The sequence below is a fragment of the Streptomyces sp. NPDC054757 genome (assembly GCF_053612185.1).
This window is the reverse complement of the sequence record NZ_JBSHBW010000003.1, coordinates 335,966-387,114: the sequence shown is the minus strand read 5'-3', so window position 1 is coordinate 387,114 and position 51,149 is coordinate 335,966. Positions and strand designations below refer to the sequence as shown.

General features: G+C 70.7%; 45 protein-coding genes and 5 pseudogenes (1 of these 50 cut by a window edge). 24 read left to right on the top strand and 26 right to left on the bottom strand.

Features of this window, described 5'->3' with window-relative positions; genetic code table 11:
* Positions 1-45: 45 nt before the first annotated feature.
* The 7 genes from ACWGKJ_RS06875 to ACWGKJ_RS06845 form a co-directional block, all read right to left on the bottom strand.
* On the bottom strand, positions 46-1,407 hold the full coding sequence (locus ACWGKJ_RS06875) for a glutamine synthetase family protein (protein WP_164259935.1): 1,362 nt from the start codon (positions 1,405-1,407) through the stop codon (positions 46-48).
* Between the two features lie 370 nt (positions 1,408-1,777).
* Complete coding sequence (locus ACWGKJ_RS06870; protein ID WP_385028312.1) at positions 1,778-3,535, bottom strand: complex I subunit 5 family protein; 1,758 nt, start codon at positions 3,533-3,535, stop codon at positions 1,778-1,780.
* A gap of 14 nt (positions 3,536-3,549) precedes the next feature.
* Positions 3,550-3,897 carry a sodium:proton antiporter gene (locus ACWGKJ_RS06865; protein ID WP_385028309.1) on the bottom strand — a complete coding sequence of 116 codons (348 nt, stop codon included), beginning with the start codon at positions 3,895-3,897 and terminating at the stop codon, positions 3,550-3,552.
* Entirely contained in the window at positions 3,897-4,748 is an 852-nt protein-coding gene (locus ACWGKJ_RS06860; RefSeq protein ID WP_385028298.1) for an MnhB domain-containing protein, read from the bottom strand. The genes ACWGKJ_RS06865 and ACWGKJ_RS06860 overlap by 1 nt, the downstream gene beginning before the upstream one ends.
* A complete protein-coding gene (locus ACWGKJ_RS06855) occupies positions 4,745-5,011 on the bottom strand; it encodes a Na(+)/H(+) antiporter subunit B (protein WP_385028295.1) in 267 nt (88 codons plus the stop codon). Before ACWGKJ_RS06855 ends, ACWGKJ_RS06860 begins: the two co-directional genes overlap by 4 nt.
* Positions 5,004-5,459 (bottom strand): monovalent cation/H+ antiporter complex subunit F, encoded by a 456-nt coding sequence (locus ACWGKJ_RS06850; RefSeq protein WP_385028292.1) that lies wholly within the window; start codon positions 5,457-5,459, stop codon positions 5,004-5,006. Before ACWGKJ_RS06850 ends, ACWGKJ_RS06855 begins: the two co-directional genes overlap by 8 nt.
* Complete coding sequence (locus tag ACWGKJ_RS06845) at positions 5,456-5,629, bottom strand: hypothetical protein (protein WP_385028289.1); 174 nt, start codon at positions 5,627-5,629, stop codon at positions 5,456-5,458. Before ACWGKJ_RS06845 ends, ACWGKJ_RS06850 begins: the two co-directional genes overlap by 4 nt.
* A 143-nt stretch (positions 5,630-5,772) precedes the next feature.
* On the opposite strand from ACWGKJ_RS06845, the gene ACWGKJ_RS06840 reads away from it, so the two are divergent.
* The 4 genes from ACWGKJ_RS06840 (at position 5,773) to ACWGKJ_RS06825 (ending at position 11,105) form a co-directional block, all read left to right on the top strand.
* The gene (locus ACWGKJ_RS06840) at positions 5,773-6,462 is read left to right on the top strand and encodes a DUF3105 domain-containing protein (protein ID WP_385028286.1); all 690 of its coding nucleotides are present in this window, start codon (positions 5,773-5,775) and stop codon (positions 6,460-6,462) included.
* Positions 6,463-6,530: 68 nt separating this feature from the next.
* Entirely contained in the window at positions 6,531-7,124 is a 594-nt protein-coding gene (locus ACWGKJ_RS06835) for a DUF305 domain-containing protein (protein ID WP_385028305.1), read from the top strand.
* 109 nt (positions 7,125-7,233) lie between these two features.
* Positions 7,234-9,186, top strand: a complete 1,953-nt coding sequence (locus ACWGKJ_RS06830; protein ID WP_385028283.1) for a S53 family peptidase — start codon at positions 7,234-7,236, stop codon at positions 9,184-9,186.
* 167 nt (positions 9,187-9,353) lie between these two features.
* Positions 9,354-11,105, top strand: coding sequence for an NAD+ synthase (locus tag ACWGKJ_RS06825; protein WP_385028280.1), 1,752 nt, complete (start codon positions 9,354-9,356; stop codon positions 11,103-11,105).
* Here ACWGKJ_RS06825 and ACWGKJ_RS06820 read toward each other — a convergent pair.
* From ACWGKJ_RS06820 to ACWGKJ_RS06805, 4 genes are all read right to left on the bottom strand, one after another.
* Positions 11,077-12,300 (bottom strand): MFS transporter, encoded by a 1,224-nt coding sequence (locus tag ACWGKJ_RS06820; protein WP_385028277.1) that lies wholly within the window; start codon positions 12,298-12,300, stop codon positions 11,077-11,079. The two genes, ACWGKJ_RS06825 and ACWGKJ_RS06820, sit on opposite strands and share 29 nt — an antisense overlap.
* 184 nt (positions 12,301-12,484) lie before the next feature.
* Positions 12,485-13,519: an endonuclease/exonuclease/phosphatase family protein gene (locus ACWGKJ_RS06815; RefSeq protein ID WP_385028275.1), complete on the bottom strand. Its 1,035-nt coding sequence runs from the start codon at positions 13,517-13,519 to the stop codon at positions 12,485-12,487.
* A gap of 152 nt (positions 13,520-13,671) precedes the next feature.
* Complete coding sequence (locus ACWGKJ_RS06810) at positions 13,672-14,316, bottom strand: TetR/AcrR family transcriptional regulator (RefSeq protein WP_385028272.1); 645 nt, start codon at positions 14,314-14,316, stop codon at positions 13,672-13,674.
* Between the two features lie 41 nt (positions 14,317-14,357).
* The gene (locus ACWGKJ_RS06805) at positions 14,358-15,968 is read right to left on the bottom strand and encodes an MFS transporter (RefSeq protein ID WP_385028269.1); all 1,611 of its coding nucleotides are present in this window, start codon (positions 15,966-15,968) and stop codon (positions 14,358-14,360) included.
* Positions 15,969-16,141: 173 nt separating this feature from the next.
* On the opposite strand from ACWGKJ_RS06805, the gene panB reads away from it, so the two are divergent.
* The 3 genes from panB (at position 16,142) to ACWGKJ_RS06790 (ending at position 19,078) form a co-directional block, all read left to right on the top strand.
* On the top strand, positions 16,142-17,086 hold the full coding sequence (gene panB / locus ACWGKJ_RS06800) for a 3-methyl-2-oxobutanoate hydroxymethyltransferase (protein WP_453315684.1): 945 nt from the start codon (positions 16,142-16,144) through the stop codon (positions 17,084-17,086).
* A gap of 130 nt (positions 17,087-17,216) precedes the next feature.
* A complete protein-coding gene (locus ACWGKJ_RS06795; protein WP_385028266.1) occupies positions 17,217-18,245 on the top strand; it encodes an ATP-binding cassette domain-containing protein in 1,029 nt (342 codons plus the stop codon).
* Positions 18,242-19,078 carry an ABC transporter permease gene (locus ACWGKJ_RS06790; RefSeq protein WP_385028262.1) on the top strand — a complete coding sequence of 279 codons (837 nt, stop codon included), beginning with the start codon at positions 18,242-18,244 and terminating at the stop codon, positions 19,076-19,078. The genes ACWGKJ_RS06795 and ACWGKJ_RS06790 overlap by 4 nt, the downstream gene beginning before the upstream one ends.
* Before the next feature lie 35 nt (positions 19,079-19,113).
* Here ACWGKJ_RS06790 and ACWGKJ_RS06785 read toward each other — a convergent pair whose 3' ends face one another.
* Positions 19,114-22,557, bottom strand: coding sequence for an AfsR/SARP family transcriptional regulator (locus tag ACWGKJ_RS06785; protein ID WP_385028259.1), 3,444 nt, complete (start codon positions 22,555-22,557; stop codon positions 19,114-19,116).
* Positions 22,558-22,799: 242 nt separating this feature from the next.
* On the opposite strand from ACWGKJ_RS06785, the gene ACWGKJ_RS06780 reads away from it, so the two are divergent.
* Positions 22,800-23,600, top strand: coding sequence for a site-2 protease family protein (locus tag ACWGKJ_RS06780; RefSeq protein WP_385028256.1), 801 nt, complete (start codon positions 22,800-22,802; stop codon positions 23,598-23,600).
* A 68-nt stretch (positions 23,601-23,668) separates the two neighbouring features.
* Here ACWGKJ_RS06780 and ACWGKJ_RS06775 read toward each other — a convergent pair whose 3' ends face one another.
* The gene (locus ACWGKJ_RS06775) at positions 23,669-23,863 is read right to left on the bottom strand and encodes a hypothetical protein (protein ID WP_385028254.1); all 195 of its coding nucleotides are present in this window, start codon (positions 23,861-23,863) and stop codon (positions 23,669-23,671) included.
* Between the two features lie 65 nt (positions 23,864-23,928).
* Positions 23,929-24,633: an NADPH-dependent F420 reductase gene (npdG, locus tag ACWGKJ_RS06770; protein WP_385028251.1), complete on the bottom strand. Its 705-nt coding sequence runs from the start codon at positions 24,631-24,633 to the stop codon at positions 23,929-23,931.
* Positions 24,634-24,728: 95 nt separating this feature from the next.
* On the opposite strand from npdG, the gene ACWGKJ_RS06765 reads away from it, so the two are divergent.
* The 4 genes and pseudogenes from ACWGKJ_RS06765 (at position 24,729) to ACWGKJ_RS06750 (ending at position 28,465) form a co-directional block, all read left to right on the top strand.
* The gene (locus ACWGKJ_RS06765) at positions 24,729-25,331 is read left to right on the top strand and encodes a hypothetical protein (RefSeq protein ID WP_385028248.1); all 603 of its coding nucleotides are present in this window, start codon (positions 24,729-24,731) and stop codon (positions 25,329-25,331) included.
* A gap of 183 nt (positions 25,332-25,514) precedes the next feature.
* Positions 25,515-25,934 (top strand): hypothetical protein, encoded by a 420-nt coding sequence (locus ACWGKJ_RS06760; protein WP_385028245.1) that lies wholly within the window; start codon positions 25,515-25,517, stop codon positions 25,932-25,934.
* Positions 25,931-27,016, top strand: coding sequence for a methyltransferase domain-containing protein (locus ACWGKJ_RS06755; protein ID WP_385028242.1), 1,086 nt, complete (start codon positions 25,931-25,933; stop codon positions 27,014-27,016). Before ACWGKJ_RS06760 ends, ACWGKJ_RS06755 begins: the two co-directional genes overlap by 4 nt.
* 114 nt (positions 27,017-27,130) lie before the next feature.
* Positions 27,131-28,465: pseudogene (locus tag ACWGKJ_RS06750) on the top strand (MFS transporter).
* A gap of 21 nt (positions 28,466-28,486) precedes the next feature.
* On the opposite strand, the gene ACWGKJ_RS06745 reads toward ACWGKJ_RS06750, so the two are convergent.
* The gene (locus ACWGKJ_RS06745; protein ID WP_385028240.1) at positions 28,487-28,717 is read right to left on the bottom strand and encodes a hypothetical protein; all 231 of its coding nucleotides are present in this window, start codon (positions 28,715-28,717) and stop codon (positions 28,487-28,489) included.
* Between the two features lie 30 nt (positions 28,718-28,747).
* Here ACWGKJ_RS06745 and map point away from each other — a divergent pair, with 30 nt between their 5' ends.
* Entirely contained in the window at positions 28,748-29,605 is an 858-nt protein-coding gene (map, locus tag ACWGKJ_RS06740; protein WP_385028237.1) for a type I methionyl aminopeptidase, read from the top strand.
* Positions 29,606-29,734: 129 nt separating this feature from the next.
* Complete coding sequence (locus ACWGKJ_RS06735; RefSeq protein ID WP_385028234.1) at positions 29,735-30,385, top strand: biliverdin-producing heme oxygenase; 651 nt, start codon at positions 29,735-29,737, stop codon at positions 30,383-30,385.
* Here ACWGKJ_RS06735 and ACWGKJ_RS06730 read toward each other — a convergent pair.
* The 4 genes from ACWGKJ_RS06730 to ACWGKJ_RS06715 all read right to left on the bottom strand — a co-directional run bounded on the left by ACWGKJ_RS06730 (position 30,375) and on the right by ACWGKJ_RS06715 (position 35,844).
* Positions 30,375-31,412, bottom strand: a complete 1,038-nt coding sequence (locus ACWGKJ_RS06730; protein ID WP_385028231.1) for an urease accessory protein UreD — start codon at positions 31,410-31,412, stop codon at positions 30,375-30,377. The two genes, ACWGKJ_RS06735 and ACWGKJ_RS06730, sit on opposite strands and share 11 nt — an antisense overlap.
* Before the next feature lie 221 nt (positions 31,413-31,633).
* On the bottom strand, positions 31,634-32,374 hold the full coding sequence (locus tag ACWGKJ_RS06725) for an urease accessory protein UreF (RefSeq protein WP_453315683.1): 741 nt from the start codon (positions 32,372-32,374) through the stop codon (positions 31,634-31,636).
* 345 nt (positions 32,375-32,719) lie between these two features.
* Positions 32,720-34,327 (bottom strand): HtaA domain-containing protein, encoded by a 1,608-nt coding sequence (locus ACWGKJ_RS06720; RefSeq protein WP_385028225.1) that lies wholly within the window; start codon positions 34,325-34,327, stop codon positions 32,720-32,722.
* Between the two features lie 110 nt (positions 34,328-34,437).
* The gene (locus tag ACWGKJ_RS06715) at positions 34,438-35,844 is read right to left on the bottom strand and encodes an HtaA domain-containing protein (protein ID WP_453315682.1); all 1,407 of its coding nucleotides are present in this window, start codon (positions 35,842-35,844) and stop codon (positions 34,438-34,440) included.
* A gap of 103 nt (positions 35,845-35,947) precedes the next feature.
* Between ACWGKJ_RS06715 and ACWGKJ_RS06710 the strand changes: the two genes are divergently transcribed.
* The 7 genes from ACWGKJ_RS06710 (at position 35,948) to ACWGKJ_RS06680 (ending at position 43,641) form a co-directional block, all read left to right on the top strand.
* On the top strand, positions 35,948-36,979 hold the full coding sequence (locus ACWGKJ_RS06710; RefSeq protein WP_385028219.1) for a heme/hemin ABC transporter substrate-binding protein: 1,032 nt from the start codon (positions 35,948-35,950) through the stop codon (positions 36,977-36,979).
* 3 nt (positions 36,980-36,982) lie between these two features.
* A complete protein-coding gene (locus tag ACWGKJ_RS06705; RefSeq protein ID WP_385028216.1) occupies positions 36,983-38,149 on the top strand; it encodes a FecCD family ABC transporter permease in 1,167 nt (388 codons plus the stop codon).
* A 130-nt stretch (positions 38,150-38,279) separates the two neighbouring features.
* Positions 38,280-39,125 carry a heme ABC transporter ATP-binding protein gene (locus ACWGKJ_RS06700; RefSeq protein ID WP_453315681.1) on the top strand — a complete coding sequence of 282 codons (846 nt, stop codon included), beginning with the start codon at positions 38,280-38,282 and terminating at the stop codon, positions 39,123-39,125.
* Positions 39,126-39,279: 154 nt separating this feature from the next.
* On the top strand, positions 39,280-40,425 hold the full coding sequence (gene efeO / locus ACWGKJ_RS06695) for an iron uptake system protein EfeO (RefSeq protein ID WP_385028210.1): 1,146 nt from the start codon (positions 39,280-39,282) through the stop codon (positions 40,423-40,425).
* A 31-nt stretch (positions 40,426-40,456) separates the two neighbouring features.
* Positions 40,457-41,707 carry an iron uptake transporter deferrochelatase/peroxidase subunit gene (efeB, locus tag ACWGKJ_RS06690; RefSeq protein WP_453315680.1) on the top strand — a complete coding sequence of 417 codons (1,251 nt, stop codon included), beginning with the start codon at positions 40,457-40,459 and terminating at the stop codon, positions 41,705-41,707.
* Between the two features lie 106 nt (positions 41,708-41,813).
* Positions 41,814-42,782, top strand: a complete 969-nt coding sequence (gene efeU, locus ACWGKJ_RS06685) for an iron uptake transporter permease EfeU (protein WP_385023606.1) — start codon at positions 41,814-41,816, stop codon at positions 42,780-42,782.
* Positions 42,709-43,641, top strand: coding sequence for a hypothetical protein (locus ACWGKJ_RS06680; RefSeq protein WP_385023622.1), 933 nt, complete (start codon positions 42,709-42,711; stop codon positions 43,639-43,641). Before efeU ends, ACWGKJ_RS06680 begins: the two co-directional genes overlap by 74 nt.
* Positions 43,642-43,692: 51 nt before the next feature.
* Here the strand turns inward: ACWGKJ_RS06680 and ACWGKJ_RS06675 are convergent, their stop codons facing one another.
* The gene (locus ACWGKJ_RS06675) at positions 43,693-44,424 is read right to left on the bottom strand and encodes a bifunctional DNA primase/polymerase (protein WP_385023604.1); all 732 of its coding nucleotides are present in this window, start codon (positions 44,422-44,424) and stop codon (positions 43,693-43,695) included.
* 99 nt (positions 44,425-44,523) lie between these two features.
* The gene (locus ACWGKJ_RS06670; protein WP_385023602.1) at positions 44,524-45,213 is read right to left on the bottom strand and encodes a TetR/AcrR family transcriptional regulator; all 690 of its coding nucleotides are present in this window, start codon (positions 45,211-45,213) and stop codon (positions 44,524-44,526) included.
* Positions 45,214-45,510: 297 nt separating this feature from the next.
* Between ACWGKJ_RS06670 and ddaH the strand changes: the two are divergent.
* The 3 genes and pseudogenes from ddaH to ACWGKJ_RS06655 all read left to right on the top strand — a co-directional run.
* Positions 45,511-46,341, top strand: a pseudogene (gene ddaH / locus ACWGKJ_RS06665) (dimethylargininase); the annotation flags it as partial.
* 403 nt (positions 46,342-46,744) lie between these two features.
* A pseudogene (locus ACWGKJ_RS06660) lies at positions 46,745-47,125 on the top strand (transposase); the annotation flags it as partial.
* 432 nt (positions 47,126-47,557) lie between these two features.
* Positions 47,558-48,133: a hypothetical protein gene (locus ACWGKJ_RS06655; protein WP_385023600.1), complete on the top strand. Its 576-nt coding sequence runs from the start codon at positions 47,558-47,560 to the stop codon at positions 48,131-48,133.
* A 245-nt stretch (positions 48,134-48,378) separates the two neighbouring features.
* Here ACWGKJ_RS06655 and ACWGKJ_RS06650 read toward each other — a convergent pair.
* The 5 genes and pseudogenes from ACWGKJ_RS06650 to tgmB all read right to left on the bottom strand — a co-directional run.
* Positions 48,379-48,567 (bottom strand): annotated as a pseudogene (locus ACWGKJ_RS06650) (hypothetical protein); the annotation flags it as partial.
* Between the two features lie 79 nt (positions 48,568-48,646).
* A complete protein-coding gene (locus tag ACWGKJ_RS06645) occupies positions 48,647-49,126 on the bottom strand; it encodes a DMT family transporter (protein ID WP_385023598.1) in 480 nt (159 codons plus the stop codon).
* Between the two features lie 91 nt (positions 49,127-49,217).
* Positions 49,218-49,349, bottom strand: a pseudogene (locus ACWGKJ_RS06640) (IS5/IS1182 family transposase); the annotation flags it as partial.
* A 637-nt stretch (positions 49,350-49,986) separates the two neighbouring features.
* Positions 49,987-50,937, bottom strand: coding sequence for a methyltransferase domain-containing protein (locus tag ACWGKJ_RS06635; RefSeq protein ID WP_385023596.1), 951 nt, complete (start codon positions 50,935-50,937; stop codon positions 49,987-49,989).
* On the bottom strand, positions 50,934-51,149 hold the end of the coding sequence (gene tgmB / locus ACWGKJ_RS06630) for an ATP-grasp ribosomal peptide maturase (RefSeq protein ID WP_385023594.1). The gene runs 744 nt beyond the window's last position; only the last 216 of its 960 coding nucleotides appear in the window; the start codon falls outside the window, past its right edge — the gene reads right to left on this strand; the stop codon is at positions 50,934-50,936. Before tgmB ends, ACWGKJ_RS06635 begins: the two co-directional genes overlap by 4 nt.

The following is a 51,149-nucleotide window of genomic DNA, read 5'->3' as shown; positions in this document are numbered from 1 at the left end:
GCCCGGAGCCATGACCCGGACAGGAAGGGGTCCGGCTGCCCGCCCCTACAGCACCGGCAGGTTCTTCCGCAGCTCAAAAGCGGTGACCTCGCTGCGGTACTCCTCCCACTCCTGCTTCTTGTTCCGGAGGAAGAAGTCGAAGACATGCTCGCCGAGCGTCTCCGCGACCAGTTCGCTGCGCTCCATCAGCTCGATCGCCTCGCCCAGGTTCTGCGGCAGCGGCTCGATGCCCATCGCGCGGCGCTCCGAGTCGGAGAGCGCCCACACGTCGTCGTCCGCGCCTGCCGGGAGTTCGTAGCTCTCCTCGATGCCCTTGAGGCCGGCCGCGAGGAGGAGCGCGTACGTCAGGTACGGGTTGGCCCCGGAGTCGATGGAGCGGACCTCCACCCGGGCCGAGCCGGTCTTGCCTGGCTTGTACATGGGGACGCGGATCAGCGCCGAGCGGTTGTTGTGGCCCCAGCAGATGTACGAGGGTGCCTCGCCGCCCGCGCCCGCGCTGCGGGCAGAGCCGCCCCAGATGCGCTTGTAGGAGTTGACCCACTGGTTGGTGACCGCGCAGACCTCGGCGGCGTGTGTCAGCAGGCCCGCGATGAAGGAGCGGCCCACCTTGGAGAGCTGGTACTCGGAGCCGGACTCGTAGAAGGCGTTGCGGTCACCCTCGAAGAGGGAGAGGTGGGTGTGCATGCCCGAGCCGGGGTACTCGCTGAACGGCTTCGGCATGAAGGTGGCCTGTACGCCCTGCTCAAGGGCGACCTGCTTCATGACCAGCCGGAAGGTCATGATGTTGTCGGCGGTCGACAGCGCGTCCGCGTACCGCAGATCGATCTCCTGCTGACCCGGCGCGCCCTCGTGGTGGCTGAACTCGACCGAGATGCCCATGGATTCGAGCATGGTGATCGCCTGCCGGCGGAAATCCATGCCGACGTTCTGCGGAGTGTGGTCGAAGTAGCCGGAGTTGTCGGCGGGGGTGGGGCGGGTGCCGTCGAGCGGCTTGTCCTTGAGGAGGTAGAACTCGATCTCCGGATGGGTGTAGAAGGTGAAACCCAGGTCGGAGGTCTTGGCCAGGATCCGCTTCAGTACATAGCGGGGGTCGGCGAAGGACGGTGAGCCGTCCGGCATCAGGATGTCGCAGAACATCCGGGCGGTGCCGGGGGCCTCCGCACGCCAGGGCAGGATCTGGAAGGTGCTGGGGTCCGGCTTGGCGATCATGTCGGACTCGTAGACCCGCGCGAAGCCCTCGATGGCCGACCCGTCGAAACCGATGCCCTCGTCGAACGCCTGCTCAAGCTCGGCGGGCGCCACGGCGACCGACTTCAGGAACCCGAGGACGTCGGTGAACCACAGGCGCACAAAGCGGATGTCGCGCTCCTCCAGCGTACGGAGCACGAATTCCTGCTGCTTATCCATACCGTTCCTACCTATCCTCGCCGGTCAGCCACCTGCTCCCACGCCTCCGGAGTCCCCGGGGCTCATGAGCATCCCACCACACGATTTCCAGCTTGTTGCGAACCCTCGTCCGAACATCTCACCCCGCTCGGGTGTCCCGCAGCCTCCATTGTGGGTCACGTGGAGGCCGTGAACGAGTCAGGGTCTCCGGCCTTCCCCGCGGCCGCGGTGAGGGCCGTGGGGACGGCGAACACCCGGGTACGTTGTCGGCGTTGTACGGGTCACCGCTCGGCGTCGTACAGGTCACCGCTCGACGTCGTGCAGGTCACCGCTCGACGTCGTGCAGGTCACCGCTCGGCGTCGTACAGGTCACCGCTCGGCGCCGTACGGGTCACCAGCGGACCAGCGCGCCAAGGAGCGAAGCCCCCGCCGCGAGCCAGGCGACGTAGTCGCCGACGTGCCCCGAGTGGAGCCGGCGCAGCGGCTGCAACAACCGGTCGGGCCCCCCGGCCCGGTCCGGCCGGCGCACGGCAACGGTGGCGAGGGCCGCGGCGAGCGCCGTGGACAGCACTCCCAGGAGCACTCCGGCGGCCGACCACTGCGGCGGGTGCTCCGCCCTCCCCGGCACGGCCTCGTCCAGCGCATGGCCGGCGGCTGCCGCGATGTCCGGCACCAGACCTACGGCCAGCGCCGCGGCGAGCAGCACCGCCGGTACGACGAGCATGGTGTCGGGGACACGGGACAGCGGCCGTCCGCCGGTCTCCGGCTCCTCGTGCTCCCCGCTCGTCTCGTACGCTCCGCCGTGCTGCTCGCCGGGGCGCCGCCCGAACCCGCCGAAGACCCGCGCGGCGACCCGCAGCACCGCTCCCCCGGTGAGCGCCGACACCGCGACGCAGAGCACCGTGAGGGGTGCGCCGGCCGACTCCTCGATGACCGCCTTGCCGAGCGCCGTACCGAAGGGCGGCAACCCGGCGAGTGCAAGACCGCCGACCGTGAACAGCGCCCCGACGAACGGGAGTCCGCGCGCCCGGCCGTGCAGTTCGTGCTCGTCGATCGAGCCGTAGCGGTCGAGGAGGATACCGGCGCAGGCGAAGAGCGCCGCCTTCACGCCCGCGTGCCCGAGTACGTACAGCGCGACGCCCGACGAGGCCTGCGGGGTGAGCAGTCCGATGCCGACGAGGAAAAGGCCGGTGTGCGCGACGGTCGAGAAGGCCAGCAGGCGTTTGAGGTGGCGCTGGTACCAGCACATGACGGCCCCGACCAGTGCGGTCAGCACACCGAGGGTCACCAGGGCCCGTTCCGCGTCGTGCGCCGGGACCCCGCCGGGACCGGCGAACACGGTCCAGTAGACCCGCCCCGTGCCGTAGACACCCAGCTCGACCATGACCCCGGAGAGCAGCATGCAGACGGGGGTGGGGGCGACCGCGTGCGCGTCGGGGAGCCAGAAGTGGAAGGGGACGGCCGCCGCCTTGACCAGCAGCCCGGTGAGGACCAGGACGAAGGCGGTGAGGACCAGGGCGTCCGGCCGGCCCTGCTCGTCGAGGCGCCGTCCGATGGCCCGCATGCCCAGTTCGCCGGTGCGGGCGTAGAGCAGCACGATCCCGGTGAGGGTGGCGTACGCGCCGAGCGAGTTGACGACGCCGAAGGTGAGCGCGCCCTGGACCGCCTTCGCCTCCTCGACCCGGTAGCCGGTGAGCGCGTAGGCGACCACGCTCATCAGCTCGAAGAAGACGAAGGCGTTGAAGAGGTCTCCGGTGAGGACGAAACCGCACATACCGGCCTGGAAGAGCAGCACGAGCGCGGGGAACGCCCCGGCGTGCCGCAACGGCGGCTCGTCGAAGTACCGCCAGGAGTAGGCGAGTACGGCGACGACGAGCAGCGAGGTCAGCGTGGCGAGCCCCAGCGCGAGCGGGTCGCCGGTCAGGACGATGCCGACGCTCCGCCCGTGCTCGGGGGTCCAGCCGCCGACCCATTCGGCCGCGTGGTCCGAGCCGCCCGCGAGCAGCACGGCGGCGAGCGCGGCGGTGCCGGCGGCGAAGACGGCGCCGACCACCTCGGCGGCGGACCTGGGCAGTCTGCGTCCGGCGGCGACCAGGACGACGGCGCCGGTGAGCGGCAGCGCCACGATCAGCGGAAGCAGCTGGTTCAGCTGCCCGGACCCGGTCATCCGCGCAGCTCGGAGAGTTCGTCGGGGTCGACCGTCGAGTGCCGTTTGTCGATCTGTACGACGAGGGCGAGCAGCAGTGCGGTGAGGGTCGCGCCGACCACCACATCGGTGAGGGCGAGCGCCTGTACGACGGGGTCCACCAGGGGCCGTGCGCCCGGCTTCAGGTCGGAGAAGACCGGGGCGGTCCCGCCGTCGCGGTAGCCGACGGAGAGCAGCAGGACATAGGTGGAGGACTGGCAGACGGCGAGGCATCCGACGGCGTGGATGAGGTTACGGCTGGTGGCGAGGCCGTAGACCCCGATGAGGAAGATCCACCCGGCGGTCGCGTACGGCAGTACGGACATCATTCCCGCTCCCTGTCTGTCTCCGTCTTCCCCGTCTCCGTCTGTCCCGTCTCCGTCTGTCCCGTCCTGCTCTCCGTCTGTCCCGTCTCCGTCTGCCCCGTCTCTGTCTGCCCCGTCCTGCTTTCCGTCTCCTCGATCTCCAGCGCCTGGTCGAGGAAGCCGGCCAGGAGGACGACCACCGCGCAGGCGACCTCCACCCCGATGGCCGCGTTGAGCAGCGGCACGGTCCCGCCCGACGCGAGGGTGTTGAAGGTGCCGTAAGGGAGGAAGTTGGCGAGGAAGGACGTCCCGCAGAGCAGCCCCGCGAGCCCCAGGACCAGATAGGCGCCCTCCCCCGCCGCGTCCCCGATGTGGTAGACGCCGATGGGCCGGATCCGCTCCAGCGCCCGGTAGTCGACCGCGATGTAGAGCAGATGCAGCGCGGTGGCCATGACGACACCGCCCTGGAATCCGCCGCCGGGGCTGAGCTGGCCGTGCGCGACCACATACATCCCCGCGAGCAGCGTGACCGGCAGCGCCACCAGCGCGTAGCGGCGCACGGACGGCAGGACGGGTGCGGGCTCGGGACGGTACTGCCGCTCACCCCGGGTCTGGCGCAGCAGCACGACCGTGCCGAGGACCGCGCCGAAGAGGATGCTCTCCTCGCCCAGGGTGTCGAAGGCCCGCTGGTCGAAGTTGACGGATGAGATGACGTTGGCGGTGTGCCGGCCCAGCGCGGCCCGTACCGCGCGCTCACCGTACGGATGGATGTCGCCGCCGAAACGGGGGAGCAGCCGGTAGGCCCCGGCGAGCATGGCGGCGATTCCGGCCAGGCCGACGACCAGTACCCACAGGCGCATCCGCCGGCTCATCCGCTCCGCCTCTTTTGCTCGGCACCGCGCCTGCGGCGGACCTTGCGTACGCAGAGGAGCACCAGCAGCGGGGTGAGCGCCGAGCCCACCGCGAGCTGCGAGAGCGCCACGTCGGGGGCCTGGAGGACGGTGAAGAGCACGGCCAGGGAGAGGCCGAGGAGCGAGAGGACCAGCGCCTGCCGGGCGGGGTCGCGGACCAGGACGGCAGCGGTGGCGGCGCCCGCGACCAGCAGCAGGGCGATGGCGGTCAGGGCTTCAGTCATGGGCCGCCTCCGGGACCGGGTCGTCGAGCGCCCGGGACGCGACGATGTTGCCCGCGATCAGCAGGGCGCCGATGACGAGCAGCTTGACCGTCGCGCGGCTCGCTCCGGTGACCACACACAGCGGCAGCACGACCAGCACCGTGGCGGCGACGGCCGGCCAGGTGGTCCTGGAGCTGCGCGGCGGGTCGTCCGCCAGGTCGTCGGCGAGCAGCCGGGCGTACACCAGGGTGCCGACCGGGCCGAGTACGGCCAGCACGAGGGCGAGATCGGTGTACGCGGAGGGGCGGCGGAACCCCTGGGCGAGCAGCAGCAGGGCGAGGCAGACGAGCAGGGTGGCCTGGTTCTGGGCGACGACCCGGCGCCGCAGCGGTCCGGTGGCCACCCCCCAGAGCGTCGGTGCCACTCCGCACACCAGCACCGCGGCGGCGGCGAACAGCCAGCCGTTCACCGCCGGCTCACCGCCGTACGTGCCGCGCGGGCCGCGACGGCGGCGGGCAGCGCCAGGGCCGCTCCGACCACCGTCTCCAGTACATCCACGGTGCTGATGAGAACCAGCCACAACGCCGTCAGGAGCACCCACCAGAGCAGCACTTCCGCGGCGATCGCATACTTGTGCACCCTTCGTCCACCTCCGTGTGCCGGTGCCCCCGGCCACAGTGCCGCACTCCGGCTGTCCGGCCCCTGTGCCATGCCGTGTGCCCCGCCACTACGATCTGAGCCCCCGGACCGTCCGTATCCGACCAGGACTTGAGGACTCATCGATGGCTTCGACTCAGGGCTCGAAGAACGATCGCAGGACCCGTATAGAGGAGATGCGCCGCTCCGAGAGGTCGCGTGAGCGGCGGGTCCGTATCGCCGTGATCGCGGTGGCGGCCGTCGCCTTCGCGGGGCTGATCGGCTTCGGCACCTATCTCGTCAGCGCCGACAGCGACGACGAGAGCGCCAACACCGCCTCCGGCAGCGGCGCGTCCGACAGCAAGGCGGACGGCGGTACGACGGCCGGGCCCATCAAGGGCGAGCGGGACTGGGACATCAAGAAGCTCGGCCGCACCCATGTCACCAAGAAGGTGGACTACCCGATGACGCCGCCGGTGGGCGGGGACCACAACCAGGTCTGGATGAACTGCAACGGGAACGTCTACACCAAGCCGCTCCCCGACATGAACGCCGTCCACTCCCTTGAGCACGGCTCGGTCTGGGTCACGTACACGGACAAGGCGCCGTCGGGCGATGTGAAGAAGCTCGGCGCGAAGGTGGCCAGGACCCCGTACTCGCTGATGAGCCCGTACCCCGGCCAGTCGGGCGCGATCATGCTCAGCGCCTGGGGCAAGCAGCTGACGGTGGACGGCGCCGACGACCCGAGGGTGAACCAGTTCTTCACCAAGTACGTGCAGGGCCCGCAGACCCCGGAACCGGGTGCGGCGTGCACGGGCGGGCTGGACGGCCAGTGACCAGGAGCACCCGGCTGATGGCCGTCGCCGCCGCCGTCCTCGTACTGCTCTGCGCGGCCGCCGCGACCATGGCGTTCACCACCGGGGGCGGCGGCCATGTGTCCACCGCTCGCGTCGCGGGGGTGCCCTCGGCGGGTTCGGCCGATGCCGGTTTCGCCCGTGATATGTCGGTCCACCACCAGCAGGCCGTGGAGATGTCGTTCATCGTGCGGGACCGCACCGGGAACGCCGATGTGCGCCGCCTCGCGTACGACATCGCCAACACCCAGGCCAACCAGCGCGGCATGATGACGGGCTGGCTGAATCTCTGGGGGCTGCCGGTGAGCGACGCCGACCGGCTGCCGATGGAGTGGATGGGGATGGGCCAGGAGCCGTCCACCGATGGGGCGTTGATGCCCGGTATGGCGACGACGGCGCAGCTGGACACCCTGCGGAAGCTGAGCGGCAGGAAGGCGGAGATCCGCTACCTCCAGCTGATGACGGCCCATCACAAGGGCGGGATCCACATGGCGGAAGGCTGTGTGCAGCTGTGCCGGACCGGCGCGGAGAAGAAGCTGGCGCAGGGGATGGTCGCCGCGCAGCAGTCCGAAGTGCAGCTCATGGCCGATCTGCTGAAGGAAAGGGGCGCTTCGGCAACAACGGGATCAACTGCCCGTTCATGACCGTTCCTTGAGTTCTTCTTGGTCATCGCATGCCCCTGGCATGAGCAGTTCATCGGGCAAGGTGTGGCGTACACGCGTACCTGCGACGAACCGCGACACAGGGGGTTCCATGAGATCCAGCCGCTCAAGAATGCGCGCCGGCCTGAGCGTGGCAGCGACACTGCCACTGCTCGCCGGCGCGCTGGCTCTGTCCATACCCAGCGCCAACGCCGACTCCGGTACGGGCAGCCGTCACGCGCTCCAGGGCACCAAGCCGCTGTGGGCGAAGGCCACCGCCGACCGTGGCGCGAGCGCGAATTCCGGCCAGGTGAACGCGCGCGTCTATCTGGCCGGGCGCGACGCCCAGGGCCTGTCGGCGTACGCGAAGGAGGTGTCGGACCCGCAGTCCGCCTCCTACGGCAAGTACCTGAGCGCGAAGCAGGCCAAGGCCCGCTTCGGTGCGACGCCCGAGCAGATCAAGCAGGTCAAGGCCTGGCTGAAGTCGTCGGGTCTGAAGGTCACCGGCGCGAACCAGCACTATGTCTCGGTCAGCGGTGACGTCAGCGCGGCCGAGAAGGCGTTCTCGACCCAGCTGCACAACTACCGCAAGGGCAGCAAGACCTACCGGGCCCCGACGGCCACGGCCTCCGCGCCCGCGTCCCTCCAGGGTGCGGTGCTGACGGTGGTCGGCCTCGACAACGCCCCGCACAACGTCAAGCACGACACCACGACGCTGCCCCCGCCCAGCGCGGTCTTCAAGAACGCCGGGCCGATGTCGTCGTACTACGGCCAGAAGGTCAACAAGAAGCTCCCGAACGCGTACGGCGAGAAGGCCCCCTACGCGGTCAAGGGCTACACCGGCAAGCAGTTGCGGGCCGCCTACGGCGCGGGCAACAGGACCGGCAAGGGCGTCACGGTCGCCATCACGGACGCCTACGCCTCGCCGACCATCGCCCAGGACGCGGCCAAGTACGCCAAGCGCAACGGCGACAGCGCGTACGCCAAGGGCCAGCTCTCGCAGGTGCTGCCGAGCGACTACACCGACATCGACGAGTGCGGCGCGGCCGGCTGGTACGGCGAGGAGACCCTCGACGTCCAGGCCGTGCACGCGGTGGCGCCCAAGTCGGACATCGTGTACGTCGGTGCCGCCTCCTGCGACGACAACGCGCTGCTCGACTCGCTCGGCAAGGTCGTGGACAACCACCTCGCCGACATCGTCTCCAACTCCTGGGGCGACATCGAGGCCAACCAGACGCCGGCCTCGGCGGCCGCCTACGACCAGGTCTTCCAGCTGGGCGCGGTCGAGGGCATCGGCTTCTACTTCTCCACCGGCGACAACGGCGACGAGGTCGCCAACACCGGTACGAAGCAGGTCGACACCCCCGCCAACTCCGCCTGGGTGACGGCGGTCGGCGGCACTGCCCTCGCCGTCGGCAAGGGTGACAAGTACCAGTGGGAGACCGGCTGGGGCACACTGAAGTCGAACCTGTCGGCCAACGGGAAGAACTGGGCCGCGTTCCCCGGCACCTTCAACGGCGGCGCGGGCGGCGGCACCAGCAAGACCGTGGCGCAGCCGTTCTACCAGCGCAATGTGGTGCCCGGGAAGCTCGCCAAGGCCAACGGCAAGACGGCCATGCGCACCATCCCTGACATCTCCGCGGTCGCCGACCCGAACACCGGGTTCCTGGTGGGCCAGACGCAGACCTTCCCGGACGGTTCGCAGCAGTACAGCGAGTACCGCATCGGCGGCACCTCGCTGGCGGCTCCGGTCATCGCGGGCATCCAGGCGCTGGCGCAGCAGGCGCAGCACGGGGTTCCGATCGGGTTCGCCAACCCGTCGATCTACTCCCGCTACGGCACCGCGGCGTACCACGACGTCACGGACCACCCGCTGGGCGCGGGCCGCACCCAGTCGGTCGTCCGGGTCGACTTCGCCAACAGTGTCGACGCGAGCGGCGGTCTGCTGACCTCGCTGCGGACGCTCGGCGCGGACTCGTCGCTGGTCGCCACCGTCGGCTACGACGACGTGACCGGTGTCGGCAGCCCGGGACGCACCTACCTCAGCTCCTTCGCCAGGCGCTGACCGGTAACGGCGGCACACCGCCGCGGTGACCTCGCGTCGCACGCGGCAGCCAGCTGCGCGGCCCCGCCCCCACCTGTACGACGGGTGGGGGCGGGGCCGTTTCGCAGTGACATACCGCGCACCCTCCCGACAGGACATCGCGTCAGAGAGACGATTACACTGGCGGGGTGCCTCAACTACGCCTCGCACTGAATCAGATCGACTCGACCGTCGGTGACCTCGCCGGGAACGCCGAGGCGATCGTCCACTGGACCCGGCACTCCGTCGGGCAGGGCGCCCATCTGGTGGCGTTCCCCGAGATGATGCTGACCGGATACCCCGTCGAGGACCTGGCCCTGCGGTCGTCCTTCGTCGACGCGTCCCGGGCCGCGCTGCGCGCGCTCGCCGCACGGCTGGCCGCCGAGGGGTTCGGGGACGTCCCTGTCGTCGTCGGCTACCTCGACCGCACCGAGAAGGCCCAGCCCCGCTACGGGCAGCCGGCGGGCGCCCCGCGGGACGCCGGGGCCGTGCTGCACCGCGGGGATGTCGCGCTGACCTTCTCCAAACACCATCTGCCGAACTACGGCGTCTTCGACGAGTTCCGCTACTTCGTCCCGGGCGAGACCCTCCCGGTGATCCGGGTGCACGGCGTCGATGTCGCGCTCGCCATCTGCGAGGACCTCTGGCAGGACGGCGGCCGGGTCCCCGCCACCCGGTCCGCGGGGGCCGGGCTGCTGGTCTCGATCAACGCGTCGCCCTACGAGCTGAACAAGGACGACCAGCGCCTCGAACTGGTCCGCAGGCGGGCCAGGGAGGCCGGCTGCACCACCGCGTACGTCGCGATGACCGGCGGCCAGGACGAGCTGGTCTACGACGGCGACTCGATCGTGGTCGACCGGGACGGCGAAGTCGTCGCACGGGCACCGCAGTTCACCGAGGGCTGTGTGGTGGTCGACCTGGAGCTGCCGGCCGCGGGCCAGGTCCCCGCCGGCGTCGTGGCCGACGGGCTGCGCATCGAACACGTCACACTCTCCGACGAGCCCCTTCCCGCCTACCCGGCCGAACTGCCCGGCGGCTACGCGGACCGCCTGGACGACGACGAGGAGCTGTACACCGCGCTGGTGGTGGGGCTGCGGGCGTACGCCGCGAAGAACGGCTTCTCCTCGGTGCTGATCGGGCTCTCCGGCGGTATCGACTCGGCGCTCGTCGCGGCCATCGCCTGTGACGCCCTCGGTGCGAAGAACGTGTACGGCGTGTCCATGCCGTCCAAGTACTCGTCGGACCACTCCCGGGACGACGCGGCCGAGCTGGCCCGGCGCACCGGGCTGAACTACCGGACCGTCGAGATCGCCCCGATGTTCGACGCGTACATGGAGTCGCTCTCGCTCACCGGCCTGGCCGAGGAGAACCTCCAGTCGCGGCTGCGCGGCACCACCCTGATGGCCCTCTCCAACCAGGAGGGCCAGATCGTGCTCGCGCCGGGCAACAAGTCCGAGCTGGCCGTGGGGTATTCGACGCTCTACGGCGACTCGGTCGGCGCGTACGGGCCGATCAAGGACGTCTACAAGACCTCCATCTTCCGGCTCGCCGAGTGGCGCAACCGGGCAGCGGCCGAGCGGGGCCAGACCCCGCCGATCCCGGAGAACTCGATCTCCAAGCCGCCCAGCGCCGAGCTGCGCCCCGGCCAGGTCGACACGGACTCGCTGCCGGACTACGAGGTGCTCGACGCGATCCTGGCGCGGTACGTCGACGCCGACCAGGGCCTCGACACCATCGTCGCGGCCGGGTTCGACCCGGAGCTGGTGGCGAAGACGCTCCGGATGGTGGACACCGCGGAGTACAAGCGCCGTCAGTACCCGCCGGGCACCAAGATCTCCGCGAAGGGGTTCGGCAAGGACCGGCGGCTGCCGATCACGAACCGCTGGCGCGAGACGAGCTGAGCGCACGCTCCGTACGGGGGCCCTCCGCGACCACGCGGGAGGCCCCCTTCGGCGTACCGCGGTCCAGGACCCCGGCGGTCACCGCGATGGCGAGGCCGATCACGGCCAGTCCCGCGCCCACCAGGGTCGGTGACATCCAGCCCCAGCCGGCCGCGATGGCGACCCCGCCGAGCCAGGCGCCGCCCGCGTTGGCCAGGTTGAAGGCGGAGTGGTTGGAGGCCGATGCCAGCGTCGGCGCCGAGCTGGCCTTCTTCATCACCAGCATCTGCAGCGGGGTGGTGGTCATGAAACCGACCGCTCCGAGGAGCACCACACTGACCAGCGCGGCCCACTTCACATGGACGGTGAAGTCGAACGCGGCCAGCACGACGGCGAGCCCGCCCAACGATCCGTACACCGTGGGGCGCAGGGCCCGGTCGCTCAGCGGCCCCGCGGCCAGCGCGCCCAGCGTCATACCGATGCCGAAGAGGGCGAGCACCAGGGTCACCGAGGACTCGGAGAGGCCCATCACCTCGGTGGTGATCGAGGCGAGGTAGCTGTAGACGGCGAAGACCCCGGCGAAGCCGAAGACGGCGGTGAGCAGTCCGAGGAGCACCTGACGGTTGCCGAGGGCGCGCACCTCGTGGCGCAGGCCCTGGTGCGCGTCGACGGGGACGTACGGGACGAGCCGGGCCAGCGCGGCCAGCGCCACCAGGCCGATCACACCGACCACGACGAAGGTGGCGCGCCAGCCGAGGTGCTGTCCGAGCAGGGTCGCCGCGGGGACGCCGACGATATTGGCGACGGTCAGACCGAGGAACATGGTGGCCACGGCCCGGCCGCGCCTGCCCTCGTCGACCAGGCCGGACGCGACGACCGCGCCGACGCCGAAGAAGGCGCCGTGCGGCAGCCCGGCAAGCACCCGCCCCGCCAGCAGCCAGCCGAAGCCGGGTGCGAAGGCGGACGCCAGGTTGCCGACGGTGAACAGACCCATCAGGAGCAGCAGCATCCGCTTGCGCGGGATGCGGGAGCCGAGCGCGGTGAGCAGCGGGGCGCCGATGACGACGCCGACCGCGTAGGCGGAGACGAGATAACCCGCGGTGGGCACGGAGGTGCCCAGGTCACCGGCGACGTTGGGCAGCAGGCCCATCATCACGAACTCGGTGGTGCCGATGCCGAACGCGGAGATGGCCAGCGCGAGCAGGGCCAGGGGCATGGAGGGAGACCTTCTCTTACGAGAGCGGGGACACGGGGCCCGGTACGACGGTGCGACGGCGCACGGGGAGACCAGCTTAAGTTCTCTTGCTGAACAAAGTCTCCCCGCCGCATTGTTCCGGCAGGTGAATACCGCGTTAAGTGACGCGTATCTCCCGCGGGCCCCTGTCTCCGGGCGCTTGCGCCTACAGCTTGAGGCGGGCCGCGATCGGCAGATGGTCGCTGCCGGTGCTGGGCAGCGTCCAGGAGGAGACCGGGTCGGCGCCCCTGACCATGATCTGGTCGATCCGCGCCATCGGGAAGCGCGCGGGCCAGCTGAAGCCGAAGCCGTTGCCCGCCGCGCCCTGGGTGGAGCGCATCTGCGAGGTCACGGCATCCAGCGAACGGTCGTTCATCGTCCCGTTGAGGTCGCCGAGCAGCACCACGTCGTGCATCGGCTCCCGCTTGATGGCCGCGCCCAGCGCGTCCGCGCTCTGGTCGCGCTGCGATGCGGTGAACCCGGCGTCGAGCTTCACCCGTACCGAGGGCAGGTGCGCGACATAGACGGCGACCCTGCCCTTGGGCGTGGCCACCGTGGCCCGCATGGCGCGGGTCCAGCCGAGCCTTATGTTGACCGGCTCGGTGTCGCCCATCGGGTACTTGCTCCAGAGCCCGACCGTGCCCTCCACCGCGTGGTACGGGTAGGTGGAGGCGAGAGCCTTCTCGTACACCGGGGCCTTGCCCGAGGCCAGCTCCTCCAGGGCGACCACATCGGCGCCCGAGGCGGCGACCTTCTTCGCGGTGCCCACCGGATCGGGGTTGTCCGCGTTCACGTTGTGGGTGGCGACCACCAGATCGCCGCCGGCGGCCGACTTGTGGCTGATCAGTCCGCCGAAGGTGTTCAGCCAGACGATGACCGGCAGCAGCAGGACGATCAGCGCGGTGGCCGAGCGGCGCAGCAGCGCCAGAATGAGCAGGACAGGGACACCGACCACACCCAGCCACGGCAGGAAGGTCTCGGTGAGGCTGCCGAGGTTGCCGATGTCGTTGGGGATGCGGGCGTGGAAGAGCATCGTCAGCGTGAGCAGCACGGCGAAGCACGCGAGGACGATGCCGCGGCGCCAGATCCCGCGGTCACCCCGCCAGCGCCCGCCGAACAGACGCCGGGCACCGGATTCGGAACGCCCGTACTCCGAGCCGCCGTGCTCCGTGTCCGTGTCCGTGAAGTGCGCCTGCGCCATACCATTGCCCTCGCTGCCTTGCCGTGCACGCCGTACCGCCCCTGACACTAAGCGATCGAGCGGCTCTTTCCGCGCCGTGATGACACGGCCGTACTGTCACGAGGACGTGGCAGGCAGTACTGGAGTTCCGGTTGTGACGGAATGCGCATATTTCAGCCGTGCTGCCCCGGGTCGGACCCGCGCTCCCGAGGGGCGAGACCCTCCAGGAGCGCGTCCACGAGCCGGGCCGCCAGACCGTCGTCGAGCTCCGCGTCGGGGCGGAGCACGGTACGCAGCAGCATCGGCCCCACGAACAGGTCGTTGATCAGGTCCGGGGCCAGGTCGGAGCGGATCGCGCCCTCCTCGATCCCCCGGCGGACGACCTCGGCGCCCATCCGGCGCCGGGCCTCGACGACCGTGTCGTGATAGGCCCGCCAGAGCTCCGGATAGCTCTGCATCTGTGCGAAGACGTTGTACAGCAGCGTGGACGAGCGCTTCGCGAGGCCCTGCAGGCGCAGCGATTCGAGCATCGCGACCAGATGGTCGCGGACCGAGGTGCCCTGTAGCTCGGGGGCGGCGGGCTCGATGGCCTTGAGCACATCGATGAAGAGCTCCTCCTTGCCCTTCCAGCGGCGGTAGATGGTCGCCTTGCCGACGCCCGCCGTACGGGCCACGCGTTCGATGGACACCTCGGTCAGCGGGACGCCCTCCTCCAGCAGCTTCACCACGGCCTCGACGATCGACCGCTCGACCGCTTCCGAGCGCGGCCGCCCGCGCCGCTGCTCAGCCGGCCTGTTCCGCTGTTCCGTCGGGGGCACGCCCGCTCCGCCTCTCGCTGTCCGTGTCAGTCCCTGCCGAGTCAGTCCATACCGATTGTCGCTGACGCCGGAACCGACTCTTCCGCCCTGGCTCCGACGGCGCCGGTCCCGGGCCTGCCCGGCAGGAAGACGGCGACCACGACGGCGCCGAGCAGCGCGACCCCGGCCGAGCCGAGCGCCGTCACATGCATGGCGTGCAGGAACGCGGTGTCCGCGTGGGCCGCGAGCGTCCGGCCCGCGGGGCCGAGCTTCTCCGCGACGCCCAGGGTCGCCTCGATCGACTCCCCCGCCGCCTTGCGCGCACCGGGCGGCAGCGCGCCGAGATGCCCCTCGATGTCACCGCGGTAGGTGGCGGAGAGCACGGACCCCAGTACGGCGACCCCGAGCGCCCCGCCGACCTGGCGGAAGGTGTTGTTGATCGCGGATCCGGAACCGGCCTTCTCACGGGGCAGCGACTGCATGATCGAGACCGTGACCGGCGGCATGATGTGGGCCATTCCCGTCCCCATGGCGAAGAAGACGACCTCCATCACCCAGACGGGCGTACCGGCGCCGAAGAACGCGAAGCAGCCGAGTCCGGCGGCGACCAGCACCATGCCGGCCGTGCAGACGGCGCGGGCGCCGAACCGTTCGACGACGAGCCTGGCCCGCGGCGAGAAGATCATCTGGGCCGCGGCGAGCGGCAGCAGCAGGAGGCCGGACTCCAGCGCGCTGTAGCCGCGGACGCTCTGCATGTAGAAGGCCGAGAAGAAGGTGACGCCCATCAGCGCGAAGAAGACCAGGGCGATGGCGGCGACGGCCGCGGAGAACGCCGGGTTCCTGAAGTAGGTGACGTCGATGGCCGGGTGGCTGCTGCGCTTCTCGTACAGCACGAAGCCGGTCAGCACGGCGATCCCGCCGAGCGTGGTCAGCAGCACGGACGGCGCGGTGAAGTCGGCCAGTTCGCCGCCGCGGATGATCCCGTACACCAGCAGCACCAGGCCGACGACGGACAGGCCCACCCCCACCGGGTCGATATGGCCGGGGGCGGGGTCCCTGGAGTCCGGGACCAGCAGCACCATCGCGATCAGCGCGACGGCCACGACCGGCACATTGACCAGGAACACCGAGCCCCACCAGAAGTGTTCGAGGAGCACACCGCCGGTGATCGGGCCGATCGCGATGGCCAGGCCGACGCCGCCGGCCCAGATGCCGATGGCCTTGGGCTGCTCGTCCCGCTCGAAGACGTTCATCAGGACGGCGAGGGTGGCAGGCATCACGAAGGCCCCGCCGAGCCCCATCACGGCCCGGAACGCGACGAGTTCGGCCGGCGAGGTGGAGAGGGCGGCGAACACCGAGCCGAAACCGAAGACCGCGAGCCCGAAGAGCAGGACCTTCTTGCGGCCGATGCGGTCGCCGAGCAGGCCGGCGGTGAAGAGCAGTCCGGCGAAGACCAGCGTGTAGGCGTTGATCGCCCATTCGAGCTGGCTCTGGGTGGCGCCGAGCCCGGTCGGCGCGGGGGCCGCGATCGTCTTGACCGCCACATTGAGGATGGAGTTGTCGAGCACCACGATCAGCAGGCTCAGCATCAGCGCGGCCAGGATCGCCCAGCGGCGCCGGTGTACGGCTTCGGGTATGCGGGGCGCTGCGACGGGCCCCGTGGAGTTGGTCATGCGGACAGCGTAGAGCATTTCCGATACGACACCGTCTCGTATCGTAAAGATTTTACCCGGGCCCCGGTGGCGTGCCCGGAGCCCACTTCCCCCCGGTGGCGCCGGGGTGCGACCATGGAGCCGGTCCGGGGACGCCGTCAGGGCGCCTCGAGATGACGAACAGGAGCGTTGCGATGACGCGCGCATTGGATTCCCAGAGCTCCCTCCACGAGAGCTCCGCACCCCAGGGCTCCGCCCACCAGAACTCCGCCCCTGCGGCCGGTGGCCCCGCCGCCGGGAAGCCCGCCGACAGCAGCAAGGCGCTGTACGGCGGCCGGAGCAGCAGGCGCATCACGGTCCACGACATCGGCGGCGCCAAGGAGCGCGGCGAGAAGTGGCCCATGCTCACCGCGTACGACGCGATGACCGCCTCCGTCTTCGACGAGGCAGGCATCCCGGTGATGCTCGTCGGCGACTCGATGGGCAACTGCCACCTCGGGTACGAGACCACGGTCCCGGTCACCCTCGACGAGATGACGATGCTCGCCGCCGCCGTGGTACGCGGCACCTCGCGGGCGCTGATCGTCGGCGACCTGCCCTTCGGCGCCTACCAGGAGGGCCCGGTCCAGGCGCTGCGCAGTGCGACGCGCCTGGTCAAGGAGGCGGGTGTGGGCGCGGTGAAGCTGGAGGGCGGTGAGCGCTCGCACCAGCAGATCGAGCTGCTGGTGCAGTCCGGCATCCCCGTCATGGGGCACATCGGGCTGACACCGCAGTCCGTCAACTCGATGGGCTACCGGGTGCAGGGCCGCGGCGAGGAGGCCGCGCAGCAGCTGCTGCGCGACGCCAAGTCCGTACAGGACGCCGGCGCGTTCGCGGTCGTCCTGGAACTCGTACCCGCGGAGCTGGCCGCCGAGGTCACCCGCATCCTGCACATCCCGACCGTCGGGATCGGCGCGGGCCCCGAGTGCGACGCGCAGGTGCTCGTCTACACAGACATGGTGGGGCTGACGGGCGGCAAGGTGCCGCGCTTCACCAAGCAGTACGCGGACCTCCGCCGGACGCTCGGCGACGCGGCGAAGGAGTTCGCCGACGAGGTGGTCGGCGGCACGTTCCCGCAGGAGCAGCACACCTTCCACTGAACCACCGGGGCCCTCTCGGGCCCCGTCCAGGCCACTGCCGCACGTACCGACGGCCCGCCGACATCCCCCATCGGCGGGCTGTCGGCATTCTGTCGGTGAGTTGTCAGTGGCGGCTGGTCTGATAGTGGGCATGACGCGAATCGACAAGAACCCCGGGAACGGCGGATCCGCCGTACAGGTGCGGGGGCTGGTGAAGCACTACGGGGACACGAAGGCCCTGGACGGAGTGGACCTGGATGTCCGGGAGGGCACGGTCCTCGGTGTGCTCGGGCCCAACGGCGCCGGCAAGACCACCCTCGTACGAGTCCTCTCCACCCTGATTCAGCCGGACTCCGGCACCGCCACCGTGGCCGGCTGCAACGTACTGACCCAGCCCCGCCAGCTGCGCCGGGTCATCGGCCTCACCGGGCAGTACGCGTCGGTCGACGAGAAGCTCTCCGGCTGGGAGAACCTCTACATGATCGGCCGGCTGCTCGATCTCTCCCGCAAGGACGCCAGGAGCCGCGCCGACGAGCTCCTGGAGCGGTTCTCACTGACCGATGCGGCCAAGAAGGCCGCGATGCACTACTCGGGCGGGATGCGCCGCAGGCTCGACCTGGCCGCTTCGATGATCGGCAGCCCGGCGGTGCTCTTCCTCGACGAGCCGACGACCGGTCTCGACCCCCGTACCCGCAACGAGGTCTGGGACGAGGTGCAGCGGATGGTCGCGGAGGGGGCGACCGTGCTCATCACCACCCAGTACATGGAGGAGGCCGAGCAGCTCGCCAACGAGCTGACGGTCATCGACAAGGGCCGGGTCATCGCCAACGGCAAGGTGAACGAGCTGAAGGCGAAGGTCGGCGGCCGCACCCTCCAGATCCAGCCGAGCGACCCCGGACAGCTCCCCGCCATGGCGCGCGCGCTGGCCGAGGCCGGGCTGGACGGGATCGCGGGCTCCCAGGCGGTGCCCGACGAGGGGCTGCTCAATGTGCCGATCCTCAGCGACGAACAGCTGACGTCGGTGGTCGGCCTGCTGGCCTCGCGCGGCTTCGGCATCACCAACATCGGTACCCATCTGCCCAGCCTTGACGAGGTGTTCCTGGCCATCACCGGCCAGAAGCCCACCCTGCAGGACGGCTACGACGAGCAGAGCGACCAGATCCAGGAGGCCGCGGTATGAGCACGGCGACGATCGAGAAGCCGGCGCCGCCCGCACCGGCCGCGACCGCGGACGAGGGGCGGATCGGGCTGCGGGGCAATCTCCGGCACATCGGGGCGCTGGCCCGGCGCAACGCGCTGCAGATCAAGGCGGACCCGGAGTCGATGTTCGACGTCCTGCTGATGCCGATCATCTTCACCCTGCTGTTCGTGTTCGTCTTCGGCGGCGCCATCGCGGGCAAGGGCAACCAGACGCAGTACGTCGACTACGTCGTCCCCGGTCTGATGGCGATGATGGGCATGAACATCGCCATGGCCGTGGGCACCGGGGTCAACGACGACTTCAAGAAGGGGGTGATGGACCGGTTCCGCAGTATGCCCATCGCCCGGTCGTCCGTCCTCATCGCGAAGATCGTCGTGGAGATCGGCCGGATGCTGGTCGCCATCACGATCCTGCTGACCGTGGGCTTCATACTGGGTCTCAGCATCCACACATCGGTGCTCTCGCTCTTCGCGGCGATCGGCCTCTCACTGGTCTTCGGCGCCTCACTGATGTGGATCTTCATTCTGCTCGGACTGACCATGAAGACGGCCCAGGCCGTCCAGGGGATGGCGATGCTGGTGCTGATGCCGCTGCAGTTCGGATCGTCGATCTTCGCCCCGCCCACCACGATGCCCGGCTGGCTCCAGGCGTTCACCGACTACAACCCGCTCTCCAACCTCGCGGACGCGGCGCGGAACCTGATGAACGGCGGCCCGGTCACCCACTCCGTACTGATGACGCTCGGCTGGTCGGTGGCGATCACCGCGGTCACCGCACCGCTGGCGATCCGCAAGTTCCGCAAGAAGACCTGAACCGGCCGCCGGGCCGTACGACCCGGCGGTCCCGTTCACCGATCGCGTCGCTCCACCAGGGCGGTGGCCTCCTCCGGGGTGAGGCCGCCGCCCTCGGCGTACGCACGCTCGTACGCGGCGTCCCCCAGGGCGGCGCGGGCGGCCGCCTCGGCCTTCTCGCGGTTGGCGCGCTCCATGGACGCGCTGAAGTGACCCGGCGGCAGCTGCGCGTCGGACGCGGCCAGCAGCCGCACCGCGTCCCGGGCCTCATCGGGATCTCCGGGACCCGCCAGCGCCCAGGCGTACGTCACCAGCTGGGTGGCGGGCATCTGCGGGGCCACCATCTGCGACAGCGGGTCACCGGTCCGCATCAGCGCCTGCCGCGCCCTGACACGGCCCTCGGCGTACCGGCCCTCCTCGTTGTCCAGCCAGGCCGTCAGGCCGAGCATCATGCCTTCGAAGACGGCGAGCGGCCCCCTCGCGAACTTCTCCTGCAGCAGGCCGAGTTCGACGCGGGCCTCGGACACACGGCCGACGCGGCCCAGCCACATGGCGAGAATCATCCGGGCCATCGGCCAGACCTCGTGCCCGACGTCGGTCCCCGATTCCTCCCCCAGGACCTGCCGCAGGATCGTCTCGCCCTCGTCCCCCCGGCCCGCTTCGAGCAGCGCCCCGGCGTACCTGGCCCGCAACACCGCGACCTGGGTCCGTGCGCCGAGCCGCTCGGCGTAACCGAACGCCATCCGGTAGTCCTCACCGGCGAGCAGGAAGTCGCCGCGCGCCTCACGGGCCTCACCGCGCGCCGAGAGCGCCTCGGCGGCGCCCCAGGCGTCGCCGAGCCGGATGAAGATCTCCAGGGCCTCCTCGGCGTCCCTGGTGGCGTCGCCCGCCCAGTCGCTGCGGTTGGCCAGGATGTTGGCCCGCATCTGGAGGGCGCTGGCCAGCTCCCACTCGTATCCGAAGTCCTGGCAGGACCGCACCGTTTCGTCGAGCACGTCCCGCAGCTCACCGGGGGCGCCGGTGAGCATGACCGCGAAGAACCAGAGCGAGGCCGGGGAGCGGCAGGTCTGCGGCAGTCCGGGGCTGTAGGCCGCCACCACCCGGCTGAGCCGCTCCTTGTTGGCCGGCGTGGTCCAGTCGTCGAAATCGTGGTCGGCGGAGGCCAGATGGATCAGCCGCACTCCGCGCCGCGCCTCTTCGAGCAGTTCGGGACTCATCGGCGGCGGGGCGTCCGTACACCGCGCCTCCAGCGGCGGGGCCTTCGCGACCGGCGGCTCGAACGGGTCGGGGCCGAGCTCCGCGGTCGCACCGCACCAGTGTCTGGAGTCGGCGCGCAGATCGCGCATCTGCCAGAACCAGGCGAGGGAGTGCACCAGGATCAGCGCCTCCTGCTCGTCCCCCGCGGCGACGGCGCGGCGCAGTGCGGTGCGTACGTTCTCGTACTCGCGCACCAGCAGGTCGATCGCGGCGAGCTGGCCGTGGCCGCGCAGTTCGGGGTCGGTCAGCCGGGCCAGCTCCCGGTAGTGCACCAGATGACGGTGTTCGGCGTCGGGGCGGTCACCCGCCTCGTCGAGCCGCTCTGCCGCGTACTCGCCGACGGTTTCGAGGAGCCGGTAGCGCATCTCGCCGTAGCCCGAAGGAGCCGCCACCACCAGGGACTTGTCGACCAGCGAGCCGAGCAGGTCGAGTGATTCGGCGCCGCACACCGCCTCCACGGCCGTGATCCCGCAGCCGCCGGCGAAGACGGAGAGCCTGCGCAGGACGTTGCGCTCCGGTTCGGCGAGCAGGTCCCAGGACCAGTCGACCACGGCGCGCAGCGTCTGCTGGCGCGGCAAAGTGGTCCGGGCGCCGCCGGTCAGCAGCCGGAAGCGGTCGTCGAGCCGGTCGGCGATCTGGCGCGGGGAGAGCATCCGCAGCCGGGCCGCGGCGAGTTCGATGGCGAGCGGGAGTCCGTCCAGGCGGCGGCAGATCTCCGTGGCCGCCCCCGGGTCGTCCTCGATCCGGAAGCCCGGCCGGGCGGCGCTCCCGCGCTCGGCCAGCAGCCGCAGCGCGGACGGCTCGGGCAGCGGCTCAAGGGGGCGTACGACTTCGCCGGGCACCCCCAGTGGCTCCCGGCTGGTGGCCAGGATCGTCAGCCCGGGGCAGTGGGCGAGGAGTTCTTCGGCGAGGGTGGCGGCGGCACCGATGACATGCTCGCAGTTGTCGAGCAGGAGCAGCATCCGGCGCCGGGCGCAGTGTTCGGTGAGCCGGGCCAGCGGGTCGTCCGCCTGCCGGTCGGCGGCGCGTATCTCCTCGACGCCCGCGCCGCGCAGCACCGTCTGACGGGCGCCGACCGCGCCGAGTACCGCTTCGGGCACCGTCTCCGGGTCGTCCACGGGGGCGAGTTCGGCCAGCCAGACGCCGTCGGGCCAGGAGCCGGCCGCGGCCTCGGCCGCCTCCTGCGAGAGCCGGGTCTTCCCGGCCCCGCCGGGTCCGAGCAGGGTGACGAGCCGGGCCGCACCGAGGTCGTCGCGCAGGGCGTGGATGTCGCTCTCGCGCCCGACGAAGCTGGTCAGCCGGGCCCGGAGATTGCCGGGGCGGCGCCCGCCCGAGCCGTCGTCGCCGGACAGCTGCCGGGCGGGGGCCTGCTCCGCTCCGGGAGACCCGTCGGCCGCGCCCCCGCGGTCCGGCCGCCCTTCGGGGGTGGCTCCCCCGGTGGCGGATCTCCCGGCGGCGGCTTCCTCGGGGGTGACTCCCCCGGCGGTGGCCCGCCCGGCGCCGGCCTCCCCCGCGGTGACTTCATCCGGTGACAGCAACTCGGCGTACAGCGACCGCAGTTCGGGCCCCGGATCCGCGCCGAGCCGCTCGATCAGACCGCGCCGCACCTCCTCGTACGCGGCGAGTGCCTCCGCGGTCCGCCCCGCGTGCCGCAGCGCCCGGATCCGCAGCGCCTGAAGCGGCTCGTCGATCGGATGGTCGGCGCAGAGCGCGGCCAGCTCCGGCAGCGTTCCCTCGGCCCGGCCGAGCGCGACCGCAGCGGCGAGCGCGGCCCGGCGTGCGTCAAGTCGCCGGGCCTCCCAGCGGGCCGCCAGGGCCGTACGGTCGGGGAGGTCGGCGAGCACCATCCCCCGCCACAGCGCCAGCGCGTCCTCCAGGAGGGCAGCCGCCTTGGCCGGATCGCCCTCGTCCAGGGCCCGCGCTCCCTCGCCCGCGAGCCGCTCGAACCGGTACAGGTCCACGTCGTCCGGGTCGGCGCAGAGCCGGTACCCGCCGTCGGACGAGGTGACGGCGGCATGCCCGAGCGCCCGCCGCAGCCGGGCCACGAGCGCCTGGAGCGCGCCGGTGGCGTCGGCCGGCGGATCGCCGTCCCACACCTCGGCGACCAGCACGGCCGCCGGGACGCTCCGCCCGACGCGCAGCGCCAGTACGGTCAGCAGGGCACGCAGCCGCGCCCCGCCGAGGGCGACGGCCGTGCCGTCGGGGCGGAATGCCTGGGTGGTGGAGAGGATCCGGTAGCGCACGGGCCCATTGTCCGTTACAGCACGCACGTCAACCGCCCGGTGCTCCGCACACGGCGCCCGTCCGATGTCCGCCACCACTGCCGCCTTCCGTCCGTCATGCCCCCACCCTGCCCGGAACCCACACCCGGCGGCGAGACGTTTACCGCGTGTCACCTGTACGGTCAGGGCTCTTGTGTACGGTCGGGGCTCCTGCCCCGGTACCCCATGCATCACCGGCGCCCCGAACATCAGGAGTCCCGTCCATGACCACCGCCTCCACCCGCCACAGCGAACGGCGGATCAGTCCGGTCTTCCTGGGGATCGTGGCCGTCATGGCGGTCACCGGCTGGGCGGTGTGGGCGGACTTCGCGAAGGTCCCGGGCTTCTCGGTCTTCCTGTTCGTGACGTCGGCGTGGGTGGTCTCGCTCTGTCTGCACGAGTACGCGCACGCCCGCAGCGCCCTGCACAGCGGCGACATCTCGGTCGGGGAGAAGGGCTATCTCACCCTCAACCCGGCGAAGTACACCCACGCGATGCTCTCCATCGTGCTGCCGCTGGTCTTCCTGATCCTCGGCGGGATCGGTCTGCCGGGCGGCGCGGTCTTCATCGAGCGGGGCCGGATCAGGGGCCGCTGGCGGCACAGTCTGATCTCGGCGGCGGGCCCGCTGACGAACGTACTGTTCGCGTTCGTCTGCACGGCGCCCTTCTGGCTGCACGCGCTGGACGGCGTACCGCCGCTGTTCCGCTACGCGCTGGGCTTCCTCGCGCTGCTCCAGTTCACGGCCGCGATCCTGAACTTCCTGCCCGTTCCGGGTCTCGACGGGTACGGCGTGGTCGAGCCCTGGCTGCCGTACAGCATCCGCCGCCAGGTCGAGCCGTTCGGACAGGTGGGGATGATCGCGGTCTTCGCGCTGCTGTGGATCCCGTCGGTGAACCACGCGTTCTTCGACCTGATCGACGCGATCCTGCGCGGCGTCGGGGTCAGCGGCAACGACACGTACTGCGGGCAGAACTTCTACCGCTTCTGGTACGGGCAGCCCGCCGGGTTCTTCTGCCCCAGGTAGCGGCGGAGGCTCGGGGTAGCGGGCGGGCGTGACGGCGGCGGCCCGCTCCCGCCCCGGCGCGCGGCAGGTCAGTGGGCGGCGGGCGTCCTGGCCGCGGCCCTGGCGGCGCGGGTCCTGCGCAGATAGAACCAGGCCATGTTGGACGAGAGGCCCGCCAGCAGGATCCAGACGATCCCGATCAAGCTCCCCTGGACGAAGGAGACCACGGCGGCCGCCACGGAGAGGGCGCAGACGACGAGGGCGTACAGAGCGAGGCGGGGCATGGGGGCGGCTCCTGTCCGGGGGCGAAGACTGTTCGTCCCCCAGTGTCCCCCATGCCCCTTCGCGCTCATACGTCGGTGACGCGCAGCCCCGCGTGGGCCTTGTAGCGGCGGTTGACCGAGATCAGGTTGGCGACGAGCGACTCGACCTGGTGGGCGTTGCGCAGCCGCCCGGCGAAGACCCCGCGCATCCCGGTGATCCGGCCGGCGAGCGCCTGCACGGTCTCGACGTCGGCGCGCGCCTCGCCCAGCACCATCACATCGGTGTCGATCTGCTCGATCTCCGGGTCCTGGAGCAGGACGGCCGACAGATGGTGGAAGGCGGCGGTCACCCGGGACTCAGGCAGCAGCGCGGCGGCCTGCTCGGCGGCGCTGCCCTCCTCGGGCTTCAGGGCGTACGCACCCTTCTTGTCGAAGCCGAGCGGGTTGACGCAGTCGACCACGAGCTTCCCGGTCAGCTCCTCGCGCAGCGACTCCAGGGTCTTGGCGTGCCCGTCCCAGGGCACGGCCACGATCACCACATCGCTGCGGCGCGCGCACTCGGCGTTCTCCAGGCCCTCGACGCCGTGCCCGAGCTCTCCGGCCGCGGTCCGCGCCCGCTCGGCGGCGCGCGAGCCGATGATCACTTTCTGGCCCGCCCTGGCCAGCCGGTAGGCGAGCCCGCGCCCCTGGTCGCCGGTCCCGCCGAGGACGCCGATGACCAGGTCCGAGACATCGGGAAGGTCCCAGGGGTCCTTGGCGGCCGGCTGCTGTGCACTGTCGGTGGAAGTCATGGGCCGACCCTACTCGCTGGTACCCGGTACCCGTACGGATGAGGACCGGTCGACCGCCCGGCGCGGGACGGCCCCGTGCGGCAGGATGCCCGGCCATGGATGCCGTACGGGTAGCGCTGCTCCGGGAAGTACTCGCAGGGACGGAGTGGCCGCGCGCCACCCGCCGGTTCGCCGCCGCGCTGCGGTCGTCCGTGGTGCCGCACGGCGGCGGGCTGCTGCTGGTGGGGACCGAGCGGTACGAGCCGTGGCATCTGGCCGCCCATCTCGTGGACGAGGCCGCCTGGTCGGGGCTGCCGGAACTGGCGCCCACGCTGGTGCGCCACCGGGTCGGGGACGGGGAGCCGGCGCATCTCTCGGTGGGCCTCGGGCGGATCGAGGCGGCGGGGCGCGGTGAGACGCTGCTCGTCGTCGCGCCGGAGCTGCCCGGGGCGGGGCTCCTGGAGCGGGTGCACGGGGCGCGACGGGCCGGTGCCACCGTGCTGGCACTCGACGGCGGGGACCCGGAGGTGCACGGACTCGCGCACGAGACGCTCACGGTGGCGGAGGGCGGTGAGGTGGATCTCGACACCGTGCAGCACCTGGTCAGCGCGGCCGCCGGCGAGAACAGCCTCCCCGCACAGCGCGGCAGGCCCGGCTTCCGCGACCGCCTCTCCCGCCTCGCCGACCAGCTGACCGCTCCCCCGCCGGACCTGTGGTGACCGGGCCGCCCGCTCCTTCTCCGGACCGCCGGTAACCGGGCCGCTGGTGGTCGAGCCGCCCGTAATCCGTTTGCACCCCGGACGCGGCGCGCTGGAGCCGGTCGGGCCGGTCCCGGGTACTGCCGATCGATCTGCAAGCCCGTCCTCGGAGGGCGCCTGAACACGGGCGCGGACCGGCAACTGATGGTGGCAACCCACCGGGTGGACCCGGCGGGCTTCGACGACAGCATCCGGCTGACCGCCCATTACTTCCAGGAGGACATCCCCAAGAAATACGAAGTACGCCTCGTCGCCGTGGACGGCAATCTGTTCGCCGGGACCATCATCGGTACCTCCGAGAAGGCACGGACCGACTGGCGCACCGACTACGAGAACCTGGAGTACGGCACAACCACGGTGCCCGACAAAGTCGCTACGGCTGTTCGGCGCTTCATGGCCTCGTACGGCATCGTGTTCGGCTCCTTCGACTTCGCCGTCACCCCCAACGACGAGTGGGTTTTCTTCGAGAACAATCCGGCAGGCACATGGTCATGGGTCGAGAACCGCACCGGATTACCCATCGCCGCCGCACACGCTGATTACCTGCAGGGGACCACCACATGACCCACACGAACGACCCCGCACCGGCCAGGCTGCGCGCCCAGTTCGCCGCCGCACTCGGCGAGGGACAACAGAGCGAATGGCTGGCAGCGTTCGCCGAGGTTCCGCGGGAACACTACGTCCCGCGCTTCTACCAGCAGGACAAGCGAGGACGGTGGAAGGAGGTAACCAGCGGAGATCCAGGCTACTTGGAGACCGTGTACTCGGACACCGCGCTGACTACACAGCTGGACGAGCATGGCGTCCCCACCTCGTCGTCAAGTGAGCCCCGCCTGATGCTGACCATGCTCGATGCTCTGGACGCGAAGCCCGGCCACCGGTTGTACGAGCTGGGCCTCGGTACCGGGTACAACGCCGCCCTGGCCTCGTCGCGCCTCGGAGGCGACAACGTGGTGAGCGTGGACGTTGATCCCGATCTGGTCCGACTCGCCCGGAGCCGCCTGGCAAGGGGGGACTACCACCCCCTCGTCTTCACTGGGGACGGCGCGGAAGGCTATCCAGCCCGAGCGCCCTACGACCGCATCATCGCCACCGTCGGCCTCCGCTGTCTTCCGCCCGCCCTACTGGCCCAGACCCGCGAGGGTTCAGTCATCGTCGCGCCGATCGGATTCGGCGTCGCGAAAATCGTCGTCGGAAGCGATGGGGAGGCGTCAGGGAGATTTCTCCCGGTACCTGCGTTCTTCATGCCACGTCGAACCGCCTCCCACGGTCCCGACTTCGCAGGGCTGGAACCCCAGGCCGGCACGGCCACCGTTGTACAGGCAACGGATGTGCTCAACCGGCTGAAGTTCCCACTGTCACTCGCCCTCCCCGGATATCACTCGTGCTCCTGGCGAGACGAGTCGGGCGAGGTGACCGGCGTCGGGCTGTGGACCGATGACGGTTCCACGGCCACCGCTCACGTGTCGGGAAAAGCCAGGCAACTCGGCCCACAGCGGCTCTGGGACAAGGTGGAGGAGTTGGCCTCCGTCTTCCCCGGAGGCGCTCCTGCCCGAGAGGACTTCGGCCTCACGATCACGTCAGAAGGCCAGCGAGTCTGGTACCGGGAGCCAGAAGGCCCTTCCTGGCGCCTGCCCACCGAGTAGACGAACTCACGGCCCACTGCACCGTGTCTTACCTCGCCCCGCCGGGCCGCTGGTGGTCGGGCCGCCCGTAATCCGTTTGCACCCCGGACGCGGCGCGGCCGAACATGACCTCTTGTGGCTTCCCGCACGCGGCTCGGCGCGCTCCTCCCCGATCTCACCCCCTGGCGCTCCTCCCGGGAGTTCCGCCTGCTCTGGGTCCAGGGCCTGATCGCCTTCTTCGGCAGTTCGATGGCGCTGATCGCCCTGCCGCTCCAGATCAAGGACCTCACCGGGTCCCCTGCCGCCGTGGGCGCGATGGGGGCGGTGGAGCTGGTGCCGCTGGTCGTCTTCGGGCTCTACGGGGGTGCGCTGGCCGACGCGGTCGACCGGCGCAAGGTCATCCTGGCCACCGAGGCGGGGCTGGGGCTGCTCGCCGTACTGCTGCTCGTGAACGCGCTGATCCCCGCGCCGATGCTCTGGCCGCTGTATGTCGTCGCCGCCGGGGTCTCGGCGCTCGCCGGGCTGCAACGGCCCGCGCTCGACTCGCTGCTGGCGCGGATCGTGCCGCACGACCAGCTGACCGCGGCCGCCGCGCTCAACGCGCTGCGGTGGCAGACCGGCGCGATCGCGGGCCCGGCGCTGGCGGGGGTCGTGGTGGCGTACGCCGGATACCCCACCGCGTACGGGGTCACGGTGCTGGGCTTCACGGTCTCGGTCGCCATGTGCACCCGGCTCTCGCCCGCGCCGCCCTCGCACGACGCCGAGCGGCCCTCGCTGCGCGGGATCGCGCAGGGCGCCCGGTACGCGTGGAGCCGCCCGGTGCTCCTCGGGACGTACGCGATCGACCTGGCGGCGATGTTCTTCGCCTACCCGAACACGGTCTTCCCCTTCCTCGCCGACGATCTGCACGCCACCTGGGCGCTGGGGCATGGGGGCACCTCCCACGCCCTTTAGGCAGTGGGGGAGTACGCGGCGGGGTCGGTGGGGTCCGTGGTGCTCAGTCTGACCAGCGGCTGGACGTCGCGGGTCAGACGGCACGGGCTCTTCGTGGTCTTCGGCGCCGCGGGCTGGGGTCTTGCGATCACGGCCGCCGGCTGGTGCACCAACATCTGGCTGGTGCTGCTCTGTCTGGCCTTCGCGGGCGCGGGCGACATGCTCAGCGGGCTCGGCCGCTCCACTATCTGGAACCAGACCATCCCGGAGGAGCTGCGCGGCAGGCTGGCGGGTATCGAGGTGCTCTCGTACAGCGTCGGACCGCAGCTGGGCCAGGTCAGAGCGGGCACCCTGGCCGGCTGGACCGGGACACGGAACGCGATCTGGAGCGGCGGTCTCGCCTGTGTGGCGTCGGTGGGCCTGCTCGCCGCCGTGCTGCCGAAGCTGCTGACGTACGACGCGGACACCGACGCCGACGCGCAGCTGCGCCGCGCCCGTAAGGAGGAGGCGGCAGCCGCTGCGGCGGCGGCTGTCTGACCGTAAGGACCGGCCCGGCCGTCAGCTCTCCTCGTCGGTGGGGCCGCCCTTCTCGTGCCACTTGGGGTCGGTCTCCCACTCCAGGTTCCGCTCGGCCGCCGTCTCCATGGCGTGCGTCGCCTCCTCGCGGGTGGCGTACGGGCCGAAGCGGTCCTTGGCCGGGCACTCGGGGCCCTCTTCGACCTTTCTGTGCTCGATGCAGTAGTACCACTCGCCCGGCTTCGCGGCCGTGCGCCTCTTGAACAAAGCCATGGTCGGCTCCTCTCTCATACACTCGCTGGCATGTCTGGCCAGTCACTGCTCGTACCAGGGGAGCTCTCTCCCACCCGTTCCGTACCCGGAAACATCCGGCGTCCCGAGTACGTGGGCAAGCCCGCGCCGACGCCGTACACCGGCCCGGACGTCCAGGACGCCGACACCGTCGAGCGTATGCGCGTCGCGGGCCGTATCGCCGCACAGGCGATGGCGGAGGCCGCCAAGCACATCGTGCCCGGTGTGACGACGGATGAACTCGACCGGGTCGCCCATGACTTCATGTGCGACCACGGGGCCTATCCGTCGACCCTCGGCTACCGCGGCTTCAAGAAGTCCCTCTGCACCTCCGTCAACGAGGTCATCTGCCACGGGATCCCGGACTCCACGGTGCTCCGGGACGGCGACATCGTGAACCTCGACGTCACCGCGTACATCAACGGGGTGCACGGCGACACCAACGCCACCTACCTCTGCGGAGACGTCGACGAGGAGTCACGGCTCCTCGTAGAGCGGACCCGCGAATCGCTCGGCCGGGCCATCAAGGCGGTCAGGCCCGGCCGTCAGATCAACATCATCGGCCGGGTCATCGAGTCGTACGCCAAGCGTTTCGGCTACGGCGTCGTCAAGGACTTCACCGGGCACGGCATCAGCACGTCGTTCCACTCCGGCCTGATCGTCCCGCACTACGACAGCCCGTACGCCACGGAGCTGATCAGGCCCGGTATGACGTTCACGATCGAGCCGATGCTCACCCTCGGCAGCCACGAGTACGACATGTGGGAGGACGGCTGGACGGCGGTGACCAAGGACCGCAGGCGGACCGCCCAGTTCGAGCACACGCTCGTCGTGACGGAGACCGGCGCGGAGATCCTCACGCTGCCCTGACCGGATTGGTCCGGGGCCGGGACGGGTACGGACGTTACCGACAGGACGTCGGGAACCCATTGACTTAGGTAAGCCTAAGCATAGAAGATCGACCCAGGTTCTCGTCCCCCTCGGCCCCGGAGGTCCGCCATGGACGCCTTCTCGACGCTCATCCGCACCGCCTCGCACGAGCAGCACAGCACGGTCAGGTCCGTGACGTTCATGAGCGACCTGCTGGGCGGCCGGCTCGGGGTGGACGCCTACGCCCGGTACACCGAGCAGCTGTGGTTCGTCTACCGGGCGCTGGAAGAGGGCGCGGAGAAGCTGACCGGGGACGCCGTGGCCGGTCCCTTCGTCCGGCCGGAGCTGATGCGCACGGCCGCGCTCGAACAGGACCTGGCGCATCTGCGGGGGCCCGGCTGGCGCGCCGGGCTGACGGCGCTGCCCGCCACCGCCGCCTATGCGGAGCGGGTGGCCGAGTGCGCGGAGAGCTGGCCCGGCGGCTACGTGGCGCACCACTACACCCGCTATCTCGGTGATCTGTCCGGCGGCCAGATCGTCCGCGGTGTGGCCGAGAAGACCTGGGGCTTCACGCGCAAGGGCGACGGTGTGCGGTTCTACGTCTTCGACGAGATCCCCAACCCGGCCGCGTTCAAGCGTGGTTACGGAGAGCTGCTCGACGCGGTGGCGGTGGACGACCTGGAGAAGCGGCGGATCGTGGAGGAGTGCAAGCGTGCCTTCGGCCTCAACACCCAGGTCTTCCGTGAGCTGGGCCAGGAGTTCACCCCGCTCAGCGCGTAGGGCGCGGGGCGCGGGAGCCGGTGAGGAGGCGGCGGGCGGCGTCCCAGCCGGCGTACCGGGCGGACGCGACGGCCGCCCCGTCGTCGCCCAGCACCCGCAGCCACGCGCCGCAGCCGTGCGGCAGCACACTCACGCCGTACGGCAGTCCCGTCCCGTCGAGCGCGGTGTGCAGCGCGTCGGCCACATCGGCGGCGGGTGCCCGGCCGGTCACCACATAGAGCGAGGCCATCCGGGTGTGGCCGGAGAGCGCTCCGGGTCCCGCCCCCTCGTTCCGGTCCGGGCACAGCCGTATCGCGTCGAGGGCGAGCAGTCTGCCGTGCGGCCTGCGTATCTCCAGGTCGAGGCCGAGGGCGCCGGGTCCGGGGTGTGCCCCTGTCACGGTCTCCCCCAGGACGACGGTGGCGGCGGGGTCGGCGGTGATCACGGTGCGCTGGTAGAGCCGGGAGCCGGGCAGGGGCAGCAGCGGTTCGGGCAGATACTCCAGATACGCGTCGGGGCCCGCCGCGAGGTTGACCAGCCGGGTGGCGTAGCCCTGCTCCATCGGGCGGACCTCGGTCCCGGCGCCCGTGGCGAGATGCACCTCGGTCTCGGCACCGCAGCAGACGTCGACGCGCTGGCGGTCGTCCCGGACCAGACCGCCCACGACGGGGGCCAGCCGGACGAACGCCATCTGCGGCCGCAGCGGGTCCGGGTGCTGGGGCCTGCCGGTCCGCAGGGGCATCCTGGTGTACCGGCGGACCAGTTCGGTGCGGCCGCTCAGCCGCTCGAACCCCAGCTCGACAAGGCCGACCCGGGGGGACGGCTCCGCTGCGGGGTCGGGCGGCTCCGCAGCGGGTTCGCCGGCGTGCGGGGGCTCACCGGCGTGCGGGGATTCAGCGGTGTGCGCGGGCTCACCGGCCTGCGGGGCGTGCCGGGCCACTTCGGGCGGCACCCGGCCGGGGGTGTGGTGTGCGGCGGAGAGCCGGGACTGCGCGCGCGGGCGTCCCGTCGCCGACGTCTCGGGCACCTCGTCCGTGACAAGCGCCATGTCAGACCACCGTCCCCGGCCGCACGTCCGGCAGTGAGACCCCGTTGTGGCAACGCCCCTTTCCGCCAGGCCAGTTGGGGTAGGACGTGTGGGGGCGGCGTCCGGTGTCCCGACGTCCGTCGGGGCAGCGCAGGAGCGCATGCGACAGCGTGTCGTTCATGGTGATTCCTTCCGGTCTCCCGGCGGCCGGTGGGCCGTCGGGTCGTGCGCTGCGTACCGGTTCAGGGGGCGGGCGCCGGGGCCGGCGCACGGCCGGGTAGCCCCGAGAGGGCCTCGGCCACGGGCACACAGCCGCCCAGATCGGCGAGTTCACGGCGGAGGGCTTCCGCCGCCGCCTCCTCGACGACCGGCACGGCCCCGCGCAGCAGCAGCTGGGCCGCGCCGTGGTCGGCCGACCCGGTCCGCCGGGCCGCTGCCGCGAAGGCGGCGCAGAACGCGAACAGGTCGGCGGTCACCGCCTGTTGACGCGGTACTCCGGCTCCGGCCTGGATGACGGCGGAAACCACCGCCCGGTTGCCGGGCGCCTCCCTGCGCGTGACCAGAGCGGCGTACTCCTCCACGGCATCGGATGGGAACACGGCCCGGCCGAGGCCGAGCAGATGCCGGCCGGTTCTGGTCGCGGCCGTCCGCTGCTCCTGGCCGAGCTTGGCCGCGTGCAGCCGTTCGTCGATCTCGGCGACCTCGCCCCAGCAGCCGTCCGAAGCGGCGGCGTGGGCGAGGGCGAGGGCCGTCGCGTCGGACGGGCCGACGCCGTGGCGCAGCAGAGCGTGGAGCAGGGGGCCGAGGCCGGCCCGGTCCACCCGGCCGGGCCGGACCAGACAGTCCCACTCGTAGGCGGGGTCGCACGGGCCGCCCGGGAAACCGGGGTCCGCCAGTTGCAGGCTGACCAGCAGGGAGGCGTACGGGCCCGGGGCCACCGGGGCTGCGGGCGTCACCGGGTGCGGGGGCGGGGCGGGCAGCACGGCGTGCTGCGCTCCGGGCCGGTACCGAGCGGACCGTCGGCACGTGGGACGAGAGGGGGATCGTCTCCGTACAGGTACACCGGCTGGCCGACCATGGTTGCCTCGTTTCGGCGGTTCGGGCAGATCACTGAGTGGAGTCGGACACGGCGAAGGCCGCGCTTCCGACGCTACGAGAGCCCTGCGGACCTGCCACTCCAGACCGCCCGATGGAGTGAGCGGCGCGGGACCGGGTCACGTGCGGAGCACGCCCCGGTCACTGTGCGGAGCGCGCCCCGCCCGCGCCCGACCGCCCCGCCGCGCACCGCCCCACACAGGAGGGCGGCAGCCGGACGGGGCGGGGCCGGTTCAGCCGTGCGTACGGCGCCTGCGGGCCACGGTCACCAGGGCGGCTCCCGCCGCGGCGACGGCAGCCGATGCGCCGATGAGGGCGTCGGCCGGGACGGCGGAACCGGTGGAGGCGAGTGCGCCGCCCGTACCGGCTCCGCCGGTGGCGCCGCCCACCGGACCGCCTCCGGCCGAACCGCCTCCGACCGTTGACCCGCCGGCCGTGTCCGGGCCGCCGGCGTCGGTGGTGGTGCCGGTGGTCCCGGTACCGCTGGTGGATCCGGAAGGCGGACGGGCGTCCGCGCTGAGCGCGAGAGCCACCGTCACCGGGTCGATGGCGTCACCCGCGTGGTAGAGGGATCCCGTCGTGTCATTGGCGAACTGAGCCGCGCCGTCCGCCGTGAAGGCCGCCGGGACGTTCTTCCACTGCACCACGTCACCCTTGGCCGTGTAGGTGACCTTGGAGAGGTCGAGCGAGGCGAAGTCGACGTCCTGGTGCACCCCCTTGGGTGTGGTGACATCCGCGCTCAGCGTGCCCTTGGCGCCCTTGGCCACGATGTGGATGTCCGAGAGTGCGATGTCGAGCCGGTGCGCGGTGTAGAGGAACCGCACACGGCCGCCGAATGCGGCGTTCAGGGTCTTCTTGCCGCTGTTCAACTCGGCCTGGGCAAGCGGGAAGTCGAACCCGTCGGCGTTCTTCGCGGCACCGGCCTCGGTCCTGATCTCACCGCCGCTGAGGATGTACGTACGGAAGGACTTCTTCACGCCCCAGGCGAGCGTGCCGTGCGCCACCTGACCGGGCGTCTGCTCCGGCCCGGCCGGGGTTCCGGTGGGGGCGGGCTTTCCGGTCGGCCCGCCCGTCGGCTCACCGGTGGGCTTTCCGGTCGGTCCGGTGCCGGGGCCAGTACTGGGCTCCGTACTCGGTCCGGTGCCCGGTCCGGTGCTCGGTCCGGTGCCCGGTCCGGTGCTCGGTCCGGTGCTGGGCCCGGTGCTCGGTCCGGTGCCCGGTCCGGTGCTGGGCCCGGTGCTCGGTCCGGTCGGGGTGCCGAACTCCAGCCGTACCGTGATCGGATCGCCCTCGGCCCCGGCGTACGAGGCCGAACCCAGCACGTCACCCGCCTCCTTGGTGAGCGTCGCGGGCAGCTCCTCCATCGAGGCCCCCGTCGCCTTCACTTCGGCGAGCGGCACATCCTGCCGGGTGCCGCCGTCCTGGGTGACATCGGCCGTGATCCGCTGGGTGCCACTGTCGAACCGCAGGTCGGAGAGGGTGACTTCGAAGCCGTGCCCCTTGGGAGGCGGGGGCGAGGAGAAGGTGACGCTGCCGGTGAAGGCCGCCTTCACCGTGTGCGTTCCGGGGTCGTACGCCCCCTGGGCGCCGCCGAACCGGAAGGTGCCGTCGGCGTTGCGCCCGGCTCCGTCCGCGGTGCGTATATCCCCTGCGGCCATGCCGGTGACGTACGCGCGGTAGGACTTCTTGACGCCCCAGTCCAGCGTGCCGCCGGTGATGTTCAGCGGCGTGCTGGGCGGCCCGTCGGCGGCGAGCGCGGGCAGGGCGAAGGCGGTGGCGCCGAGCGCGGTCACCGTGGCGACGGCGGCGGCCAGAGCCATCGGGCGGCGGGTAACGGCCATGATCAGGTGTCTCCTTGGGAGCGTGCCGATGGGACGGCATGGCGAGTGACATGACGTGTCGTGGGGTACGGGCGGGTGGCGGCCGGTCCTGGTCCGGCGTCGGCGCACGGTCAGCGCTGTCCGCCCCGGCGCCTGCGGACGGCCAGGAACACCAGAGCCGCGACGGCGATGACGCCCGCGCCGAGACCGGCGTACGTGCCGGTGCGGCCGGCCGCCGACCGGGCCGCCGTGTTCGCGGCGACCGGGTGCCCGGACTTCCTCTCCGCGGCGGGGGCAGGGCTCGGCGTACTGCCCAGATCGGGCAGGGCGGGCAGCGCGGCCTCGCTGTCGACGGCGACGGACAGCGACACCGGGTCCATCGCGGTGCCCGGCCGGTACATCGAGCCGAAGAGTTCCGCGCCGCCCGCGGTCAGCTTCGTCGGCGCATCGGCGAGTGCGATCAGGCCGTTCCTGGCAATGAGTTGCCGGGCGCTGAAGGTCGCCACCGGCTTCCCCGCGGCGGAGAGGGTGCCCTCGCCGTCCCTGACCCTGACGGCCAGTCCGGTCAGCCGCACATCCAGCCCGGTCCCGGTGAAGCGGACCGTGCCCGCGAAGTGCGCGTCGAGCGTCTGTTTCCTCTCGTCGTATGTGCCCCTGCCGCGCGGGAAGCGGAAGAGCGCACCGCCGTCCTGGGCGCCGCCGGAGAGGGTCCACTTGCCCCGGGCGACGGAGCCGGTGACGTACTCACGGTAGGTACGGCGCACCCCCCAGTCGACGGCGGCGTCCCGGATGGCTCCGGCGGGGTGGTCCTTGACGGCTTTCCCCGAAGGATTACGGTCCGACGGCTTCCCCTCCCCCGGCTTCCCGGACCTCCCGGAAGGCGCCCCGGCAGAGTCGCTCGGGTGCGCGGCCGGCTGGACCACATCGGCCGACAGGCTCACCGGGTCGAGCGCCGTACCCGCCGGGTAGTAACCGGCGAAGGCACCGGCGCCCTCTGAAGTGAGCTTCGCGGGTACGGAGTTGAGGGTGACCGGGGAGCCGCCGCCCTTCATGGTGACACCGGACAGCGCCAGCGTGGCGAGCGGCACCTGCGCCGATGCGGTGAGCCGCCCGGTGGTTCTGGACCTGCTGGCCATGTCGGCGTAGAGCGTGCCGCGGCCTCCGGAGATCCGGACGGTGGGGCGGCTGATGGTGAGGTCGAGTTCATGGGTGCCGTCCGCTTTCCGGTGCCCCACGAAGTGGACCCCGCCGGAGAACGCCGCGCTGAAGGCACCGCTGTCCGGGTCGTACGAACCGGTGGCCGAGTGGAACCGGAACTGCTCCCCGCCCACCGTGGCCGCACCGCCCTGAATCCCCCAACTCCCTTGCGCGATGGGGCCGGTGACATAGCTCTGGAAGGAGGACTTGATCCCCCAGTCCAGCCGGCCGCCGCGCACCGTGCGGTCCGCCGCGTGGGCGGCGGACGCCGGGAGCAGGGCCACCGGCAGGGCCGCGAGGAGCACGGCGGCCAGCGCACGGACCGGTCGACAGGACAGCATGGAATCCCCCCGGAGGGCTGGTTAGTGAGGTAAGGCTAACCTAAGCTATCCCCGACTCGGCCGGAACCCTTCCGGCCCGGGAACCCGACAGAACGACAGGACGGTGTCCTCCGTGCGCACACCCCGGACGGCCGGTGTACTGCTCTCCGCGCTCGCCCTCGCTCTGGCAGCCACCGGCTGCGGCAGTACGCACACCACACCCGCCGCACGGTCCACCGGAACGGGCCGCGCCGCGTCGGCCGCCCCCGCCGACCGGGTCGAACCCCTGGCCGCAGCACCGCACGCCCGGCTCCCCGCACACATCCGTTCCGCGGACGGGCGGCGGGTGACGGTCACTTCGGCCGACCGGATCGTCCCGCTGACCGGAAGTCTGAGCGAGATCGTCTTCACACTCGGCCTGGGCAGGCACGTGGTCGCCCGCGACATCACCGCCACCTTCGAACAGGCGCGGAAGCTGCCGGTGGTGACCCGCGCGCACGACGTCTCGGCGGAGGGCGTCCTCTCCCTGAAGCCGACCGTCGTCCTCGCGGACACCACGACAGGGCCGGTGGAAGCCATCGCGCAGATACGAGAGGCGGGCATCCCGCTGGTGGTCGTGGACCCGGCGAAGGGGCTGGGCGACATCGACCGCCGGATCGACGCGGTGGCCGGTGCGCTCGGCGTGCCGGGGCCGGGTGCGGAGCTGAAGCGGCGCACCGCCCAACGGCTCGACGCCGTAAGGAAATCCGTCCCCGCCCGCAAGGGCCCGGCCCGGCTCCGGGTCGCCTTCCTCTATCTGCGCGGCAGCGCATCGGTCCATCTGCTCGGCGGCCGCGACTCCGGGGCCGCCTCGCTCCTTGAGGCGGCCGGCGCGGTCGACGCGGGCAAGGCGTCCGGTCTGGACAAGGACTTCACCCCGATCACCAGCGAGGCCCTCGCCAGGGCCGCCCCCGACGCGATCCTGGTGATGACCAAGGGGCTCGCATCGGTCGGCGGCATCGACGGCCTGGTGAAACTGCCCGGCGTCGCCGAGACCCCGGCCGGTATGGACCGCAGGGTCGTCGCGATCGACGACGGGGTGCTGCTGAACTACGGGCCGCGCACCGACCAGGTGCTGAAGTCCCTGGTCGCGCAGTTGTACGCGAACGGGAAGTGACCGGTGACCACCCGCACCCCCGGCGCCGCCCCCGTACCGGCAGAAGACCCCGCCCGCACACCGGCCCGGGACACCGCCGTACCGGCCCGGGACTCCGCTCCCGTACCGGCCGAAGCCTCGTCCACCACCCCCGAGCCGCGTCAACGACGCCCGACCACAGTCCTCCTGACGGCTGGTCTGCTCGCCGCGCTCGTCCTGCTCTGTCTCCTGTCGGCGGGGATCGGCGCCTATCCCATCCCGCTCCATGACGTCCTCTCATCGGTGCTGCACCGGGCCGGTCTCGGCGGCTCGACTCTCGACCGGGTCGGCGAGAGCGTCCTGTGGAACGTACGGCTGCCGCGAGTCGTCCTCGCCCTGCTCGTCGGGGGCTCGCTCGGCTGCGCGGGCGCCCTGACGCAGGGCGTGTTCGGCAATCCGCTGGCCGAACCGGGCGTCATCGGCATCTCGTCGGGCGCCGCGGTCGGCGCGGTCTCCTCCATCGCCCTCGGGCTGAACTTTTTCGGCAACTGGACGGTGACGGTCTGCGCGTTCGCCGCCGGGCTGGGGACCGTACTGCTGGTGTACGCGCTCTCCCGCTCGGGCGGGCGGACCGAGGTCGTCACGCTGATCCTCACCGGTATCGCGGTGAACGCATTCGCCGGGGCGCTGATCGGGCTCTGCGTCTTCTTCGCGGACAACGCCCAGATCGCCCAGATCACCTTCTGGCAGCTGGGCTCGCTGTCCCAGGCGACCTGGCCGAAGGTGCTCGCCGTGCTGCCGTGCGCGGTGCTCGGTCTCGCCGTGGCGCCCTTCACGGCACGGAAGTTGGACCTGCTGGCGCTGGGCGAGCGGCCCGCCCGGCACCTCGGGGTCGACGTCGAACGGCTGCGGCTGGTGCTCGTACTGGTCGTCGCGCTGCTCACGGCTGCGGCGGTGGCCGTCGCCGGGATCATCACCTTCGTCGGGCTGCTCGTCCCCCATCTGCTCCGGATGGCGAACGGCCCCGGCCACCGCTTCCTGATCCCGGGCAGCACGCTGGGCGGTGCGGTGATCCTGGTGGCCGGCGATCTGGCCGCGCGGACCGTGGCGGCGCCGGCCGAACTGCCGCTCGGGGTGCTGACGGCGCTCTTCGGAAGCCCGTTCTTCTTCTGGCTGCTGCGCAGAACGCGCCACCGCACCGGCTGGGCGTGACCGGGCCACCCGCCGCACCGCCTGGGCCCGACCAGGCCGCCGCCCGGGTGCGATCCTGCCGCCGCCCGCCGCACCGCCCGGACATGCACCGGCCGCCCCCACTCCGTACCCCCTCCCCCCGAGGTGACCCGTGCTCAGAGCCCTTTTCCGGAACCGCCCCCGTCAGCTCCCCGCCAGCCATCCACCCGGCACTCCCCTGGCCCAGGCCCACGGCCTCCACCTGCGTCTGGGCGGCCGTGCCGTCCTCAGCGGTATCGACCTCACGGTGCGGGCAGGTGAACTCCTCGCGCTCGTCGGCCCGAACGGCGCCGGGAAGTCCACGCTGCTCGCCGCCCTGGCGGCCGATCTGCCCGCGACGGAGGGCGGGGTACGCATCGACGGGCGCCCCGCCGCCTCCTGGCCGGCCGCCGAACTCGCCCTGCGCCGGGCCGTGCTCCCCCAGTCCGCCGGCCTCTCCTTCCCCTTCCCGGTCGAGGAGGTCGTACGGATGGGCCGCGCCCCCTGGGCCGGTACGGAGCGGGCGGACGACGACGGACCGGCCGTCGCCGGTGCGATGGCCGCCACCGAGGTCGCCGCGTTCGCCGCCCGGCCCTTCCCCTCGCTCTCCGGCGGCGAACGCGCCCGGGTCGCCCTGGCCCGGGTGCTCGCCCAGCGGGCCCCGCTGCTGCTGCTCGACGAGCCGACCGCCGCACTCGATCTGCGCCATCAGGAACTGGTGCTGCGGATCTGCCGGGAGCGGGCCGCCGCCGGGTGTGCGGTCGTGGTGGTCCTGCACGATCTCGGACTGGCGGCCGCCTACGCCGACCGGGCCGCCGTCCTGCACGGCGGACGGATCGCCGCCGACGGTCCGCCGTCCCGGGTCTTCACCGCGGAGTTGCTGAGCCGCGTGTACCGGCAGCCGGTCGAAGTGCTGGCCCATCCGGACACCGGAGCGCCGCTCGTCATCCCTGAACGGCAGCCACCGGGAGCGGCTTGACCTGATCATGACCATGCCGTGACGGGCTTGTGTCCGCTCTTCGCGATGTTCTCCGCAATGAGACCTGAATCACGACACGAGCGGGTATCGGTGAGGTAAGCCTCGGCTAAGTTAGGGCTGCCTCAGTCGACCTTTCACCGCGTGTGGAGCCCCTATGCGACCCGTCCGACTCTCCGTCGTCACCGCCGTCACGGCCGTGGCCGCTCTGACCGCCGTCACGGGCTGCGCCAAGAAGAGCGACGCCAAGGCGGGCGGCGACGGTGTCGTCTCCGTCACCGCGAGCGACTCCGCCTGCAAGGTTTCCACCACCGAATTCCCCGCCGGGCACGTGCAGTTCGCCCTGGAGAACAAGGGCTCCAAGGTCACCGAGGTCTATCTGCTCTTCCCGGACGACCGCATCGTCGCGGAGCGCGAGAACATAGGCCCCGGTCTGAAGCAGAGCCTGACCGCCGAGGTGAAGGCCGGTTCGTACGAGATCGCCTGCAAGCCCGGGATGAAGGGCAACGGCATCCGCCAGAAGGTCACCGTCACCGGCGGCAAGGCCGTCAAGCGTGACCCGAAGCTGGACGCCGCGGTCGCCGCGTACCGCACGTACGCCCAGGAGCAGGCGGACGGGACGCTGCCGAAGGTGAAGGTCTTCACCGACGCCATCCGCCGGGGTGATCTGGCGGCGGCCAGGAAGGCGTACGCGCCCTCGCGCATCGGCTGGGAGCGCACCGAGCCGGTCGCCGAGTCGTTCGGCGACATCGACCCGAAGACCGACACCCGCGCGGACGGCCTGGAGAAGGGCCAGAAGTGGACCGGCTGGCACCGGCTGGAGAAGTCGCTCTGGCAGGACAAGAAGATCGGCGCCACCGAGAAGTCCCTCGCCACCGAGCTGGACACCGACCTCGCCGACTGGCAGAAGCGGGTGGGCACCGCCGCGATCACCCCGACGTCGATGGCCAACGGCGCCAAGGAGCTGCTCGACGAGGTCGCCACCGGGAAGATCACCGGTGAGGAGGACCGCTACAGCCACACCGACCTGGTCGACTTCAAGGCGAACGTCGAGGGCGCCCAGCAGGCGTACGAGCTGCTGAAGCCGGTCGCGTCGAAGAACCAGCCGGCCCTGGCCAAGGAGCTGGACAAGCAGTTCACGGCGCTCAATTCGCTGCTCGACCACTACCGCGACGACAAGACCTCGTACGACTTCACGCCGTACGACAAGGTCTCCGAGGCGGACCGCAAGAAGCTGTCGGACGCCGTCAACGCCCTGGCCGAACCGCTGTCGAAGCTCGCAGCGGCCGTGGTCACCAAGTAAGCGCCCGGCACGGACAAGGCAGGAGCACCTCATGGCTGACGAGAGCGGCGCCGCTTCCCCGTCCCGGCGTTCCCTGATCGGCTGGGGCGGCGCGGGGCTCGCGATCGGGGCCGTGGCAGCGGGCGGCGCGACCGCCGCCGCGCTGCGCACCGACGACGGGACCGCCCCGGTGGCGGAGTCCGGCGCGGCGGTGCCGTTCCACGGCGCGCACCAGGCCGGGATCGCCACCGCCGTCCAGGACCGGCTGCACTTCGCGTCGTTCGACGTGACGACCGGCGACCGGGCCGAACTGGTCCAGCTGCTCAAGGACTGGACGGCGGCCGCCGCCCTGATGACCCAGGGACACACCGTGGGCGACGGCGCGTACGGCGGTCTCGCCGAGGCCCCGCCCGACGACACCGGGGAGGCGCTCGGTCTGAAGCCGTCCCGGCTGACGCTGACGGTGGGCTTCGGCCCGAAGCTCTTCGAGAAGGGCCGGTTCGGTCTTGAGGGCCGGCGGCCCGGGCCGCTGGTCGATCTGCCGGAGTTCCCCGGTGACAATCTCGAAGCGACGCGCAGCGGCGGGGATCTGTGCATCCAGGCGTGCGCGGACGACCCGCAGGTGGCGGTACACGCGATCCGCAATCTGGCCAGGATCGGCTTCGGCAAGATCGCGATCCGCTGGTCGCAGCTGGGCTTCGGCAAGACCTCGTCGACCACACCGGACGCCCAGACCCCGCGCAACATGATGGGCTTCAAGGACGGCACCCGGAACATCTCCGGCACCGACACGGCCGCCCTGCGGGATCACGTGTGGGCGGCGGAGAAGGGCGACGCGGCCTGGATGACCGGCGGTTCCTATCTGGTGGCCCGCCGTATCCGGATGCATATCGAGACCTGGGACCGCGCCTCGCTCCAGGAGCAGGAGGACGTCTTCGGCCGCGACAAGGGCGAGGGCGCGCCGGTCGGCAAGGCGAAGGAGCGCGACGAGCCGTTCCTGAAGGCGATGCTGCCGACCTCGCACGTACGCCTCGCCCATCCGGACAGCAATCACGGGATCCGGATCCTGCGCCGCGGCTACTCCTTCACCGACGGTACGGACGGCCTGGGGCGGCTGGACGCGGGGCTGTTCTTCCTGGCGTACCAGCGGGACACCCGGCAGGGGTTCATCCCGCTCCAGCGCGGTCTGGCCCGCCATGACGCGCTCAACGAGTACATCCAGCACGTGGGTTCGGCGCACTTCGCCGTCCCGCCGGGCGTCCGCGGCAAGGGCGACTGGTGGGGCCGTGCGCTGTTCACCTGACGCGCTGCCGCCCGACGTGCTGTCCGCCCGACGCCCTGCCCGCTCCCCTCACCCCGGGATCCCGTCGTTCCCGTAACCCGGTTCCTGCAACCAGAAAGGACCCGACGTGTTCGGCAACTATCTGATCGGCCTGCGCGAGGGGCTCGAAGCGAGCCTCGTCGTGTGCATCCTCATCGCCTATCTGGTCAAGACCGGCCGGCGTGACGCGCTGCGCCCGGTGTGGATCGGTATCTCCACCGCGGTCCTGGTGGCGCTCGTCTTCGGCTTCGCGCTCGAATTCGGTTCGGAGGAGCTGACGTTCAAGGCCCAGGAGGGTCTTGGCGGATCGCTGTCGATCGTCGCGGTGGCCCTGGTGACCTGGATGGTCTTCTGGATGCGGCGCACCGCGCGCCATCTCAGGGCCGAACTGCACGGCAAGCTCGACACCGCGCTGCGGATGGGCACGGGCGCGCTGGTCGCGACGGCGTTCCTGGCGGTGGGCCGGGAGGGTCTGGAGACCGCGCTGTTCATCTGGTCCTCGGTGCACACCTCGACCGACGGGGCCCAGGGTCCGATGATCGGCGCGCTCCTCGGCATCCTCAGCGCCGTCGTGCTCGGCTGGCTCTTCTACCGGGGCGCCGTCCGTATCAACCTGTCGAAGTTCTTCACCTGGACCGGCGGGATGCTGGTGGTCGTGGCCGCGGGTGTGCTCGCGTACGGCGTCCACGACCTGCAGGAAGCCGACTTCGTCCCCGGTCTGCAGAGCCTGGCGTTCGACATCAGCTCGACCGTCCCGCCGGACAGCTGGTACGGGACGCTCCTGAAGGGCGTGTTCAACTTCCAGCCCGACCCGACGGTGCTCCAGGCAACGGTATGGGTGCTGTATCTGGTCCCCACGCTCGTGTTCTTCTTCGCCCCGGTAGGGTTCACCACGTCCTCGAAGGCAGCGGGATCGCAGGAGCAGAAGGCAACTCATGGGCAGGCTGGGGCGGCTGGCGGCGGGACTCGCGACGACAGCGGCGATGTCGCTGACGGCGAGCGGGTGCATGACGGTGCACGGGGAGCTGGAGGTCGTACCGTCGGCGACGAAGGCTGAGGCGGCGCAGGCACTCGCCGCCTTCACCACCGCGTACAACAAGGCGGACAAGGCGTACGACCCGGCTCTCGACGCGGGCCGGGTCACCGGTCCGCTCGGGGCCATCAACCAGGCGGGGCTCAAGGCGCGGCACGTCACCACTCCGTCCGGCAACGCGCAGCACTCCGACCTCAAGCTCACCGACGTGAAGTTCGTGATCCCGAAGAAGGCCGGGTGGCCGCGGTGGTTCGTCGCCGACACGGACTCCAACCGGGACCGGGACGGCGGCGGCAGACTGGACACCCGCTGGCTGGTGGTGTTCGTACGGAACGCGGCCGACCAGCAGTGGAAGGCCGCCTATCTCTCGGTGCTGCGCCCCTCGGCGGTCCCTGACTTCGTCACCGACAAGGACGGCTGGGCGCGGCCCGCCGAACCGGCCGACCCGTCGCTGGCGGTGGCTCCGGAGAAGCTCAGCGCCGAGTACACCGGGTATCTGCAGAAGGGGAGCCCGGACCACTTCGCGCCGGGCAACGACACCACCGACTGGCGCAGGGCGCGGAAGAAGAACGCGAATCTGCCGGGGCTCTCCACGCAGTACGAGGACCGGGCGCTCACCGAGGGCGACTACCGGCCGCTGGGTCTGGCCGTCCGGGGCGGCGGGGCGCTGGTGTTCTTCTCCAGCCGCCACTACGAGCAGCAGACCGCCGCGAAGGGGCTGCATCTGACGGTGCCGCCGGATGTACGGGCGCTGATGACGAGCGACGCGAAGAGCACCCTCACCAAGGAGCGCGTCTCCAGCCAGGTCGCGCTGGTCCCTGAGAAGGGACAGGTAACCATCCTCAACCGGCTGGCCGGACTGACGGCGGCGAAGGGCTCCTGAGGCAGGACGCCCGGGGCCGGGCCGGGCAGATCCGGCGCTGAGCCGGCCGGCTCAGCGGCCGAGGGGCCACGCCACCGCGTGTGCGTCCTGGTCGTCGGCGTCGGCGTGGCGTGCGCAGGCGTCGGTGAGCGTCTCCAGGAGGGTCAGCGGATCGGGCAGCGGATGTTCGAGTCCGCGCACCCAGTCCACGCTCGCGTCACCGGGCAGCCGGGCGGGCGGTACGAGCACATAGCTGCCGCGGCAGTGCCAGCGCAGCCCCGGGTGCTCGTCCATCGTCTCCGGGTGGCAGTCCAGCTCGCACGGCCACCACTCGTCCTCGTCCTCGGGCGTACCGCGGGTGGCGGTGAAGAAGAGCATCCGGTCGGTGCCCGACTGGGCGACCGGCCCCACCTGGATCCCCTCGGCGAGCAGCCGCTCCAGTGCGCTGCGCCCCGCGTCGAGCGGCACATCGAGGACGTCGAGGACCATGCCGGTCGCGGTGATGAAGTTGGCGTCGGGCTGGTTCCGCACCCAGCGCTCGACCTGGGCGCGGTCGGTCGTGGACTGCGTCTGCCAGGCGAAGGAGAGGGGGTGCCTGGCCGGGGTGGGACAGCCGACCCGGTCGCAGGAACAGCGGTACCCGACGGGGTGGGCGGCGGGCGAGAGGGGCAGCCCGGCATCGGCGGCGGCGACGAAGAGCCTCTCCCGGAGGAGGTCGTCAGGAGGGGACTGCTTGGGGCGGCGGCGCAGCCACTGGCTCATCCTGCTCGCCGGGCCACGGTCTCGGCCGAACTCTGTTCCCATCTATCCCCTCACCTCACCGCTGCCGCTGTATGCACCACGGACCCTCCATGCTGCCACCATCCTGCGCCCCGGGTGACCACACTTACCGGCCGGGGTGGTTCAGCCACTGTCCGGATGTGCCCCGATCCCGCGCAGCACCTGGTCCACACAGGTGTCGGCGAAGGCGTGGGTGAGCGGGTTGGTGCGCTGAAGCCAGCGGTGGGTGAGCGGCCCGACCAGCATCTCCACGGCGATCCGGATGTCCACGTCCGCGCCGATCTGCCCGGCGGCGACGGCGGACCGCAGCCGCTCCTCGTACAGCCTGAGGGCCGGTTCGAGGAGTTCGCGGGTGAAGCGCCTGCCGAGCTCCGGGTCGGTGGACCCGGCCGCGGTGAGGGCGCGGGTGGGCGCCTCGTACGTCTCGTCGTTGAACTGGTCGACGGTGAGCCGCAGCACCTGCTTGAGGTCGGCCGCGATGTCCCCGGTGTCGGGGAAGCCGCTCCACTCGCCCTCGGTCTCGGCGTCCCCGGCGAGGGCGAGGGAGGCGTCGAGCAGGACGGCCGCCTTCGACGGCCACCAGCGGTAGATCGTCTGCTTCCCCACCCCCGCCCGGGCGGCGATGGCCTCGATGGTCAGCTTGTTGTAGCCGGCCTCCGTGACCAGCGCGAGCGCCGCATCGAGGATCGCCCGGCGGGAGCGCTCACTGCGACGGCCGGCGTCGGGCGCCCTGCCGGTCGTCCGTACGGGGGGTGCGGTGCCGGGCCGGTGTCCGGCGGGCGGCTTCGCTTCGGGGGACGGGGAGTCGGCCATGGAGGGGAATCTAACATCGGCGGATCCGATACGTATCGTCTCGGTATCCGCGTGATGTACGCCTTGCGCACCGGGGCTCCCGTCCGACCCCGCCGCCCCACCGCGGGGCTTCGGCCACGGCGGACGGGCGGCCACGGCGGAGCAACGACCACCGAGGGCGTAGGGCCAGGGCGAAGTAGCGACCCCAGAGGACGCACGACCACGGTGGGTGAACCACCCGATCGGTGCACAGCGCGCGGGGCCCCGCAGGCGGACCATGGCAGCTAGTCGGCTGCACACCCCGCAGCCCATGTCCGCCGTGAGGAGCCCTCATTGCCTCGTGACGCCAGACCCCGGCGCTATCTGATGTGCCCACCGGCACACTTCAGGGTGACGTACTCCATCAACCCGTGGATGGACCCTTCGAAACCGGTCGAACTCCCCCTGGCCCTCGCCCAGTGGGAGGACCTGCGCGACCGCTACACCGCTCTCGGCCATACGGTCGAGATCATGGACCCCCGCCCCGGCCTGCCCGACATGGTCTTCGCGGCCAACGGCGCGACCGTGATCGACGGGCATGTGCTCGGCGCCCGCTTCGCCCACCCGGAGCGCGCCGAGGAGGCCGAGGCGCACCTGGAGTGGTTCCGCGTCCGCGGCTTCACCCGGGTCCACCAGCCCGCCCATGTCAACGAGGGCGAGGGCGACTTCGCCGTCACCGCCTCGTACATCCTGGCCGGGCGGGGCTTCCGCTCCAGCCCGCTCTCGCACGCCGAGGCCCAGGAGTTCTTCGGCCGCCCGGTGATCGGCCTCGATCTGGTCGATCCGCGCTACTACCACCTCGATACGGCGCTGAGTGTGCTGGACGACTCGGCGGACGAGATCATGTACTACCCGGACGCGTTCTCACCGGGCAGCCGTTCCGTGCTGGCCAGGCTCTTCCCCGACGCACTGATCGCGGCCCCGGAGGACGCCGCGGCACTGGGCCTCAACGCGGTGAGCGACGGCCGCCATGTCCTGCTGCCCCAGGCGGCCGTCGGCCTCTACGCCCCGCTGAGGGCCCGCGGGTTCGAGCCTCTCGGCATGGACCTGAGCGAACTGCTCAAGGGCGGCGGCAGCGTCAAGTGCTGTACGCAGGAGCTGCGTTCGTAGGCTGCTTCGGCAGATCGGCGCTGTGGCTGGGCCGATTCTTCCGGATCACCTTGCTGATGAGAGGAAGGACTGCGGCGGGGTGGAGTCCTGCGAGGTAGGTGGTGGCGGTCGTGTCGTCGCGGGTGGCAGGGCCGCGCCACTGCTTGAGCTCGTTGGTGGATCCTGGTGGTCGGTTTCCCCGTCGGAGTGCCCGGGGAGCATGGTCGGCCGGCTCGGCAACCGGGGTTCGTGCAGGATGTTCCATGAACGATCGGGCTAGATTCCTGGTGGACCGAACGTGGGGCTCAAGGCGGGCGGCAGGTCCGACACCGTCCCGAACACCAAGACGTGGTCCGGGTTCATGGGGTCGTTTTCCGGCGTGGCGATGATTCCCGCCGACAGCAAGATCCTGATCAGCGCGTTCCTACGGCTGGGACTCTCCGCTGCCAACACCCACGGCAGCCTCGCCCTGAAGCCGATGCTGACCCATTTCCACATGGGACAGGAACCCCACGCGACCGATTCGAAGCCGCAACGTCTGCATGCCGACACGGCGTACGACATTCCTCACCTGCGGCGATAGCTATGGGGCAAGCACATCGGTGTCCGCATCGCTCGCAAGGGCATCAAGTTTAGCGAGCGCCTCGGCCGTCGCAGGTGGGTCATCGAGCGCACCATGTCCTGGCTGACCGGTTACCGCAGACTCAACCACCGCTACGAGCGCCAACCAGGCAACTACCTGGCCTTTCTCGGACTTGCTGCCGCCCTCTGCTGCTACAAACGCTTCCTCGACCTGACCAAGTAGGACACGGCCTAAAACCGCAAGGTCGCCGTACTTGATGCTGTTGCGGGAGTCGTTACTGGACCGCAGGGGGTCCAGCCGCCGGAGAAGTACGGCGGCTGGCGGCGGCTACAGCCGACTTCCGACGTGGGCCTGGCGGCACCGTGGAGTACGCGTGTTGAGGGTCATTGCCGATGCCGATGAGGACCGGAACTGGGTCGCCCTCCGTGACCTCCACGATCGTTTGCGCTAGCCCACACGCAGCCGGGGCTCGCAAGAGGAAATCCTGGCGGAGCTAATTCGGTATATATCCGCACTGTTGTGACCGAATTGTCCCAAACTGCTGCATCCGCTAAAAGAAAATAACCTACCAACATTGAGGACGACGTTGACGCGGTGTGGAGGATGGGTCACTTTTAGTTTATGTAACGCTCTGCTCGTGATCGGAGGGTCACGGTGAACCACTTCAAGATCCTGCAATTCCCTACTCGAGCTAGCAGAATCGCGGCAGCCATCCTGTTCATGGCGGCAGTCGTGATGAGCGTGCTGGGCGGAAGCGTTTCGGCGCACGCCGCAGTTGCCGACGTCGAATGCACGCCCACCACATCGACTCTCAGCGTGTCCTACAACCCTGGTCTCCACCTGGAAACACAAAGTCACACAATCACCACCCAGGGAAACTACCAGTGCCTCTCGTCCTCCGACTCCACGCTCTCCTCGGGAGGGTTCGGCCCTAACTCGGCGACTGGGGTCTCGGCATCGTGTCTGCAGCTGCTACCCAGTGGCACCGGCAGCTTCACGATCACCTGGAACAATGGCCGTACCAGCACGATCACAGCCTCGGTCACCAACACTGTGGTCGCCAACACGTACGTCTCCACAGGCATAGGTACCGTCACCGCTGGAGAGTTCGCCGGCGACGCCGTTCTAGCCGTCAACATCTTCATTCAACCGAACCTCCTAGCCTGCCTCTCCACTGCTGGCGTCACCAACATGACTGGCACGGCGAACCTGCTGATCACAAGCGCGTGAGCCTTCCGGGGTCTGTCTCGAGTTGAGATGAAAGGCGCACTCCACGCTGAAACCAGCAGTCTCCGGCAGGGGCCCGACCCTGCCGGAGTTCGCCTGGTTCTTCGTCTGGCTCCTTCCATAACCGCCATGAATACTCATCCCGGCCGTCCAGGTTTACCGGATGTTGCAATTATCGTGCCTTCAGCTCGCCAGACGCCCCTGCCGACGATCTATTGTGCTTGGCCGCCGGTGCGGGTGGCAGCCAACTAGTGCCGGATCAGGCAACGTTCGCCCCCGTTTACGTCTGACGGGCAGCTCGTGCTGAGCGGCTCGGTCTCCTCAGTGTCGAGCTGGTGGTCGGCCCAGACGTAGCTTTCGGGAAGCAGATCGGTGATGGAGACGGTCCGGAGCCGCTCGCCTGCCCCGACGATGACTTGCAGGCCCCGGAAGTAGTCGCCTTTCCTGACGCAGCACACTGGGAAATTTTCTTCCGGTCTGATGCTGATGATCTTCTGCTACATTTCGGAATGGCTCTCAGTCCGCCAGCTTCAGGCCCGCGACGCAGCCGATAATGCCTGCCAACAGCAGGAGCTTGAGCACGCTGGCCGACTCCCCGTCGAAGACCATCGCGTACGTGGCAGTGAGTACCGCTCCAATCCCCACCCAGACTGCATATCCAGTACCTACCGGCAGTGTCCGCAGAGCATAGGACAAGCCCGCCATGCTGATCACCAGGCCGGCAACGAACACGCTGCTCGGCAGTAGACGGTGGAAGCCCTCCGATTTTCCAAGCGCCGTCGCCCACACCGCCTCGAACACTCCGGCCAACACCAACACGATCCATGCCATGACAGACACTCCCAGCGCCGTCTTGTCGTGGCTGGATTCGGCGCACTCGTCCAGGAGCCGATCGGGCTCTGCACACCAGTCTCGCAAGTCCCGGCCGGTACAGGACAGCAACATTCGAATCGCCACCCCATGAACCACGCGAATGACGGAGTAGAGAAGAATCATGCAAGCCGCGTTCCTCAGGCAGGGAAAACTGAGGTGAACCGGAATTTGCCGCGATCCTGGACCTCGTGGGTGTGGGAGTTCGCCAGCCGAGAAAGGCCAGATAATTGGAGGGGTGGCGTTCGTAGCGGTGGTTGAGTGTGCGGTAGCAGGTCAGACACGGCTCGATAGCCCACCTGCGGCGGCCCAATCGTTCGCTGGACTCGATGCCCTTGCGGGCGATGCGGACGCCGACTGCTCCGTGATCTCCCACAACCCGTCCGGCACGATCCAGTCCCACCGCCCACTCCTCATCGTGATGGGCTACCCCAACTCACCATGTAGGACACCGTCTAAGTCGTCGAGAGACTTCGCACCGAGTCCTTCGAGGGCGGCCTCGGTGAGGCCGGCGGCGTCCTGACTTCCCTGACGTAGCCCTCGGCCGGCCCGCTGCCCGGTCGACGGCGGCCGCATCGGCGGTGGCCTGGTTCTCGTAGTTGACCGTGCGGGCCAGTGAGGCGATGGCCCAGGACGCGGTGGTGGTGGCGTCGGCCGCATAGCTGAGGGCTTCCTTGAAGAACGTTTTGTCCTGGCGAGATTGTGTGGTTCGAGGTTCAGGTGTCGCGCCAGTTCAGGGTCGATTCGCGAGTGTGTCTGCGGCTTATGAGATCGATCATCAAGACGTGGACTATGGCTTCGGCACATCCGGCGTTGAGGTGTGAGCCCTTCGGGCCGCTGCCGGGCACCAGCGGAACGGCTCGAAGGCATCCGATCTTCTCAGCGCGGCGCTCCGCCGACTCCGACAAGGGCTCGGCGCCCCTCGCTCCGGCGACCCCTGCTCCCAGCAGAGGGGTGCGCCGTGGCTGGTGATTGCGGTACCCCGATCAGATGAGGTGGTGCTGCCATCGAAGCGCGGGGTGGCCGTCGATCCAGTAGGTGTGGGTCTCCTGTGTGATGTGGAGCTGTACCGCGGTGATGTCGGGGCTGTCCGCCTCGTGCCAGGCGGTGAGGGTCTGCTCGATCGCGTCCCAAAGGGCCGCGGGGCCGCCCTGGCGGACTGTCCAGGTGCCGTCGTTCTCCGTGAACGATGCGAAGGATTCTCGGTCCGGATCGAAGAGGTGCAACAGCCGGTTGCCCTCCAGCGATGTGGCGCGGGTGAAGCGCGCCCCCGGAGCAGCGAGCTGCGCGAGAAACGCAGGCATCCACTCTTCGAGGAGTAGCGGGTGCACCTTGGCTACACGCTCGCTGTCGGGGTAGGCGATGCGGGCGGACAAGTCCCCGACGACCGGTACCTCCGCCTGGGAGCGGGCCTGCATGAACGAGCTGCGGCCGATGATCCCGCCCCTGGCGGTCCCGTCCTCGGCGACCATGACCTTCGCCAGCCCGGTGCCGTATTGCCAAGACCCGCCGACCGTGGCGAGGACGATGGCGCCCGGCTTGGTCTGCCTGATCCAGGTGTAAGGGATTCGACGCACGGCGCAGGTAGCGATGACAAGGTCGTACGGTGCGCGGCGAGGGTGGCCAAGGAGGCCGTCTCCGGTGACGGTCCACGTCGAGTACCCGGCCTTCTCCAGCGCGGCGTCCGCACGGGCTGAGACGTCCGGGTCCACCTCGATCGTGGTGACGTTGTCCTCGCCGAGGCGGAAGCACATCAGGGCGGAGGAGTAACCGGTCCCCGTACCGATCTCCAGCACCTGATGCCCGTCCCCCACCTCCAGCTTCTCCAGCATGTCCACCACGGTCTCCACTGCCGCCCGCCAGCAGGGACTGGAGAGGACACCGGCCTGCGTCAGCCGTTCGGCGAGGGCGCGCCGTTGAGCAGCGGTGCCGGTCATGGGGCAACTCCTTGCGTCAGCAGTTCAGCGAATGCAACGGACATCGCGAGGCCCGTGGATTCCTCCAGCCACCCCCACTGTCCGTTCGGGTTCAGCTCCAGCCACCAGAGGTCGCCAGCCTTGTCCACGGCGAAGTCGAAGCTCCCCGAGACCAGCCCGAAGTGATCGAGGTACGCATGGAGCACCTTCTCCAGCCGGGTGGGCAGGTCCAC

What these genes read in the sequence shown, in the direction of transcription:
- ACWGKJ_RS06875 (WP_164259935.1), bottom strand. Translation starts at nt 1,407, where the DNA reads ATGGATAAGCAGCAGGAATTCGTGCTCCGTACGCTGGAGGAGCGCGAC.
- ACWGKJ_RS06865 (WP_385028309.1), bottom strand. Translation starts at nt 3,897, where the DNA reads ATGTCCGTACTGCCGTACGCGACCGCCGGGTGGATCTTCCTCATCGGG.
- ACWGKJ_RS06860 (WP_385028298.1), bottom strand. Translation starts at nt 4,748, where the DNA reads ATGAGCCGGCGGATGCGCCTGTGGGTACTGGTCGTCGGCCTGGCCGGA.
- ACWGKJ_RS06855 (WP_385028295.1), bottom strand. Translation starts at nt 5,011, where the DNA reads ATGACTGAAGCCCTGACCGCCATCGCCCTGCTGCTGGTCGCGGGCGCC.
- ACWGKJ_RS06840 (WP_385028286.1), top strand. Translation starts at nt 5,773, where the DNA reads ATGGCTTCGACTCAGGGCTCGAAGAACGATCGCAGGACCCGTATAGAG.
- ACWGKJ_RS06835 (WP_385028305.1), top strand. Translation starts at nt 6,531, where the DNA reads ATGGCGTTCACCACCGGGGGCGGCGGCCATGTGTCCACCGCTCGCGTC.
- ACWGKJ_RS06830 (WP_385028283.1), top strand. Translation starts at nt 7,234, where the DNA reads ATGAGATCCAGCCGCTCAAGAATGCGCGCCGGCCTGAGCGTGGCAGCG.
- ACWGKJ_RS06820 (WP_385028277.1), bottom strand. Translation starts at nt 12,300, where the DNA reads ATGCCCCTGGCCCTGCTCGCGCTGGCCATCTCCGCGTTCGGCATCGGC.
- ACWGKJ_RS06815 (WP_385028275.1), bottom strand. Translation starts at nt 13,519, where the DNA reads ATGGCGCAGGCGCACTTCACGGACACGGACACGGAGCACGGCGGCTCG.
- ACWGKJ_RS06805 (WP_385028269.1), bottom strand. Translation starts at nt 15,968, where the DNA reads ATGACCAACTCCACGGGGCCCGTCGCAGCGCCCCGCATACCCGAAGCC.
- panB (WP_453315684.1), top strand. Translation starts at nt 16,142, where the DNA reads ATGACGCGCGCATTGGATTCCCAGAGCTCCCTCCACGAGAGCTCCGCA.
- ACWGKJ_RS06795 (WP_385028266.1), top strand. Translation starts at nt 17,217, where the DNA reads ATGACGCGAATCGACAAGAACCCCGGGAACGGCGGATCCGCCGTACAG.
- ACWGKJ_RS06790 (WP_385028262.1), top strand. Translation starts at nt 18,242, where the DNA reads ATGAGCACGGCGACGATCGAGAAGCCGGCGCCGCCCGCACCGGCCGCG.
- ACWGKJ_RS06780 (WP_385028256.1), top strand. Translation starts at nt 22,800, where the DNA reads ATGACCACCGCCTCCACCCGCCACAGCGAACGGCGGATCAGTCCGGTC.
- ACWGKJ_RS06775 (WP_385028254.1), bottom strand. Translation starts at nt 23,863, where the DNA reads ATGCCCCGCCTCGCTCTGTACGCCCTCGTCGTCTGCGCCCTCTCCGTG.
- npdG (WP_385028251.1), bottom strand. Translation starts at nt 24,633, where the DNA reads ATGACTTCCACCGACAGTGCACAGCAGCCGGCCGCCAAGGACCCCTGG.
- ACWGKJ_RS06765 (WP_385028248.1), top strand. Translation starts at nt 24,729, where the DNA reads ATGGATGCCGTACGGGTAGCGCTGCTCCGGGAAGTACTCGCAGGGACG.
- ACWGKJ_RS06760 (WP_385028245.1), top strand. Translation starts at nt 25,515, where the DNA reads ATGGTGGCAACCCACCGGGTGGACCCGGCGGGCTTCGACGACAGCATC.
- ACWGKJ_RS06755 (WP_385028242.1), top strand. Translation starts at nt 25,931, where the DNA reads ATGACCCACACGAACGACCCCGCACCGGCCAGGCTGCGCGCCCAGTTC.
- ACWGKJ_RS06745 (WP_385028240.1), bottom strand. Translation starts at nt 28,717, where the DNA reads ATGGCTTTGTTCAAGAGGCGCACGGCCGCGAAGCCGGGCGAGTGGTAC.
- map (WP_385028237.1), top strand. Translation starts at nt 28,748, where the DNA reads ATGTCTGGCCAGTCACTGCTCGTACCAGGGGAGCTCTCTCCCACCCGT.
- ACWGKJ_RS06735 (WP_385028234.1), top strand. Translation starts at nt 29,735, where the DNA reads ATGGACGCCTTCTCGACGCTCATCCGCACCGCCTCGCACGAGCAGCAC.
- ACWGKJ_RS06730 (WP_385028231.1), bottom strand. Translation starts at nt 31,412, where the DNA reads ATGGCGCTTGTCACGGACGAGGTGCCCGAGACGTCGGCGACGGGACGC.
- ACWGKJ_RS06720 (WP_385028225.1), bottom strand. Translation starts at nt 34,327, where the DNA reads ATGGCCGTTACCCGCCGCCCGATGGCTCTGGCCGCCGCCGTCGCCACG.
- ACWGKJ_RS06715 (WP_453315682.1), bottom strand. Translation starts at nt 35,844, where the DNA reads ATGCTGTCCTGTCGACCGGTCCGTGCGCTGGCCGCCGTGCTCCTCGCG.
- efeO (WP_385028210.1), top strand. Translation starts at nt 39,280, where the DNA reads ATGCGACCCGTCCGACTCTCCGTCGTCACCGCCGTCACGGCCGTGGCC.
- efeB (WP_453315680.1), top strand. Translation starts at nt 40,457, where the DNA reads ATGGCTGACGAGAGCGGCGCCGCTTCCCCGTCCCGGCGTTCCCTGATC.
- ACWGKJ_RS06680 (WP_385023622.1), top strand. Translation starts at nt 42,709, where the DNA reads ATGTCGCTGACGGCGAGCGGGTGCATGACGGTGCACGGGGAGCTGGAG.
- ACWGKJ_RS06675 (WP_385023604.1), bottom strand. Translation starts at nt 44,424, where the DNA reads ATGGGAACAGAGTTCGGCCGAGACCGTGGCCCGGCGAGCAGGATGAGC.
- ACWGKJ_RS06670 (WP_385023602.1), bottom strand. Translation starts at nt 45,213, where the DNA reads ATGGCCGACTCCCCGTCCCCCGAAGCGAAGCCGCCCGCCGGACACCGG.
- ACWGKJ_RS06645 (WP_385023598.1), bottom strand. Translation starts at nt 49,126, where the DNA reads ATGATTCTTCTCTACTCCGTCATTCGCGTGGTTCATGGGGTGGCGATT.
- ACWGKJ_RS06635 (WP_385023596.1), bottom strand. Translation starts at nt 50,937, where the DNA reads ATGACCGGCACCGCTGCTCAACGGCGCGCCCTCGCCGAACGGCTGACG.